Annotated in this window: 53 protein-coding genes, 4 tRNA genes and 1 pseudogene (1 of these 58 cut by a window edge); 36 read left to right on the top strand and 22 right to left on the bottom strand. The window is 59.3% G+C overall.

The features are described from left to right. Positions 1-60: 60 nt before the first annotated feature. The gene (locus PQR53_RS15510; protein WP_408455223.1) at positions 61-1,209 is read left to right on the top strand and encodes a porin; all 1,149 of its coding nucleotides are present in this window, start codon (positions 61-63) and stop codon (positions 1,207-1,209) included. A gap of 204 nt (positions 1,210-1,413) precedes the next feature. Here the strand turns inward: PQR53_RS15510 and greB are convergent, their stop codons facing one another. Beyond that, the gene (gene greB / locus PQR53_RS15505; RefSeq protein ID WP_408455220.1) at positions 1,414-1,983 is read right to left on the bottom strand and encodes a transcription elongation factor GreB; all 570 of its coding nucleotides are present in this window, start codon (positions 1,981-1,983) and stop codon (positions 1,414-1,416) included. A gap of 120 nt (positions 1,984-2,103) precedes the next feature. On the opposite strand from greB, the gene PQR53_RS15500 reads away from it, so the two are divergent. Continuing rightward, a tRNA-Arg gene (locus PQR53_RS15500) sits at positions 2,104-2,180 on the top strand. A gap of 74 nt (positions 2,181-2,254) precedes the next feature. After that, positions 2,255-2,331, top strand: a tRNA-Arg gene (locus tag PQR53_RS15495). A 115-nt stretch (positions 2,332-2,446) separates the two neighbouring features. On the opposite strand, the gene PQR53_RS15490 is transcribed toward PQR53_RS15495, so the two are convergent. From PQR53_RS15490 to PQR53_RS15470, 5 genes are all read right to left on the bottom strand, one after another. Further along, positions 2,447-2,935, bottom strand: coding sequence for a phage protein NinX family protein (locus PQR53_RS15490; protein ID WP_408455217.1), 489 nt, complete (start codon positions 2,933-2,935; stop codon positions 2,447-2,449). Positions 2,936-3,067: 132 nt separating this feature from the next. Further along, positions 3,068-5,422, bottom strand: a complete 2,355-nt coding sequence (locus PQR53_RS15485; protein WP_323043301.1) for a RelA/SpoT family protein — start codon at positions 5,420-5,422, stop codon at positions 3,068-3,070. Between the two features lie 104 nt (positions 5,423-5,526). After that, positions 5,527-5,730: a DNA-directed RNA polymerase subunit omega gene (gene rpoZ / locus PQR53_RS15480; protein ID WP_006025620.1), complete on the bottom strand. Its 204-nt coding sequence runs from the start codon at positions 5,728-5,730 to the stop codon at positions 5,527-5,529. Between the two features lie 141 nt (positions 5,731-5,871). Then, entirely contained in the window at positions 5,872-6,552 is a 681-nt protein-coding gene (gene gmk, locus PQR53_RS15475) for a guanylate kinase (protein WP_408455214.1), read from the bottom strand. Positions 6,553-6,570: 18 nt separating this feature from the next. Then, positions 6,571-7,494: a YicC/YloC family endoribonuclease gene (locus tag PQR53_RS15470; RefSeq protein WP_408455211.1), complete on the bottom strand. Its 924-nt coding sequence runs from the start codon at positions 7,492-7,494 to the stop codon at positions 6,571-6,573. Between the two features lie 302 nt (positions 7,495-7,796). Here PQR53_RS15470 and rph point away from each other — a divergent pair, with 302 nt between their 5' ends. The 7 genes from rph to PQR53_RS15435 all read left to right on the top strand — a co-directional run bounded on the left by rph (position 7,797) and on the right by PQR53_RS15435 (position 12,926). Then, positions 7,797-8,537 (top strand): ribonuclease PH, encoded by a 741-nt coding sequence (gene rph / locus PQR53_RS15465; RefSeq protein WP_408455208.1) that lies wholly within the window; start codon positions 7,797-7,799, stop codon positions 8,535-8,537. Then, the gene (gene rdgB, locus PQR53_RS15460) at positions 8,530-9,177 is read left to right on the top strand and encodes an RdgB/HAM1 family non-canonical purine NTP pyrophosphatase (protein WP_408455205.1); all 648 of its coding nucleotides are present in this window, start codon (positions 8,530-8,532) and stop codon (positions 9,175-9,177) included. The genes rph and rdgB overlap by 8 nt, the downstream gene beginning before the upstream one ends. After that, on the top strand, positions 9,174-10,403 hold the full coding sequence (gene hemW, locus PQR53_RS15455; protein ID WP_408455203.1) for a radical SAM family heme chaperone HemW: 1,230 nt from the start codon (positions 9,174-9,176) through the stop codon (positions 10,401-10,403). Before rdgB ends, hemW begins: the two co-directional genes overlap by 4 nt. 55 nt (positions 10,404-10,458) lie before the next feature. Beyond that, a tRNA-Ser gene (locus tag PQR53_RS15450) sits at positions 10,459-10,548 on the top strand. Between the two features lie 92 nt (positions 10,549-10,640). Next, positions 10,641-10,988 (top strand): hypothetical protein, encoded by a 348-nt coding sequence (locus tag PQR53_RS15445; protein ID WP_408455200.1) that lies wholly within the window; start codon positions 10,641-10,643, stop codon positions 10,986-10,988. Positions 10,989-11,268: 280 nt separating this feature from the next. Further along, on the top strand, positions 11,269-12,432 hold the full coding sequence (locus tag PQR53_RS15440; protein WP_408455197.1) for a DUF6402 family protein: 1,164 nt from the start codon (positions 11,269-11,271) through the stop codon (positions 12,430-12,432). Further along, positions 12,426-12,926, top strand: a complete 501-nt coding sequence (locus tag PQR53_RS15435) for a hypothetical protein (protein WP_408455194.1) — start codon at positions 12,426-12,428, stop codon at positions 12,924-12,926. Before PQR53_RS15440 ends, PQR53_RS15435 begins: the two co-directional genes overlap by 7 nt. A gap of 110 nt (positions 12,927-13,036) precedes the next feature. Here the strand turns inward: PQR53_RS15435 and PQR53_RS15430 are convergent, their stop codons facing one another. From PQR53_RS15430 to PQR53_RS15415, 4 genes and pseudogenes are all read right to left on the bottom strand, one after another. Beyond that, positions 13,037-13,273 carry an integrase arm-type DNA-binding domain-containing protein gene (locus PQR53_RS15430; RefSeq protein WP_408455191.1) on the bottom strand — a complete coding sequence of 79 codons (237 nt, stop codon included), beginning with the start codon at positions 13,271-13,273 and terminating at the stop codon, positions 13,037-13,039. Positions 13,274-13,360: 87 nt separating this feature from the next. Beyond that, positions 13,361-13,527, bottom strand: a pseudogene (locus PQR53_RS15425) (RidA family protein); the annotation flags it as partial. 152 nt (positions 13,528-13,679) lie between these two features. Further along, positions 13,680-13,910 (bottom strand): hypothetical protein, encoded by a 231-nt coding sequence (locus tag PQR53_RS15420; RefSeq protein WP_054037416.1) that lies wholly within the window; start codon positions 13,908-13,910, stop codon positions 13,680-13,682. 194 nt (positions 13,911-14,104) lie between these two features. Next, positions 14,105-15,325 (bottom strand): Bcr/CflA family multidrug efflux MFS transporter, encoded by a 1,221-nt coding sequence (locus PQR53_RS15415; RefSeq protein ID WP_408455188.1) that lies wholly within the window; start codon positions 15,323-15,325, stop codon positions 14,105-14,107. Between the two features lie 380 nt (positions 15,326-15,705). Here PQR53_RS15415 and PQR53_RS15410 point away from each other — a divergent pair, with 380 nt between their 5' ends. The 6 genes from PQR53_RS15410 to PQR53_RS15385 all read left to right on the top strand — a co-directional run bounded on the left by PQR53_RS15410 (position 15,706) and on the right by PQR53_RS15385 (position 22,740). Then, the gene (locus PQR53_RS15410) at positions 15,706-16,302 is read left to right on the top strand and encodes a hypothetical protein (RefSeq protein ID WP_408455185.1); all 597 of its coding nucleotides are present in this window, start codon (positions 15,706-15,708) and stop codon (positions 16,300-16,302) included. A 428-nt stretch (positions 16,303-16,730) separates the two neighbouring features. Beyond that, positions 16,731-18,014: a glutamate-1-semialdehyde 2,1-aminomutase gene (gene hemL, locus PQR53_RS15405; RefSeq protein ID WP_408455183.1), complete on the top strand. Its 1,284-nt coding sequence runs from the start codon at positions 16,731-16,733 to the stop codon at positions 18,012-18,014. A 71-nt stretch (positions 18,015-18,085) separates the two neighbouring features. Next, a complete protein-coding gene (gene ribD / locus PQR53_RS15400) occupies positions 18,086-19,255 on the top strand; it encodes a bifunctional diaminohydroxyphosphoribosylaminopyrimidine deaminase/5-amino-6-(5-phosphoribosylamino)uracil reductase RibD (RefSeq protein ID WP_408455180.1) in 1,170 nt (389 codons plus the stop codon). 15 nt (positions 19,256-19,270) lie between these two features. Beyond that, complete coding sequence (locus PQR53_RS15395) at positions 19,271-19,897, top strand: riboflavin synthase (RefSeq protein WP_408455178.1); 627 nt, start codon at positions 19,271-19,273, stop codon at positions 19,895-19,897. Between the two features lie 468 nt (positions 19,898-20,365). Beyond that, positions 20,366-20,731, top strand: coding sequence for a YkgJ family cysteine cluster protein (locus PQR53_RS15390; protein ID WP_408455627.1), 366 nt, complete (start codon positions 20,366-20,368; stop codon positions 20,729-20,731). A gap of 41 nt (positions 20,732-20,772) precedes the next feature. After that, positions 20,773-22,740 carry an APC family permease gene (locus tag PQR53_RS15385; protein ID WP_408455175.1) on the top strand — a complete coding sequence of 656 codons (1,968 nt, stop codon included), beginning with the start codon at positions 20,773-20,775 and terminating at the stop codon, positions 22,738-22,740. Positions 22,741-22,990: 250 nt separating this feature from the next. On the opposite strand, the gene ilvD is transcribed toward PQR53_RS15385, so the two are convergent. After that, positions 22,991-24,853 carry a dihydroxy-acid dehydratase gene (gene ilvD / locus PQR53_RS15380; RefSeq protein ID WP_408455172.1) on the bottom strand — a complete coding sequence of 621 codons (1,863 nt, stop codon included), beginning with the start codon at positions 24,851-24,853 and terminating at the stop codon, positions 22,991-22,993. 200 nt (positions 24,854-25,053) lie between these two features. Here ilvD and ribBA point away from each other — a divergent pair, with 200 nt between their 5' ends. The 4 genes from ribBA (at position 25,054) to PQR53_RS15360 (ending at position 28,603) form a co-directional block, all read left to right on the top strand. After that, positions 25,054-26,190: a bifunctional 3,4-dihydroxy-2-butanone-4-phosphate synthase/GTP cyclohydrolase II gene (gene ribBA, locus PQR53_RS15375; RefSeq protein WP_408455169.1), complete on the top strand. Its 1,137-nt coding sequence runs from the start codon at positions 25,054-25,056 to the stop codon at positions 26,188-26,190. A gap of 50 nt (positions 26,191-26,240) precedes the next feature. Then, positions 26,241-26,747 carry a 6,7-dimethyl-8-ribityllumazine synthase gene (ribH, locus tag PQR53_RS15370; protein WP_006050161.1) on the top strand — a complete coding sequence of 169 codons (507 nt, stop codon included), beginning with the start codon at positions 26,241-26,243 and terminating at the stop codon, positions 26,745-26,747. After that, positions 26,744-27,178 (top strand): transcription antitermination factor NusB, encoded by a 435-nt coding sequence (gene nusB / locus PQR53_RS15365; protein ID WP_054037337.1) that lies wholly within the window; start codon positions 26,744-26,746, stop codon positions 27,176-27,178. Before ribH ends, nusB begins: the two co-directional genes overlap by 4 nt. A gap of 228 nt (positions 27,179-27,406) precedes the next feature. Beyond that, positions 27,407-28,603 (top strand): pyridoxal phosphate-dependent aminotransferase, encoded by a 1,197-nt coding sequence (locus tag PQR53_RS15360; protein ID WP_408455166.1) that lies wholly within the window; start codon positions 27,407-27,409, stop codon positions 28,601-28,603. 198 nt (positions 28,604-28,801) lie between these two features. Here PQR53_RS15360 and PQR53_RS15355 read toward each other — a convergent pair whose 3' ends face one another. After that, positions 28,802-29,998: a transglycosylase SLT domain-containing protein gene (locus tag PQR53_RS15355; protein WP_408455163.1), complete on the bottom strand. Its 1,197-nt coding sequence runs from the start codon at positions 29,996-29,998 to the stop codon at positions 28,802-28,804. Positions 29,999-30,607: 609 nt separating this feature from the next. Between PQR53_RS15355 and PQR53_RS15350 the strand changes: the two genes are divergently transcribed. Both PQR53_RS15350 and PQR53_RS15345 read left to right on the top strand, forming a co-directional pair. Continuing rightward, entirely contained in the window at positions 30,608-32,176 is a 1,569-nt protein-coding gene (locus PQR53_RS15350; protein WP_408455160.1) for a UbiD family decarboxylase, read from the top strand. 127 nt (positions 32,177-32,303) lie between these two features. Continuing rightward, entirely contained in the window at positions 32,304-32,981 is a 678-nt protein-coding gene (locus PQR53_RS15345) for a LysE family translocator (protein ID WP_408455157.1), read from the top strand. Positions 32,982-33,062: 81 nt separating this feature from the next. Here PQR53_RS15345 and PQR53_RS15340 read toward each other — a convergent pair whose 3' ends face one another. Together PQR53_RS15340 and PQR53_RS15335 are read right to left on the bottom strand one after the other, a co-directional pair. Continuing rightward, the gene (locus tag PQR53_RS15340) at positions 33,063-34,028 is read right to left on the bottom strand and encodes a threo-3-hydroxy-L-aspartate ammonia-lyase (RefSeq protein WP_408455155.1); all 966 of its coding nucleotides are present in this window, start codon (positions 34,026-34,028) and stop codon (positions 33,063-33,065) included. A 142-nt stretch (positions 34,029-34,170) separates the two neighbouring features. Further along, positions 34,171-34,458: a hypothetical protein gene (locus tag PQR53_RS15335; RefSeq protein ID WP_408455152.1), complete on the bottom strand. Its 288-nt coding sequence runs from the start codon at positions 34,456-34,458 to the stop codon at positions 34,171-34,173. 766 nt (positions 34,459-35,224) lie between these two features. On the opposite strand from PQR53_RS15335, the gene PQR53_RS15330 reads away from it, so the two are divergent. From PQR53_RS15330 to PQR53_RS15300, 7 genes are all read left to right on the top strand, one after another. Beyond that, the gene (locus tag PQR53_RS15330; RefSeq protein ID WP_408455149.1) at positions 35,225-36,163 is read left to right on the top strand and encodes a Rossmann-like and DUF2520 domain-containing protein; all 939 of its coding nucleotides are present in this window, start codon (positions 35,225-35,227) and stop codon (positions 36,161-36,163) included. Positions 36,164-36,240: 77 nt separating this feature from the next. Beyond that, on the top strand, positions 36,241-36,561 hold the full coding sequence (locus PQR53_RS15325; protein ID WP_408455146.1) for an EthD family reductase: 321 nt from the start codon (positions 36,241-36,243) through the stop codon (positions 36,559-36,561). A 225-nt stretch (positions 36,562-36,786) separates the two neighbouring features. Next, positions 36,787-37,350 (top strand): YggT family protein, encoded by a 564-nt coding sequence (locus PQR53_RS15320; protein ID WP_408455143.1) that lies wholly within the window; start codon positions 36,787-36,789, stop codon positions 37,348-37,350. Between the two features lie 84 nt (positions 37,351-37,434). Further along, positions 37,435-37,508: transfer RNA gene (locus tag PQR53_RS15315), tRNA-Gly, on the top strand. A gap of 108 nt (positions 37,509-37,616) precedes the next feature. Next, entirely contained in the window at positions 37,617-39,014 is a 1,398-nt protein-coding gene (locus PQR53_RS15310) for a tyrosine-type recombinase/integrase (RefSeq protein WP_408455140.1), read from the top strand. A 3-nt stretch (positions 39,015-39,017) separates the two neighbouring features. Then, positions 39,018-39,647 (top strand): hypothetical protein, encoded by a 630-nt coding sequence (locus PQR53_RS15305; protein WP_408455137.1) that lies wholly within the window; start codon positions 39,018-39,020, stop codon positions 39,645-39,647. A 65-nt stretch (positions 39,648-39,712) separates the two neighbouring features. Further along, positions 39,713-40,690, top strand: coding sequence for a replication initiation protein (locus PQR53_RS15300; RefSeq protein WP_408455134.1), 978 nt, complete (start codon positions 39,713-39,715; stop codon positions 40,688-40,690). A gap of 20 nt (positions 40,691-40,710) precedes the next feature. On the opposite strand, the gene PQR53_RS15295 is transcribed toward PQR53_RS15300, so the two are convergent. From PQR53_RS15295 to PQR53_RS15285, 3 genes are all read right to left on the bottom strand, one after another. Further along, positions 40,711-41,085 (bottom strand): hypothetical protein, encoded by a 375-nt coding sequence (locus PQR53_RS15295; RefSeq protein WP_408455131.1) that lies wholly within the window; start codon positions 41,083-41,085, stop codon positions 40,711-40,713. Positions 41,086-41,427: 342 nt separating this feature from the next. Next, positions 41,428-42,726: a Spo0J and IME4 domain-containing protein gene (locus PQR53_RS15290; RefSeq protein ID WP_408455128.1), complete on the bottom strand. Its 1,299-nt coding sequence runs from the start codon at positions 42,724-42,726 to the stop codon at positions 41,428-41,430. A gap of 127 nt (positions 42,727-42,853) precedes the next feature. Further along, entirely contained in the window at positions 42,854-43,237 is a 384-nt protein-coding gene (locus PQR53_RS15285) for a hypothetical protein (RefSeq protein WP_408455125.1), read from the bottom strand. A 414-nt stretch (positions 43,238-43,651) separates the two neighbouring features. Here PQR53_RS15285 and PQR53_RS15280 point away from each other — a divergent pair, with 414 nt between their 5' ends. Further along, positions 43,652-44,545 carry a hypothetical protein gene (locus tag PQR53_RS15280; protein ID WP_408455122.1) on the top strand — a complete coding sequence of 298 codons (894 nt, stop codon included), beginning with the start codon at positions 43,652-43,654 and terminating at the stop codon, positions 44,543-44,545. A 13-nt stretch (positions 44,546-44,558) separates the two neighbouring features. Here PQR53_RS15280 and PQR53_RS15275 read toward each other — a convergent pair whose 3' ends face one another. Beyond that, the gene (locus PQR53_RS15275) at positions 44,559-45,716 is read right to left on the bottom strand and encodes a helix-turn-helix domain-containing protein (RefSeq protein WP_408455119.1); all 1,158 of its coding nucleotides are present in this window, start codon (positions 45,714-45,716) and stop codon (positions 44,559-44,561) included. A gap of 450 nt (positions 45,717-46,166) precedes the next feature. Continuing rightward, on the bottom strand, positions 46,167-47,606 hold the full coding sequence (locus PQR53_RS15270) for a hypothetical protein (RefSeq protein WP_408455116.1): 1,440 nt from the start codon (positions 47,604-47,606) through the stop codon (positions 46,167-46,169). Between the two features lie 414 nt (positions 47,607-48,020). Between PQR53_RS15270 and PQR53_RS15265 the strand changes: the two genes are divergently transcribed. From PQR53_RS15265 to PQR53_RS15245, 5 genes are all read left to right on the top strand, one after another. Next, entirely contained in the window at positions 48,021-48,428 is a 408-nt protein-coding gene (locus PQR53_RS15265; protein ID WP_408455114.1) for a plasmid mobilization protein, read from the top strand. Beyond that, on the top strand, positions 48,425-49,783 hold the full coding sequence (locus PQR53_RS15260) for a relaxase/mobilization nuclease domain-containing protein (protein WP_408455111.1): 1,359 nt from the start codon (positions 48,425-48,427) through the stop codon (positions 49,781-49,783). The genes PQR53_RS15265 and PQR53_RS15260 overlap by 4 nt, the downstream gene beginning before the upstream one ends. Before the next feature lie 343 nt (positions 49,784-50,126). Further along, a complete protein-coding gene (locus PQR53_RS15255) occupies positions 50,127-50,597 on the top strand; it encodes a hypothetical protein (RefSeq protein WP_408455108.1) in 471 nt (156 codons plus the stop codon). After that, the gene (locus tag PQR53_RS15250) at positions 50,594-52,657 is read left to right on the top strand and encodes a PIN domain-containing protein (protein ID WP_408455105.1); all 2,064 of its coding nucleotides are present in this window, start codon (positions 50,594-50,596) and stop codon (positions 52,655-52,657) included. Before PQR53_RS15255 ends, PQR53_RS15250 begins: the two co-directional genes overlap by 4 nt. Further along, entirely contained in the window at positions 52,654-53,862 is a 1,209-nt protein-coding gene (locus tag PQR53_RS15245; protein WP_408455102.1) for a hypothetical protein, read from the top strand. The genes PQR53_RS15250 and PQR53_RS15245 overlap by 4 nt, the downstream gene beginning before the upstream one ends. Positions 53,863-54,025: 163 nt before the next feature. On the opposite strand, the gene PQR53_RS15240 is transcribed toward PQR53_RS15245, so the two are convergent. Then, complete coding sequence (locus PQR53_RS15240) at positions 54,026-54,970, bottom strand: hypothetical protein (protein ID WP_408455100.1); 945 nt, start codon at positions 54,968-54,970, stop codon at positions 54,026-54,028. A gap of 66 nt (positions 54,971-55,036) precedes the next feature. Continuing rightward, a complete protein-coding gene (locus tag PQR53_RS15235) occupies positions 55,037-55,870 on the bottom strand; it encodes a hypothetical protein (protein WP_408455097.1) in 834 nt (277 codons plus the stop codon). 109 nt (positions 55,871-55,979) lie between these two features. On the opposite strand from PQR53_RS15235, the gene PQR53_RS15230 reads away from it, so the two are divergent. Next, positions 55,980-56,249, top strand: a complete 270-nt coding sequence (locus tag PQR53_RS15230; RefSeq protein WP_408455094.1) for a helix-turn-helix domain-containing protein — start codon at positions 55,980-55,982, stop codon at positions 56,247-56,249. 317 nt (positions 56,250-56,566) lie between these two features. On the opposite strand, the gene PQR53_RS15225 is transcribed toward PQR53_RS15230, so the two are convergent. Then, on the bottom strand, positions 56,567-56,853 hold the 3' portion of the coding sequence (locus PQR53_RS15225; protein ID WP_408455091.1) for a hypothetical protein. 127 nt of this gene lie beyond the right edge of the window; 287 of the gene's 414 nt are visible here — the last part of the coding sequence; its start codon lies beyond the right edge, outside the window; its stop codon occupies positions 56,567-56,569.

Raw genomic sequence — 56,853 nt, 5'->3', positions numbered from 1 at the left:
CGCGTGAAGGTCTCCATCAGCCTGGGTTAAATGCCCACTCTCGCTCTCGGAGTTACAAAGATGAAAAAGACTCTCATGGTCGCGGCCCTCACGGGCGTTTTAGCAACTGCAGCGCATGCCCAAAGCAGCGTCACGTTGTATGGCTTGATCGACGCCGGCATCACCTATACGAATAACCAGCACGGTCACAGCAACTGGCAAGAAACGAGCGGCTCGGTGAACGGCAGCCGCTGGGGCTTGCGCGGCTCTGAAGACCTGGGTGGCGGTCTCAAGGCAATTTTCACGTTGGAAAACGGCTTCGGCATTAATGACGGCACGCTGAAACAAGGTGGCCGCGAATTCGGCCGTCAAGCGTTCGTCGGCCTGACGAGCGACCAGTTCGGCTCCGTAACCCTCGGCCGTCAATATGACAGCATGGTCGACTACGTGGGTCCGCTGGCACTCACCGGCACTCAATACGGCGGCACGCAGTTCGCGCACCCGTTTGACAACGACAACCTGAACAACTCGTTCCGCGTCAACAACTCAGTCAAGTACCAAAGCGTGAACTATGGCGGCTTCAAGTTCGGCGCCCTGTACGGCTTCTCGAATCAGGCCGACGGCTTCGCCAACAACCGTGCTTACAGCGCGGGCGCATCGTATAACTGGGGCGGCCTGAACCTCGCCGCAGCCTACTTGCAACTGAACAGCAACGGCGCAACGGGTGCGGCTGCGGCGTTCAATTCGGGCGGCGCAGTGTCGAGCGACAACACGTTCTTTGCTGGCCGCCAGCAAACGTGGGGCGCAGGTGCTAACTATGCATTCGGCCCGGCTACGTTCGGCCTTGTGTACTCGCAAACAAACCTGGGTGGCCTGGCCGGTATCGGCGCAGGTGCGTCGGGGCAAACGGCGGGTATCGGCGGCTTCAACGGCGACAGTGCGCACTTCCAGAACTTCGAAGCTAACGCTCGCTACGCGCTGACGCCGGCGGTGAGCATCGCTGGTTCGTACACGTACACCCGTGCCAGCCTGGCCGGCACGCGTCCGCACTGGAACCAGTTCAACTTGCAAACGGCGTACGCACTGTCCAAGCGTACGGACGTGTACTTGCAAGGCGAGTACCAGCAAGTCAATGAAGGCGCCATCGTCGACGCCGACATCAACGGCCTGGGCGCTTCGGGCAATAACAAGCAGGTCGCTGTAACCGCAGGGCTGCGTCACCGCTTCTAAAGCGTTTGGCAATACCTGCAGTATCGAAGGCGCCGTCCGCGGCGCCTTTTTTTATGCCGCGCCGAAAGCACGCTTTGCAAAACGGAACGAGATCGGGCGGCGTCGGACGCCGAATGGGCACAAATTGCCGGCAATTGCGCTGAAACCGCCGCTGTCGGAGCCGCGTGCCCTCGCCCGACTCATACATCGCACTCATGCATTGGCCTAGCCGCCGGTATCAGGCAACGGATACTTGACGTCTAAGATTTCGATCGGCTGCGGGCCGGCGGGTGTGTACAACGTCACCGTATCGTCGATTTTCGCCTTGAGCAGCGCTCGCGCGATCGGTGAGATCCAACTCACGTGGCCGACATCCAGGTCGACCTCATCGACGCCGACAATAGTCAAGGTATGCACTTCGCCGTCTTCCGTCGCGTACTCCACTGTCGCGCCGAAAAACACCTGATCGACGTTTTCCTGCTTGCTGCTGTCGACCACTTCGGCGAGATCAAGCCGTTTGGTCAGAAAGCGAATTCGCCGGTCGATTTCTCGCAGACGGCGCTTTCCATAGATGTAGTCGCCGTTTTCCGAGCGGTCGCCGTTCGAGGCCGCCCACGACACCAGTTTGACGACCTCGGGGCGATCCACATCGATCAGATGCAGTAACTCATCGCGCATACGCCGGTAGCCGGCGGGCGTGATGTAGTTTTTCGTACCCGGAGGGATTTCGGGCTGGGCGACGTCGAGATCGTCGTCATTCTCTTCGCTCGACTCTTTGACAAAGGCCTTGTTCATGATGGTCCGGTAACTGCAGCAAGCGACTGCCTATCAAGGGTACACGATCGGGGCAATGAGACAAATCGCAGTTACATGCTTCCCTTTTTGAAAACCTTTGCTATAATCTCGTTTCTGCGTGCGGCTGTAGCTCAGTTGGATAGAGTACTTGGCTACGAACCAAGGGGTCGTGGGTTCGAATCCTGCCAGCCGCACCACTTATTTGAGGGCCTCCCTCCGGGGAGGCCCTATGTTTTACCTCAGTTTCATCGCAGTATCACCTGTTTAGCGTGCGGCTGTAGCTCAGTTGGATAGAGTACTTGGCTACGAACCAAGGGGTCGTGGGTTCGAATCCTGCCAGCCGCACCATTTATGAAGGGCCTTCCGATCGGAAGGCCCTTTGTTTTTGCGCGACCGTTTTGCTTCAACGCGCCCGCCAGGACAGACCCCGCCAAGTCAGAAGGCCTTGGCAGGATCACGGCAACTAACGCGGTGCCGACTGAATATCCCCGATCTGCCCCTCGGGACTGGGCACATCCTCGAATGAACCTCCCCGCAATTCCTCGCCGATCAGCTCCGCACGCACTCCAGTGATAGCCTGCGCCTCGCGCAACACATCGTCCACGCGATCACCAAAGCGGCTTTCGACGAACGCCCGCAGCAGCGCGACGCGCAACGAGTCGCCCCGCCCTTCCACGGTTCGATGGCCGCCTTCGAATTCCGCGATGCAATGTGCCGCGCCATGGTCAGTTCGCTCTCGCACTTCCAGCCGTTGCGCTCGCTCCAGCACCGCGGCGGCCGCTTCCCATGACGTGGACGGCGTAAAACGGCCATCCCATGGACGGCCGCCGTCGATGCCGCGGATCGAGACGGTTTCGCCGCTGTCGGTAAAGTGGATTTCGCGCACGAAGTCGTGCAGGCTGCGGGCGACCCAATAATCGAGCGTCATCCCGGTGAGGTCAGCTACGTTCATAAGCGTTCTCCCTTAAAGTTCCGGTGAGACTCGCTGGCGAGGGGTGCGTTCAGATTCGGAAGGTCCGCCAGAAGCCCCACGAGGCGGCCAAACGTCCCGGCGTTCGTCGAGCAGACTCGCCCAGCCGTCAGATCAGTAATCCGCCCGCTCGCGGTCGATCCGCATCCCGCCGTCATGACGGTGATGTCCTTCCTCGCTCGGCCGCTCGCGCGCAATACGCATCACGTCCGGATTGGTCCGGACACGACGCATCACGTTGGCGAGATGGACGCGATCGCTGACCTGGATGACGAAGCGCAACACCGTGGATTCCTGCGACAGGTCTTCGTCCATCGCGATGTGGACGATGTTGGCATCCGCCGACGTGATGTCGGCCGCCACGCGGGCGAAAACACCCTTGGTGTTCTTCACCAGCACCTTCACCGCGACGTCGAACAGGCGGCCCGGCTGCGGCGCCCATGCCACGTCGATCCAACGGCCCGGATCTCGGCGGTGGATGCGCTGCGCGACGCGGCAATCCGTGGTGTGGATCGCCATACCAAGGCCGATGCCGATGTAGCCCATGATGTCGTCGCCCGGAATCGGCCGGCAGCATGCGGACAGCTGCACCGACATGCCTTCCGTGCCGGTGATGACAACCGGCGGCGCATGCGACACGGTGCCGTCGCGCGAGCCGTCGTCGTCGGCGTCGCGGCCGCTCATCAGCACCTCGATGCGCTTGGCCATGACCGCCGCGACGCGCCGGCCGAGGCCGATATCCGCGAAGATTTCCTGACGGTTCTTGTTGCCTGTCCACTGCACGAGCTTTTCCCACGCTTCCGGTGTGACATCCGAAAGCGCCAGCCCATAGCCCTTCAGCGCCTGATCGACCAGCCGCTCGCCGAGCTGCACGGACTCGTTCAGTCGCATCGTCTTCAGATAATGACGGATCGCCGAACGCGCCTTGCCTGTGCGTACAAAGCCCAGCCATGCTGGATTCGGCTTCGAATACGGCGCCGTGATCACTTCAACGATATCGCCGCTCTTCAGCTCCGTACGCAGCGGCAGCAGTTCATTATTGATCTTCACCGCGACGCACTGGTTACCCAGGTCGCTGTGGATCGAATACGCGAAGTCGAGCGCGGTGGCGCCGCGCGGCAGCGCCATGATCTTCGACTTCGGCGTGAACACGTAGACTGCGTCCGGGAACAGATCGATCTTGACGTGTTCGAGGAATTCGCTCGAATCGCCCGCTTCGCTCTGAATGTCGAGCAGCGACTTGAGCCATTGATGCGCGCGCTTCTGCACATCGTTCAGGTCCGCGCCGCCGTTCTTGTACAACCAGTGTGCGGCGACACCCGCTTCAGCGATTTCGTGCATCTTGCGCGTGCGCACCTGGAACTCGATCGGCGCGCCGAACGGGCCGACCAGCGTGGTGTGCAGCGACTGATAGCCGTTCACTTTCGGGATCGCGATGTAATCCTTGAACTTGCCCGGCACCGGCTTGTAGAGCGCATGCAACGCGCCGATGCAGGTGTAGCACTCCAACGCACTTTCGACCACCACGCGGAAGCCGTACACGTCGAGCACCTGCGAGAACGACAACTGCTTGTCGCGCATCTTCTTGTAGATGCTGAAGATGGTCTTTTCGCGGCCGGTGACTTCGGCGGCGAGCTTCGCGTCGGCAATCGCGCGCTGCACCGACTCGAGAATCTTGCCGACCACTTCACGCCGGTTGCCGCGCGCGGCCTTGACGGCTTTCTCGAGCGTGGCGTACCGATGCGGATTGAAGTTCGCGAAGCTCAGGTCCTGCAGCTCGCGATAGGTATTGTTCAGGCCGAGCCGATGGGCGATCGGCGCGTAGATGTCCAGCGTTTCGCGCGCCACGCGGCGGCGCTTTTCATGCGGCACCGCACCCAGGGTGCGCATATTGTGCAGGCGGTCGGCGAGCTTCACCAGAATCACGCGGACGTCGCGCGCCATCGCGAGCAGCATCTTGCGGAAGTTTTCCGCCTGCGCCTCTTCGCGATTGCGAAACTCCATCTTGTCCAGCTTCGACAAGCCGTCGACCAGTTCCGCGACCTTCGCGCCGAATCGCTCGGCGAGTTCGGCCTTCGTCACGCCCTGGTCTTCCATCACGTCATGCAGCAGCGCCGCCATGATCGACTGGGCGTCGAGATTCCAGCCGGCGCAAATTTCCGCGACGGCGACAGGATGCGTGATGTACGGTTCGCCGCTCTGGCGATACTGCCCGAGGTGGGCTTCGTCGCTGAAATGGAACGCCGCCTTGATGTCCTTGATCTCTTCCGGCTGCAAATAGCCGGACAAGGCGGAGGTCAGCTTGGCGATCGAAACGACGTCATGCCGGCGCGGTTGCTCCGGCGTGGCGGTCGGCCCGAACAGATGGCGAAACGACTGTTCGAGGACCGCGTCGATGTACTTCCGTGCAGACGAGGGCGAGTCGGCGTCGTGTTCCACTTCCGTGGCGGTGGGCGGGGTAGTACTCAATTTCGCCTCCGTAGCGGTTAGGGTTGGACGCCGGTCTGTACGTTGATGCAATTACATGTAGCAAATGCAGGCAAAGCAAAAATCGCAAAACGCAACGGTGCGCGTTAAACCGGCACCTTCTTCAGCATTTCGACGCCAACCTGGCCAGCCGCGATTTCACGCAATGCGACGACCGTGGGCTTGTCGCGGCTTTCGATCTTCGGCGTGTGACCTTGCGCGAGCTGACGCGCGCGATAGGTCGCGGCAAGCGCGAGTTCGAAACGGTTCGGGATCTGTTTGAGGCAGTCTTCGACGGTAATGCGGGCCATGTTGGGTTCCTTCTTGCAAGAAAACGCTGGGCCGCCCCAAGTTTTCTTGTCCCCCTCGGGGGGCCTGGCGCGAAGCGACAGGTCTGGGGGCGTTAATTGATGTTGCTTATTCTACCTTATGTGCTCGGCACACCGCCGCGCTCACGCGTGTGGCAGGTGGATTCCGAGCTGCACGAAAAGCTGTGTGTGGCGCGCGTATTGCGAGGCGAAGCGCGAACGCGTCGCCGCCACGAGGCACTGCAGTTCGCCGAGCGCGCGATCGAAGTTCTCGTTGATCACGACATATTCCGCTTCGGCAGCGTGCGCCATCTCGCTACCGGCTGCGAGAAGACGCCGCGTGATCACGTTCGGTTCGTCCTGGCCGCGCTTTTTCAGACGCTCTTCGAGGGCATCGAGCGACGGCGGCAAGATGAAAATTTCTACAGCATTGTGAAACTGTTTCTTCACCTGTTGCGCGCCTTGCCAATCGATTTCGAGCAGCACGTCATGCCCGCTTTTCATCTGCTCTTCGATCCACACGCGCGAAGTGGCGTAGTAGTTGCCGTGCACTTCCGCGCTTTCCAGAAACTCGCCTTCAGCGTGACGCGTCAGGAAATCGTCGACAGTCGTGAAGTGATAGTGCTCGCCGTCCTGCTCCTTCGGACGCGGCGGGCGCGTGGTGTATGAGATCGACAGACGGATCGCGTCGTCGCCGGCGAGCAGCGCATTCACGAGCGTCGACTTGCCCGCGCCCGAAGGCGCGACAACCATGAACAGATTGCCGGGATAAGCACCGGCGTAAGGATTGCGCGGTGCGCTGTGTTCGCGTGTTTGGTTGGTCATGTTCGCGTTGCTCCAGCCTTATTCCAGATTTTGTACTTGCTCGCGCATCTGTTCGATGAGCAACTTCAGGGTCATCGACGAATCGGCCAGTTCCTTCGCAGCCGCCTTCGAACCGAGCGTGTTCGCTTCGCGATTCAGTTCCTGCATCATGAAGTCGAGCCGTTTGCCGACCTTGCCGCCCTTCTCGATCACGTGACGCGTTTCGTTCAGATGAGCCGTGAGGCGCGACAGTTCTTCGGCGATGTCGATGCGGATGCCGTACATCGTCACTTCCTGGCGAATCCGTTCGTTGATTTCCTCGCGTGAGACAAGCGTCGCCGCCGTATCGGGCGCGGCGATGCCGAGCGCTTCCTGCAGACGCTCGACGATCTTCTGCTGGTGCTTCGCGATCAGTTCCGGCACAAGCGGCGTGATTTTCGTGACGATCGCTTCCATTTCGGTGACGTTGGCGAGCAGCATGGTGGCGAGTTGCGCGCCTTCGCGGGCACGCACGTCGATCAGATCGGTAATCGCCTGCTTGCCGCACGCGAGCACCGCATCGCGCAGCACTTCCGGCGCCACGCCGGTTTCGGCCAGCACGCCCGGCCAGCGCAGAATTTCGCCGGTACGCAGGCGCCCTGCTTCCGGAAACGTCGACAACACCGTGCGCTCGAGCAACGCCAGTTGTGCCAGCGCTTCGCGATTGACCGAGCCCGCGTTGGCCGACTGCTCGCTGCGCTGCAGATTGATACGGATGTCGACCTTGCCGCGCGAGAGCTTGTTCATCAGCATTTCGCGCAACGTCGGTTCAGAGACGCGCACGTCTTCCGGCATCCGGAAGTTCAGATCGAGAAAGCGCGAGTTCACGGTGCGCAGTTCAACCGATACGCTCACGCCACCTGTGCCCGAGGCCGCGACGAGTTCGCGCGTGGCGCTCGCATAGCCAGTCATACTGTAGATCATCGTGTTTCTCGCGATTGTGGCCATGCGTTCGACGATGGCCGGAGAGTTGAATCGCCCGGCGTTTACGAGACGCGGGGCGGAGAATCCACATTATCCCATTTTTGCCGGCGAGCCCGCTCCTTGGCCCCTCTTCTCGGCCCGCTTCTCAGCCGCTTCCAACGAGGGCAGCACGCATAAAGCGTTGCCTCGCGCAAAGCCCCGCTACGTGCCGGCAGGCGTCCCAGCGACCGGCTGCCCCGCGCCCGCGGCGATCAGCGGTAAAATTGCGCTTTCCCTCCTGCCTGTCTTCCAGACCATCCAACATGACCAACACCACCCAACGCCCCAGCGGCCGCCAGGCCGATCAGCTGCGCGACGTGCGCATCACGCGCCACTACACGAAGCACGCGGAGGGCTCGGTGCTGGTTGAATTCGGCGACACCAAGGTCATCTGCACGGCGAGCATCGCCGAAAGCGTGCCGTCGTTCCTGCGCGACCGTGGCCAGGGCTGGCTGACCGCCGAATACGGCATGCTGCCGCGTGCCACGCACACGCGCAGCGATCGCGAAGCCGCGCGTGGCAAGCAAACCGGCCGCACCCAGGAAATCCAGCGGTTGATCGGCCGCGCGCTGCGCTCGGTGTTCGATCTCGAGAAGCTCGGCGCGCGCACGCTGCACATCGATTGCGATGTAATCCAGGCGGACGGCGGCACACGCACGGCCAGCATCACCGGCGCCTTCGTGGCCGCCCATGACGCGGTGGCGAGGCTACTGGCTACGGGGCGCATCGAAAGTTCGCCGATCAGCGACTATGTCGCGGCGATTTCAGTCGGCGTGTACGACGGCCTGCCCGTGCTGGATCTCGACTACGACGAAGATTCGCAATGCGACACCGACATGAATGTGGTGATGACGGGCGCGGGCGGCTTCGTCGAAATTCAGGGCACGGCCGAAGGCGTGCCTTTCTCGCGCGATGAAATGAATGCGCTGCTCGATCTGGCGAGCGACGGCATCAACACGCTGATCGCGAAGCAGAAAGAAGCGCTGGAGCAAAAGAGTGAGTGAAGTTCGCCACGACAACGGCCCGGTTGCGTCTGACTCGCCGTTAGAGAAAGTCGTGCTGGCGTCGAACAACGCGGGCAAGCTGCGCGAGTTCGCGGCGCTGCTCGGCGCGGCCGGCATCGACCTGATTGCGCAAGGCGAACTGAACGTGCCGGAAGCGGAAGAGCCGTATCCGACTTTCGTCGAAAACGCGCTGACCAAGGCGCGTCACGCGGCGCGACTCACGGGCTTGCCCGCGCTCGCCGACGATTCCGGCTTGTGCGTGCGTGCGCTACGCGGCGCACCGGGCGTCTATTCGGCGCGTTACGCGCAGCTCGCCGGCGGTGAAAAGAGCGACGCGGCTAACAACGCGCAACTCGTTGCTGCCTTGCAAGGTGAGACCGATCGTCGCGCGTATTACTACTGCGTGCTGGCGCTCGTGCGTCATGCGGACGATCCCGAACCGCTGATCGCCGAAGGCCGCTGGCACGGCGAAATGCTGGATGCGCCGCGCGGTGCGCACGGTTTCGGCTACGACCCGTACTTCTTCCTGCCGTCGCTGAATGCGAGCGCCGCGGAACTGGAACCGGCGGTGAAGAACGCCAGCAGCCATCGCGCGATTGCGTTGCGCCAACTGCTCGCGCGTTTGACGGAGGAAGCGTGATTCCGATCAAACCGGCGCCCGCCGATATCGGCAATGGCGTCATCAAGGCATTCACGTCGCCGGGCAGCATTCGCCTGACCTCGTTGCCACCGTTGGCGCTGTATGTGCACTTTCCGTGGTGCGTGCGCAAATGCCCGTACTGCGACTTCAACTCGCATGAATGGAAAGGCGACACGTTCCCGGAAACCGAGTATCTCGACGCGTTGCGCGCCGACCTCGAAATGGCGCTGCCGCTCGTGTGGGGACGCCAGGTGCATACGGTGTTCATCGGCGGCGGTACGCCCAGCTTGCTGTCGGCGGGCGGGCTCGACCGCATGCTGTCCGACGTGCGCGCGCTGCTGCCGCTCGACGCCGATGCGGAAATCACGCTCGAGGCCAACCCGGGCACGTTCGAAGCCGCCAAGTTCGCGCAGTTTCGTGCGAGCGGCGTGAATCGTCTGTCGGTGGGCATCCAGAGTTTCAATGAGGCGCATCTGAAGGCGCTCGGCCGGATTCACGATGCGACGCAAGCACGCCATGCGGTCGAAGTGGCGGCGACCACCTTCGATAACTTCAACCTCGATCTGATGTTCGCGCTGCCGCAGCAGACGCTCGCGCAATGCCAGGCCGACGTGGAGACGGCGTTGTCGTTCGCGCCGCCGCATTTGTCGCTGTATCACCTCACGCTCGAACCGAACACGCTGTTTGCGAAATTCCCGCCCGCGCTCCCCGACGACGATGCCTCCGCCGACATGCAGGACTGGATTCACGAGCGCACGACGGCTGCCGGCTACGGACGCTACGAGGTTTCCGCGTATGCGCAGCCGCATCGGCAGAGCAAGCACAATCTGAATTACTGGCGTTTCGGCGACTATCTCGGCATCGGCGCGGGCGCGCACACCAAGCTGTCGTTTCCGAACCGCGTGCTGCGTCAGGCGCGCTACAAGCATCCGGCCACCTTCATCGAGCAGGCATTGGCCGGCACGGCGGTGCAGGAAGAGCATGAAGTCGGGCCGCGCGATCTGCCGTTCGAGTTCATGCTGAACGCATTGCGGCTGGTGGAAGGCTTTCCGGTGCATCGGTTTATCGAGCGTACGGGTATGTCGATGACCTCGATCGAGCCGGCTTTGCAGGAGGCGGAACGGCGCAAGCTGATTACACGCGACCACGAAAAGATTGCGCCGACGCCGCTCGGCCAAGCCTTCCTGAACGATCTGCAAGAACTGTTTCTGAAAGATCCGCAGTGATTGCGGCGTCAGCGAGCGCCGCAACGAGGATTTTTCAGGTTACAATTTAGGGCTTGGAGGTGTGGCCGAGTGGTTTAAGGCACCGGTCTTGAAAACCGGCGAAGGAGTGATCCTTCCGTGAGTTCGAATCTCACCGCCTCCGCCAGAAGGCCCCACAAAACCCTGCAAATTCAATAATTTGCAGGGTTTTGTTTTTTGTAGCTCATCAATCAGCCTGTCATCGCGCGCGAACGTGAGGTGCTTGAACAGCAACGCGCCGACCTTGTTCGTGCGCTTGCCGCCGCCGAGCGATCGGTAAAGGCATTCCTGCCGGATTCGTTCGAACAGAGAAGCCCGGCGCGCGTGAACCGGCTGCAAAACGAACTGCGGCTAATTCGGGGCAAGCGGGGTGCGGCTAAGAAATATCAAAATCTTGGTGACCTTCTGGTTCAAGTCTGCCGGGAGCGCACAACCCATGCTGAATGGCGGCGTATCGTCCCAGAAACGCAGCGCCGTCACGACGCACAGATCTTGATAGACAGACGTGGCGCGCGTCAGGCTGGCAGCGAGTCGGCGCAAACTTCTTCGCACGCCAAACTTCGATAAGCGCGCCGCCGTGTCGCTAGCTATTGCGGATCTTCCATCAATCCTTGCAGACATTTCAATTTTCGGACCGGTCTCATTTCTTCGATTGCTGTAGTTGTCCACCATGTTTGAACGGGGCTGCGTCCGAATTTCGGGTGCATTCCTGCTGGCGACACGACACGCCATTTTTAGACAGGAGACTTCATGCAGAAACAGAAGGAAAAAGAAACGAAGCGCCTTTTCGTCACGGTCGATTCGCGTCCCGCTACGGCTACGGCTACGGGAGGTCACTAGAACGTCCATGAACTTTGCCAAAATTCCCTATTACAAGGTCAGTTGGTTTATTAACAAGTGGGTTCTTTGCGGCGGCGCAGACGGTTGTGAAATTGTCGATCAGGCTGAACTTACCTCGGACAGACCGCCCCCGGCGCTACTTGGCCCAGCTGCGCCCGCACCAACACTGGCCCGCCCATGGACACGCGAAGAATTCAGGAAAGACGCCGCAGCAGCCTTCTCGAGCTTTAGAAAATGGCTCGATACGCCTTGGGGTGGCGATACGCGCACCTCGCCCAAGTCCGCGTCAGCCAAACAGCAAAGCCAGGACACCGTACCGCCATTTGTTATTCAGGAGATTCCTGTGACGATGCGAGCGTTGGGGTTGCCGATGGGTGCAAAACTGATGGAGAGGTGGTTCGCAGGCGACCTTAATTATTCGCCGGACGATAAGGCCGAAAGCGCAGGGCTGAATCAGCATGGCGAGCGGTACCCACCGGCCATGATTGACAAGAGCGATGTGACGATGAAGTGGGTGTTGGGTTTCGAGCGCGCAAAGGCGCAATACGAAAACCTGATTAAAAACGTGATCTACAGCCAGGCGTCGTTGCAGCAATTAGCCAAAATTTTGCAGCGCTATCCGGCCAGTACCAACGTTGACGCCGGCTCAATGCAAATTGAAGACATCCACGAATACCTTCAATTCGAGCGAGCCGGAGTCGAGAGCACATGGTCGCAGAAGCTGGAGCAGGCACGCAATAGATCCGTTGCGGATCGAGGCGTCCCGGATGATCTTACGGCGGCCCTCGGATCATTCACGTTCTACGTTGCCATTGAAAAAGCATTTGTTAGTGCTCGCTCGGCGAGGGTGAGCAAAATCTCTGTCTATATCAAAGATAACGACACCTTTACCACCAACCCAGGCAGCGCGTCGCAATACTTGGGGCACTGGAGCAGCAAGGGTGTAATCGTCGTTCCGCTTACGGAAGCATCGACTCTAGCCAACCGGGAATGGGCTAACTTTGCCGTGAAGCTTGGTGACCAAAAAGGTAGGGGGAACGCCTACTATCCTGTGCGCAACAGCGATTTTCGAAAATGGCAATTGAAACATCATCGCGGTGGGGACTTCACCATTTATTCTGATCGGTTTGTTTTGCTTCTCGTGTTACGCCCGATCGAGGTGGTTTGGTGATCCTGGATATAGCTAACGATATTTGGGCCGGGTTTGCGTTTGCCAGCCCGGTTATTGCATTGCTCCTACTTTGCTATCTGGTTATTGCCGGTCTGGTTGCGCTGTTTGGAGCACGCGAGCGGATGCGCCGACGTTTCAATCGGATGGGTAAGGCCGTTGCGGTGATTGTTGCAGCAACAGCGGGCATTACATTTTTTGCTCACTATGTTTGGCTTGTCGAGCTTCGACGTACCGGGCACGCATGCGAATCACACGCATCTGAGGGCGGCGACTTTATCGCAAAGCAATGCACGTTGGACGCCGGATTCAGTAGTTTGCGCGTGTACGACAGTCAGACAAATTGGGTGCTTGCGGAGCGCACATACAATTGCCACGCTGGATTTTCAAAACTTATTGTGGATAAACAAATGGCATTTGACGCCTGCGCCGAAGGCGACAGCTTAATCAGATTGCCCCCGTCGCTATTTGACCAGATTCGGGCAAAGTTGCCGTAGATGCGGCGTTACGGCTGCCGGCGGCATCCGCAGTTGCAGGCCGAATACGAAGCAAACCTGAATGCTGATCGGCGTCAGGTTTCGCAGACGTGCTTCGACCACGCTTCCCATCAGTGGCCTTCGCTGTCCCAGCAGATCGGTACGGTGATAGGCCGCTTCAACTTACGAGCGCTGACAATCGACGTTTCCGGGTAGGTTCCGAATCCGGGGTCGCGCCGCTTGCCCGTTAGCGGGCTGGTAAAGCGTAGTGTCCATTTTCTGCCGTTGTTGGTCGGCGTCAGCAGCAACCCCGTCACCTTGCCGTCGAATACGGCTTCTCGCCGTGTTGAATGAACTCGGGCGGACACTGTCTCCGCCAGACAATCAATGAAAACGGGCCTTGGGGCCCGTTTTCATTTCTACCTTCGACGGTTCGCCCACGCCACCGCCACGACTCAAACCAGGCCGGACGCCTCAACCTTGATCTGGAATCCGTGGTGCAGATGAGGCGCCAGCACGACGCGTCGCCTGCCCAACGCGCGTAGATCTGATTGAAGCTTGCCCAGTGTTCGACATCGGCAACATAGACGCGCACCTGCACGAGTTGCGCGATGGTGCTGCCGGGGACGTACCGGCTATTCTGGCTATCCGCTATGTATCGAACTCCAAAAGGGGACGGTGACATCGCCACGCGTGACGACGCGCATGACACTGCATGCGACTCACCCACGTTTGCGAGCGCCCTTCTTGCGGCTCAGCCACTCGCCGCTCGCCTCACACGCTAAGTGCGTCCAGCTTCTCACGCGCATCGGCGCAACGGCGATTCAGATCGCGATGCATCAACTGGCTGTCGAGCAGCGCCGATACATCAGACAAACCGTAATCAAAGCGCAAGACGTATTCGATGTCTGTGTAATCGTGATAGGCGCCGCTGTCTGCCAGCTTCTGCGCTTCCGCGAAGGCAGCATGTTGCCGCTCGCCGTTCATCAAATCTCTGATCGCCATGAGTGCCGCTCCGAGGAACAGTGACGCCATCATAGCAATGCAAATTGAAACGCACGGTCGCGCGCGCGCAACACCTGGTGTTTTCCGTAGACGCGCCGATCAGTGCAACGCGCAACAGCAAGCTTGCCGCGCGTTTCAGCCAAGGAGCAATGATCCCCTTTAGCGACTGACGCCCACTTCATCCAGCCACAGATTCAAACGGTGGCCGCGGGCAGCTTCATTCCATGCCACTTGACCACCAGAATCCGGCCGACGTAACACAGCACGCCCGCAACGCCCACCACGACGCCCATGCCTTTGGGCGAGCCATCCTGCCAAAGTCCGACGGCGAGACTCGACAACGCACCGAGCGCCAACTGCACGGCGCCGAACACGGCGGCCGCAGCGCCGGCATTCACTGGATAGCGATGCATCAGATCGGTCGTGCAGTTAGCGGACAACAGCCCGACGACGCCGACCACGAAGAACAGACCGAAGACAATCGACCACAAGCCACCCCACCCGGTCAGCGAGACAAGGCAGACGAACAGGGACGCGATGCAACTCACGGTCGCGGCAAAAGAGATGATCGGCAGCGAACCGAGCCGGCCGACGAGGCGCGTATTCATGAAGTTGCCGAACATGATGCCGACGATATTCAGCGCGAACAAAAAGCCGTAGTGCTGCGCCGATACGTGGAAATATTCGATGTACACAAACGGCGTCGCGGTGATGTACGCGAACATCGAGGCGAACGCCATGCCGCCGCACAGCATATGCCCCCACGCTACCGGATCGCGCAGCAACTTGCCATAGGCGCCGAATGATTTCAGCAGCGCCGAGTGCGCACGCTTCTCTGGCGGCCACGTCTCCGGCACCTTGAGGAAGGCGGTCACCGCGCACACCGCACCGAATAGCGTCAACACGATAAAGACGACACGCCAGCCGCCGAGCAACAGCAACTGCCCGCCGATCAGCGGCGCGAGCAACGGCCCGATCGACGTGACGATGGCGAGCATCGACAGCACGCGTGCGGCATCGGTCGGCCCGTGCGCGTCGCGGGCGATCGCGCGCGCCAGCACCGAGGCCGCACCCGCGCCGAGCGCCTGCACGAAACGGAAGACCACCAGCGATCCGATTGAAAACGAGAGCGCGCATGCCACGCTGGCCAACGCATACATGATGATGCCGCCGAGCAGCACGGGCCGTCGGCCATAGGTATCCGACAGTGGACCATAGAGCAGCATGCCGATCGAAAAGCCGAACATGAAGCTGGTCAGCGTGGTTTGCGCGGCGCCGGTGCTGATGGCGAATGCCTGCGCGATAGTCGGCAGGCTTGGCAGATACATATCGATGGAAATCGGCCCGCATGCGGCAAGCGCACCGAGCAACAGAATCAGCCGGCCATCGGGCCGGCGTCTGGTGACGTGAGACATGGGAATCCAGATGAAGCGCCGCGCCGTGATCGGCAGCGAAACGCAGTGAAACGGGGAAAACAGCAACTGAACGGCCCCAATTGTACGCGACAGTCAAACCGTGCGACGCGCGAGGACCGAGCCGTGCGGCCCATTCATACACCGCGACAGGCGCGCCGCCGATCGGTTAAGCTGCCGCCAGAACGCTTCTGGCGCGCCTCCAGGCATGACACGACCCTGCCCATTCGTCCTGGTGTCTGCGCTGCGCTTGCATCGTCGTCTGCGTCGTCTTGCGTCTTGCGTCTTGCGTCTTGCGTCTTGCGTCTTGCGTCTTGCGTCTTGCGTCTTGCGTCTTGCATGGTGCCGCGCGCTTTTTCACACTGCCTTATTCCGACTTCATCATGACTGCCTTCCTGTTGATCTGGAGCCCCAAGAAATGGCCGTGGCCCGAGTTGCCGGACGTGGCGAAGCGGGTCGCTGCGGGCGTAGCGGTGGCTGACGTGTGGGGGTGCGGATTTGCCCGCAGCATCATGCCGGGCGATCGAGTTTTTCTGCACCGTGTCGCTCAGGAACCCAAGGGCATTTTCGGCTCGGGCTACGTGACACGTGCGCCGTACGAAGTCCCTGACCCGGCGACGAAGCGGGGTTACCGGTTGTGCATCGACTTCGTGTACGACTGGGTGGTCGACGCCCACGAGGGCGTCGTGATTCCACGCGAGATGTTGCGTACGCATCCATTTTCGGTACAAACGTGGGACGCACAGAGCTCGGGCACCATGATCAAGCCGATGGCGGAAGGCGCCCTCGAAAAGCGCTGGGCCGAGTTCACGGGTAAGCGTAAGCCACCGAAGTTCGACGCCCCGAAGGCCCCCACGCACTCCAGCAAGGTAACGGCACACAAGGCGGCGGCAGAGAAAACCGCCGCAAGAGGCCACGCAAGTACACCGCCGAAACCCACACCGAACAAACCGACAGCAAAACGCCCGCACAAGGCCTAACCGCCGGCGCCGGGTTGATGAACTACCGCTACACCGCGCGTAGCGCCGCTGGAAGAATGACTGCCTGGTCACTCGCGCCGAATGTGCGAGAACACGGATTCCAGATGCACCACTACCGTGGCTGTGCAGGGGCCCCGCTTATGAGCTGGCGGGGTGAGCGGCTTTCTTTGCTTATCTTTCTTTGCCGCGGCAAAGAAAGTAAGTGCCGCCCCGCACAGGGGCGACACTAATAGACCAATATCAAATCAAGGAAAGGCCAAAAACCCAGACCAGGAAAAAACCAAAAAAAACAGCGCCCCGCCCCAGCATGGGGCACCACAAAACCCCTTCCCCCCGACTCCGGTACAATTTCTCCACACACCCCAGCGCGGCGCCGCCCCCCTCCAGACCCCGCGCGCCACTGCGCAACCCAAATTCCAGTTATCACCATGTCCAAAAACCAGACCCTCTTCGACCGCGCGCAGCGCACCATCCCCGGCGGCGTGAACTCGCCGGTCCGCGCCTTCCGCTCGGTCGGCGGCACACCGCGCTTCATCGAGCGCGCACAAGGCCCGTACTTCTGGGACGCGGACGGCCAACGCTACACAGACTACATCGGCTCGTGGGGCCCGATGATCCTCGGCCACGTCCACCCGGAAGTTCTGGAAGCGGTCCAACGCGTGCTCGCCAACGGCTTCTCGTTCGGCGCGCCGACCGAATCAGAAGTGGAAATCGCCGAGGAAATCTGCAAACTGGTGCCGTCGATCGAACAGGTCCGCATGGTCTCGAGCGGCACCGAAGCGACCATGAGCGCGCTGCGTCTCGCGCGCGGCTTCACGAACCGCAGCCGCATCGTCAAGTTCGAAGGCTGCTATCACGGCCACGCGGACAGCCTGCTGGTCAAAGCCGGGTCGGGCCTGCTCACGTTCGGCAATCCGACTTCGGCGGGTGTGCCGGTCGACATCGCCAAACACACTACCGTCCTTGAATACAACAACGTCACCGAACTCGAAGAAGCGTTCAAGGCGTTCGGCAACGAGATTGCCTCGGTGATCGTCGAGCCGGTGGCGGGTAACATGAACCTCGTGCGCGCCACGCCGGAATTCCTGCAAGCCTTGCGGCGCCTGTGCACCGAGTACGGCTCGGTACTGATTTTCGACGAAGTGATGTGCGGTTTCCGCGTCGCCCTGGGTGGCGCGCAAGAGGTGTACGGCATCGCGCCGGATCTGACGTGTCTGGGCAAAGTGATCGGCGGCGGCATGCCGGCGGCGGCCTTCGGCGGCCGGCGCGACATCATGGCTCACCTCGCGCCGCTCGGCGGCGTCTACCAGGCGGGCACGCTGTCGGGCAATCCGATCGCGGTCGCCGCGGGCCTGAAGACGCTGCAACTGATTCAGGCGCCGGGCTTCTATGAAACGCTTACCGCCCGCACCACGCGTCTCGCACAAGGTCTCGCAAATGTCGCGCGCGAAGCGAAAGTGCCGTTCGCGGCCGATTCGCTCGGCGGCATGTTCGGCCTCTACTTCACCGATTCGGTACCAACGAGTTTCGCCGAAGTCACGAAGAGCGACGTGCCGCGTTTCAACGCGTTCTTCCACAAGATGCTCGACGCGGGCGTGTACTTCGCGCCGTCGGCATATGAAGCGGGCTTCGTTTCGATCGCGCACGACAACGCGATCATCGACGCGACAATCGACACCGCGCGTGGCGCATTCGCCTCGCTCGCGGCCTGAAGCGGGCCAGACGCGCAAGCCGCCGACACCCAGGCCAATACTGACTAGCCACTGTACCCGACCGGATACCGATGTTTTCGCAAACCGACTTCGTCCATATGGAACGCGCGCTCGCGCTAGCCAAGCTCGGCATGTATACGACCGATCCCAATCCGCGGGTCGGTTGCGTGCTCGTCAAGCACGGCGAGGTGATCGGCGAAGGCTTCACGCAACCGGCCGGCCAGGACCACGCCGAAATCCGCGCGTTGAAGGACGCGCGTTCGCGCGGTCATGATCTGCGCGGCGCCACGGCCTATGTGACGCTCGAGCCGTGCAGCCATTTCGGCCGCACGCCGCCATGCGCGAATGCGTTGATCGAAGCGCAGGTCGAGCGCGTGGTCGCGGCGATGGAAGACCCCAATCCACAAGTCTCCGGGCGCGGTCTCAAGATGCTGCGCGACGCCGGTATCGAAGTGCGTTGCGGGCTGCTCGCCAACGAAGCGCACGAACTGAACATCGGCTTCGTGTCGCGCATGACACGCGAGCGTCCGTGGGTCCGCATGAAGGTGGCAGCCTCGCTGGACGGCCGCACGGGCTTGCCGTCGGGCATCAGTCAATGGATTACCGGCGAAGCGGCTCGCGCCGATGGTCATGCGTGGCGCGCCCGCGCGTCGGCGATTCTGACGGGCATCGGCACCGTGCGGGAAGACGATCCGCGCATGACCGTGCGTGCCGTCGACACACCGCGCCAACCACAACGCGTGCTGATCGACGCCCAGCTCGACGTGCCGCCCGAAGCGCAGATTCTGGCCGGCGCACCCACCCTGATTTTCTGCGGCAATCTCGACGAGCGTCATACCGAGCGCGCTGCCGCGCTGCGCGATCGCGGCGCGGAAATCGTGCAACTGGCGAACGCGGCGGGCAAGGTCGACCTGCCCGCCATGCTGAAAGTGCTCGGCGAGCGTCATGTGAACGAACTGCACGTCGAGGCCGGCTACAAACTGAACGGCTCGCTGCTGCGCGAAGGCTGTGTCGACGAGCTGCTGATCTATCTGGCGCCGAGCCTGCTCGGCATGGACTCGATGAGCATGTTCAATCTGAACGCACCGGAAACGCTCGAAGGCCGCGTGCAACTGAATTTCCACGCGGTCGACCGGATCGGCGACGATCTGCGGATTCTCGCGCGCTTCGTGCCTCGCGTCGCACCAGAGCCGGCGCCCGAAGCCGGTTCCGATCCCGCGCCCCAACCCCCTTCGAATTGATCAAGGATTAGTACGATGTTTACAGGAATCGTCGCGGCAGTGGGCCGCATCGAATCAGTCAAACCCCTCGGCACCGATGGCGATGCGGGCGTGCGTCTGAACGTCGAAGCCGGCGGCCTCGATCTCGACGACGTGCAACTCGGCGACAGCATCACGATCCAGGGCGCCTGCATGACGGTGGTGGAAAAAACCGCGCATTCGTTCGAAGTGGACGTGTCGCGCGAAAGTCTGAACTGCACGGTCGGTCTGGGCGAGCCGGGCGAAGTCAATCTCGAGAAAGCACTGCGCGCGCACGACCGGCTCGGCGGCCACATCGTCTCCGGTCACGTGGACGGCCTCGGCACGGTCACGCGTTTTGCGCCGGTCGGCGAGTCGCACGAACTGCGCGTGCTGGCGCCGCGCGAGATTGGCCGCTATCTGGCGTTCAAAGGCTCGATCACGGTCAACGGCGTGAGCCTGACGGTCAACTCGGTCAAGGATCGCGACGACGGCTGCGAATTCTCGATCAACCTGATTCCGCACACGGTGCAGGTGACGTCGCTCAAGAATCTGCGCGAGGGTTCGCAGGTGAATCTCGAGATCGATCTGATTGCGCGGTATGTGGAGCGGATGCTCAGCACGTCTCAGGACGGCCCAACCTGATTGAAGTAATTCGGCTTTTGAGAAGCCACCGTCGATTGCCGACTCACGAAGCCCATTGATCTGATCTGCGGCTTTGTGACGATATCCCTGACGCTATACGGCCGCTTTCTGCGGTTCGTATACCGTCACGATCCAGAAATTCAGCGACTCCACTCTGCTGCAATCGCATTCTCCAACCAGAAGCGGCATTTAAAACGCGCGTAAATACGGCGTTTTAATTCTATTCGTCGAAATTTTATAACGAATATATCGCGCTGGAAGTACTCTGTGCACTGCCACCGGGCATCACGGATTTCTCAATACGCCTCAGCGTGAAACCGCCTTCCCGCCGCCGTTCCAGGCTGCGGCGCCCGACTATTGTTATCGCCGCCCGACATCGACGGAAAGCGTCTTGATATTTAGAAAATGACTAAAAATAATGTCATTCAAATTGTCCACCTTGAAGACGACAATCGTATTCGCGTGGACATGGCCGACGACGTGGATAACCCGTGCCTGTCGTGCGGCGCCTGCTGCCAGCACTTCCGGGTGTCGATGTATATGGGCGAGATGGCAAGCTCGCCGTGCGGCACGGTGCCCGACGACATGGTCAGCGCGATCAATCCCGTGATGGTGTGCATGAAGGGCACCGAAGCGGGCCATGGACGTTGCATTGCCTTGCGCGGCACGGTGGGCAAGCCTGGTATCCGGTGCGGGATATATCCGCTACGTCCGTCTCCGTGTCGGGAGTATCGCGTGTGGTCCGTGGATGGCACACCCAATCCGGACTGCCAGCGACTACGCAAGGCTATCGGACTGCCGCCGTTGAAGCGCGGTATAGCGACGGCCACATGAAATGACTGATCCACGGACGCTCACGGGCTAACCCATCCGCCATGACCGCCTGCCGGAAAATAAGGAAGCTGATCGCTGGCGAGGCGCTCGATCCGCTCGACCCACGCACGCGCCAGGCCATCGCGATTACGCCGCTGTTCGCGTTGATCGGTCTCGGCGCAGATGGACTGTCTTCCGCCTGCTATGGTCCCGAGGAGGCGTTCCTCGCACTCGGGCAGCACACGCCACTCGCGCTGTTTCTCGCATCGGCGACGGCGGCCACCGTCTTTATCATCGCGTTCGGCTACAGCCAGATCATCGAATTGTTCCCCGCCGGTGGGGGCGGATATCGCGTCGCGACCGAGTTGCTCGGCCCGCGCTGCGGCGCCGTGTCTGGCGCGGCGCTGCTGGTCGACTATGTGCTGACCGTCGCGACGTCGATCGCGAGTGGTGTCGAAGCCTTGTTTAGTCTGCTGCCCGCAACCGCCCAGGCGTTCAGGCTCGTCACGGAGCTAGGTCTGATCGTGTTGATGAGCTGCCTTAACCTGCGCGGCATGAAGCAGTCCATCCTCGTGCTGCTGCCGGTTTTTCTTGGTTTCGTCGCGCTTCATGCGGCGCTGATCGTATACGGCGTGGCAGTCCACGGCGATCAACTGGCGGCGATCGTGCCGGCCGCCGTGGGCGAGGCGCGCGGCATGTCGCACGCATTCGGCCCGCTCCTGCTCGCGGCGTTGCTGATGCGAGCGTTCTCGCTGGGTGGGGGCACCTATACCGGTCTTGAAGCCGTGTCGAACAACGTGAGCATGATCGTTGAGCCGCGCGTGCGCAATGGCAGGTGGACCATGTTCTACATGGCGGCGTCGCTCGCGTTCACGGCGGGCGGCATCATCATGCTTTACATGCTTTGGCACGTGAGGCCGGTCGAGGGGAAAACGCTCAACGCCGTGGTATTTGGCAGCGTGATCGATCATCTCGGGATCGGCTCGGCGCTTGCACGCCACGCGCTACTCGCTGCCGTGCTTGCGTTGGAGGCAGGGCTGCTGCTCGTCGGTGCGCAAGCCGGATTCCTCGACGGACCCACGGTCCTGTCGAACATGTCAGCGGACTCATGGGTGCCGCGTTGTTTCCGCCACCTGTCACGGCGGCTGGTACGGCGGAATGGCGTTATCGTCATCGGCGCTGCGAATCTCGCGGTCCTGCTATGGACGCACGGCGATGTGACCACACTCGTGGTGCTCTACAGCATCAACGTATTCCTGACGTTCAGCCTGTCATTTCTCGGCCTGTGCATCTACCGGTGGGGTCGGCGTGGCCGCCAAGGCTGGTTGCGGGCGTTTGCGCTGGCGCTGCTCGGTTTATCGACGACGGTCACCGTGCTGGCCGTGACGCTCGTCGAAAAGTTCACGGCGGGCGGCTGGCTGACCGTGCTGATTACAGGCGTGGTGATCATGTTGTGTTTTCTCGTCAGGCGTCACTACAGGCAAACCAGCGCGCAATTGGCGAAGGAAGAGGCAGCGTTTGCCGGTGCGGCGCCAGAGGTCGACGGCGACTTACCGCTCAGGCCAGACCCGTTGCGCTCAACCGCGATCGTGCTTGTCGACCGGCACCGCGGCACCAGCATGCATGCGCTGCTTGGTGTTGCGCGCAAATTTCCTGGGAAGTTCGACAACGTGATCGTGCTGGCGGTCGGCGAAGTGGACGCGCAAAGCTGGGAAGACGCGAAGCATATGGAGCATTTGCGGCAAGAGATGTCGGCATCGCTTGCGTACTATATTGCCCAGAGTCGCTATCAGGGGTTTGCAGCCGATTTCCGGATCGCCTTTGTCACGCGGCCGAAGGACGGACTGATGCGACTTACCGAAGCCACCATGGACGAGTTCCCGAACAGCGTGTGCTTCGCCAGCACGCTCGTCTTCAAGCGGGTCAACGTGCTGTCGGCATGGCTGCGCAATCGAACGCCGGCCGGGATCCAGAGGCGCCTGCGGTCGCAAGGCAGGCAGATGATGCTCCTGCCGATGAACATCGGTTGACGGACGGCCTGGCGTTACAACCGAAGGTGCCACCGCGGGCCGTGGGCTGGTTCGTCAGGCTGACACGGCAATGCCGCCTGCTTTCTCGGCCAATACGACGTGGTATGGGGAACGGATGCTCCCGGCGTCGCAAGACGGCCGACAACCGTTGAAATCATTGGAATGAAAAAGGGCAGCGTTAATTGCGAACGCTGCCCCAGCTTCACGGCTCATACCTCAACGAGCTGTTCGGTTGCGCCTCACTGAAGCTTCACTTGCGCTTCAATTGCGAGAGATCGCGCACGGCGCCACGGTCGGCGGATGTGGCGAGCGCCGCATAAGCCTGCAACGCCTGCGATACCACGCGTTCTCGATCCACCGGCATCCAGGCCTTGTCGCCGCGCGCTTCCATCGCTTCGCGGCGGCGTGCCAATGCCTCGTCCGATACCACCAGATGCATCTTGCGGTTCGGAATGTCGATCTCGATCACATCGCCCTCTTCCACCAGACCGATCGTGCCGCCTTCGGCTGCTTCCGGCGACGCATGACCGATCACCAGACCTGACGAGCCGCCGGAGAAACGGCCGTCGGTGAACAGCGCACAGGTCTTGCCCAAGCCCTTCGATTTCAGATACGACGTGGGATAAAGCATTTCCTGCATGCCGGGGCCGCCCTTGGGACCTTCGTAACGGATCACGACCACGTCGCCCGCCACGACCTTGTCGCCCAGAATGGCTTCGACGGCGTCGTCCTGGCTTTCGAAAACGCGTGCACGCCCCGAGAAGATCCACTGCGATTCGTCGACACCCGCGGTCTTGACGATACAGCCCTTCTCCGCGAGGTTGCCGTACAGCACGGCGAGGCCGCCGTCTTTCGAATACGCGTCCTGCTTGCTGCGGATACAGCCGGTCTTGCGGTCGGTATCGAGCGATGCGAAGGTGGCTTCCTGACTGAATGCAACCGTGGTCGGAATGCCGCCCGGAGCCGCGCGGAAGAATTTCTGCGCTTCTTCGCCCGCGCCGCCGGCGACGTCCCACTTTGCAATCGCATTGCCCAGCGTGCCGCTATGCACGTTGCCGCACGACAGATCCAGCAGCTCCGCCCGCGCCAGTTCACCGAGAATGCCGAGGATGCCGCCGGCACGGTGCACGTCTTCGATATGGTATTTGTCCGTTGCGGGCGCCGCTTTGCACAGGCACGGCACTTTGCGCGAGATGCGGTCGATGTCGGACATCGTGAAATCGACGCCGGCTTCCTGCGCGGCAGCCAGCAGGTGCAACACGGTATTGGTCGAACCGCCCATGGCGACGTCGAGCGCCATGGCGTTCTCGAATGCCTGCTTGGTGGCGATGCTGCGCGGCAGGACCGACGCGTCTTCTTCCTGATAGTAGCGGCGGCACAGGTCCACCACGAGGCGCCCGGCCTGTTCGAACAGGCCCTTGCGCCAGGCGTGGGTGGCGACGATCGTGCCGTTGCCGGGCAACGCCAGACCAATCGCTTCCGTCAGGCAATTCATCGAGTTCGCGGTGAACATGCCCGAACAGGAACCGCACGTCGGACAGGCGCTGCGCTCGACTTCGGCCAGTTCGGCGTCGCTGACTTTGGAGTCGGCAGCCTTGATCATTGCGTCGATCAGGTCGATCTTGGCGATCACCTGGCCGTCGCTCGGCGATTTGACCTTGCCCGCTTCCATCGGACCGCCGGACACGAATACGACGGGAATGTTCAGGCGCATCGCGGCCATCAGCATGCCCGGGGTGATCTTGTCGCAATTGGAGATGCAGACCATCGCGTCAGCGCAGTGCGCGTTGACCATGTATTCCACCGAGTCGGCGATCAGCTCGCGCGAGGGCAGCGAATACAGCATGCCGCCGTGGCCCATGGCGATGCCGTCATCTACTGCGATGGTGTTGAATTCCTTGGCTACACCGCCGGCCGCTTCAATCTCTTTCGCGACCAGCGCGCCCAGGTCGCGCAGATGCACATGGCCCGGCACAAACTGGGTGAACGAGTTCACCACGGCGATGATCGGCTTGCCGAAATCGCCGTCTTTCATTCCGGTGGCGCGCCACAAGGCGCGGGCGCCGGCCATGTTGCGACCGTGAGTCGATGTGCGTGAGCGATAGTGCGGCATGATCTGTCTCGAACGTTTAGCGGGGAAATTGTTGTCTGGAGGCGGCCTTCGCGGGCGCGCCGAATTATAGCAACGTCGCCCCGTCAAACCGCCGCCAGAGCGCCCAGGTGCCTCGCCAAACGTCCTATGCCGTCTGGCGCAGGCGACTTGGGGGCGCGCGTGGCGTAAAATACGCGCTTTCTTCGAAAAACTCCGCCAACATGACGCTCGCCTCCACTCAAGAGATCATTGCCGAACTGAAAGCAGGCCGGATGGTGATCCTCGTCGACGAAGAAGATCGCGAAAACGAGGGCGACCTCGTGATCGCCGCCGAATTCGTCACGCCGGAAGCGATCAACTTCATGGCCCGCTACGGCCGCGGCCTGATCTGCCTCACGCTCACGCAGGAACGCTGCAAGACGCTGAACCTGCCGCTGATGACCTATCGCAACGGCACGCAGTACGGCACGGCGTTCACGGTCAGCATCGAAGCGGCGGAAGGCGTTACCACCGGCATTTCCGCGGCCGACCGCGCCCGCACGATCGCCGCGGCGGTCGCGCCGGACGCCAAGGCCGAGCACATCGTCCAGCCGGGCCACGTGTTCCCGATCATGGCGCAGCCCGGCGGCGTGCTGGTGCGCGCCGGCCATACCGAGGCCGGCTGCGACTTCACCGCGCTGGCAGGCCTCACGCCGGCCGCGGTGATCTGCGAAGTCATCAAGGACGACGGCACGATGGCGCGCCTGCCGGATCTGATGGAGTTCGCCAAAGAGCACGATCTGAAAATCGGCACGATCGCGGATCTGATCCACTACCGCAGCCGTACCGAATCGATCGTCGAGCGCATTTGCGAACGCACCATGCAAACCGCGCACGGCGCGTTTCGCGCGGTGATGTACCTCGACCAGCCGAGCGGCCAGCCGCATATCGCACTGGTGCGCGGCACGCCGAGCGCGGAACGCGACACGCCGGTGCGGGTGCACGAGCCGCTGTCCATGCTGGATCTGCTCGAAGTCGGCAAGTCCACTCATTCGTGGACGCTGGACGCGGCGATGAAAGAGATCGCCCAACGCGATCTCGGTGTGATCGTGCTGCTGAATTGTGGCGATTCGAAGGAACATCTGGTCGACGTGTTCAAGGCGTTCGACTCGAAGGAAAAAGCCGAGGCACTCAAACGCCGGCCGGTCGACTTCAAGACGTACGGCATCGGCGCGCAGATTTTGCGTGAGCTGGGTGTCGGCAAGATGCAGGTGCTGTCGAACCCGCGCAAGCTGGGCAGCATGTCGGGCTACGGCCTCGAAGTCACCGGCTTCGTGCCCATGCCGGGCAGCATCGCACAGGCTCCGCAACAAGGCTGATCCGACCATTCACGCGCTTAAGCGCCAACTCAAAACACTACGGAATTCTCATGGAAATCGGACAATATCAACCGAATCTCGACGGCGACGGACTGCGTATCGGCATCGTCCAGGCGCGTTTTAACGAACCTGTCTGCAACGGTCTCGCGGATTCGTGCATCGAAGAACTCGAACGCCTCGGTGTGACCGGCGAAGACGTGCTGCTGGTCACCGTGCCGGGCGCGCTGGAGATCCCGCTGGCACTGCAAAAGCTCGCCGAAAGCGCGCAATTCGACGCACTGATCGCGCTGGGCGCGGTGATTCGCGGCGAGACGTACCACTTCGAGCTGGTGTCGAATGAAAGCGGCGCGGGCATCACGCGTATCGGCCTCGACTTCGGCATTCCGGTCGCGAACGCCGTGTTGACCACGGAAAACGACGAGCAAGCCGTCGCACGCATGACCGAGAAGGGTCGTGACGCCGCGCGCGTCGCTGTCGAAATGGCCAATCTCGCCGTCGCGCTCGAACAACTTGGCGGTGACGACGAAGAAGAAGACGAAGAAGAGGAAGAGGCATGAAGAGCGCACGCCGACGCTCCCGCGAACTGGCCACGCAGGGGCTTTATCAGTGGCTGCTGTCGGGCTCGCCCGGCGGTGAAATCGACGCGCAATTGCGCGGCGCGCAAGGCTTCGACAAGGCCGACCACGAACATCTGGACGCCATCCTGCACGGCGTGATCCGCGATTCGGAAGCGCTTTCCGCGGATATCGCACCGTGCCTCGACCGCCCGATCGACCAGCTTTCACCGGTTGAACGCGCCGTGTTGCTGGTCGCCGCGTTCGAACTGAAGAATCACGTCGATATCCCCTATCGCGTGGTCATCAACGAAGCGGTGGAACTCGCCAAGACGTTTGGCGGCGCAGACGGTTACAAGTACGTGAACGGTGTGCTGGACAAGCTGTCGGCGCAACTGCGCGCCGCTGAAACGCAGGCGGCTCGCAAGCATTGAGGGTAAGGGGCGTGACCTGGTCATGCGCGTGCGCTCACGTGGATTCGCCGGTCTCCGGCCGCGGATCGCCGGCTTGTTGTGATCGCCAGCCGCCGGTTCGTCCGGCGGCCCGTTGAAGCCCAAACTGAACAATGCAGCGCCATCTCGCCAGGCGCTTGTAAAGACGCCGCTGCGCCCATGCGCCAGGCGCCGTCCCGCTTTTGCTTCCGACTGAACTGGATTGATCGTATGAACTCCGTGACCGAACCCTTGGTGCGGCTTGCTGCCCGCGTTGACGCCATCCAGCCTTTCTATGTGATGGAACTGGCCAAGGAAGCCGCGCTACTCGAGCGCGATGGGCGCGACATCATCCACATGGGCATCGGCGAACCCGATTTCACCGCGCCCGAGCCGGTCATCGAAGCAGCCGCGAGCGCCCTGCGCCGCGGCGTCACGCAATACACCAATGCGCTTGGCCTGCACGCGCTGCGCGAGGCGATCTCGGCGCATTACGCCGAGGTCTACGGCGTCAGCGTCGATCCAGCGCGGATCGTCGTCACCGCCGGCGCGTCGGCCGCGCTGCTGCTGGCTTGCGCGGCACTCGTCGATCGCGATGACGAAGTGTTGATGCCCGACCCGTGCTACCCGTGCAACCGTCATTTCGTGATTGCTGCCGAAGGCAAGCCGGTGATGGTGCCAAGCGGGCCGGCCGAACGCTTTCAGCTGACCGCCGCCGATGTGGAGCGTCTGTGGAACGAGCGCACCCGTGGCGTGCTGCTAGCGTCGCCGTCGAACCCGACCGGCACGTCGATCGAACCGGCGGAACTCGAACGCATCGTCAAGGCCGTGCGGGCGCGTGGCGGCTTTACGATCGTCGACGAGATCTACCAGGGCTTGAGCTACGACGCGAAGCCCGTCTCGGCGCTCTCGTTCGGCAACGACGTGATCACCGTCAACAGCTTTTCAAAGTACTTCAACATGACCGGCTGGCGTTTGGGCTGGCTGGTGGTGCCGCCCGGTATGGTCGGCGCGTTCGAAAAGCTCGCGCAGAATCTGTTCATCTGCGCGTCGGCGCTCGCGCAGCATGCGGCGCTCGCCTGCTTCGAACCGGACACCATCGCGATCTACGAAGCGCGCCGCCTCGAATTCAAGCGCCGCCGCGACTTCATTGCGCCGGCGCTCGAGTCGCTAGGCTTTTCGGTGCCGGTGATGCCCGACGGCGCGTTCTACGTGTACGCCGATTGCCGCACCGTTGAGCATCAGGCGGCCGGAGACAGTGCGGCGCTAACCAAAGCGATGCTGCACGACGCGGGCGTGGTCCTGGTTCCGGGTATGGACTTCGGTACGCACGCGCCGAACGACTACATCCGGCTGTCGTATGCAACCGCCCTGCCGAAGCTGGAGGAAGCGGTCGAGCGGCTGGCGAAGCTCTTTGGACGGCATTGACAGAATAAAGGCATGCGCAGCGCAGGTTTGAGTCGCTCAAGAACCCGCCAAAGCACGATGCGACATCACGCCGACGAACGCTTCACGGCCGCGCGCGGCGCCAGCGCCTCAGCGCGCCCCAAAAGAAAAAGGACACCGACCTGGTGTCCTTTTTTATACCTGCTGCCTTCGCGCCTGACGACCGGCGTTATACCAACCTCAAGCGCCCAACTCCGAAGCCGATGCCACATGCTTGGTCGCATTGGAGCTGGCGTCGTCCTGTTCGGATACCGGCGCCTTCACCGGCGATGCCGTGCTCAGCGGATGACTGCTTTCGAGCGTCACCTGCACGCGCTTGCCGTTAGTCGCCGACGCCGCGGCAGCCGTAGCCGTGTTCGACGCGGTCAGAACCGGCGCCTGCGGTGCGTTGATCGGTACCTTGCGACCACGCGCCACGTCGCGCAAACGGCCACGCTCGGCCATCACCTTGGCGCCGTAGCCGCCGTCGTCCTGCGAGGTCGAGCCGACATAGAGACGCAGACCGCCCGGCAGCGAACCGCCGCGTGCGATGCAATCCTTCAGCACCAGCGCGCCCACCTTGATGTTCGCAACCGGTTCAAGCGCGGCGCTCTCGCCGCCAAAATACTGGAATTTGTCTGAGTGAACCTTGGACATCACCTGCATCAGACCTTGCGCGCCCACGCCGCTCTCGGCGTACGGGTTGAAGCCCGATTCGATCGCCATCACGGACAGCAGCAGAAGCGGGTCGAGACCCACCTCGTGGCCGGTGTCGAACGCGGCCTTCACGAGCTCGCCGACGGGCTCCTGAGCGACGCGATAGCGGCGCGCCAGGTACGACGCGACCAGATCCTGCTCGCGGGTGGAGACCAGCACGCGATCATCGCGTGCGTCGGCGGAGACGCGTTGCGCCGGAATCAGCCGGGCCAGCGCGGAGACGCTCTGCATGGTGCGCGGGTCGAGCCCGTTCAGCGCAGCCACGCCCATACCGGACGTACCGGTGCCGTCGAAGGCGCCGTCATAGCTAGTGTTGCTGGCGATGACGCCGCTGTTGCCGTTGCCACCGTTGTTCGCGCCGCCAGCGGCGTCGCTACTGGTCGAATTCGCGGACAGCGTCGTATCGTCAGTGGACGCGCCGGGCGGTCCGAAGGCCGGCAAGGGATTGCCCTGCAGCAGGCGGGCAGGACCGGCTTGCACAGCGGCGGAGATGACCGGCATCAGCTTGGCGGCCAAGGCGCCGCGCCAGGCCGGCATCAGCCACAGCGTAAGTGCCAGCACGACAGCGATACCGCCGACGATGCTGAACAGGTGATGACTCATTCGCGTCCCGCGACGCAACGCACCACGCACAACTTGCGCAATACGCTCATCGGGACGCCACGATAACCAGGCGTTCATTCAGATCTCCCATGTTGCATGATCCGCGAACCCCGCCAGGTGAACAGGCGGCAACACACGTTCGCAGAGTCAAGACATCGCGCGCTCTGTCTGGTTAGGGCAGCTGCGACGTCGGGAAAACGGCAAATACCGTTTGTGGGGCGCCATCTTGAAAAGAGGCCCGCGGCATGCCAAAAAAACATGCAGGCGGTAGCTCCCACGCGAAAAAACCAGCGTCAGTTGGCGCTGGCGAGAACTTCTATAAGACCGTCAAATACCGTGCAGGGGATCGGCAAACGGTGACGCGTTGCGTCTGATGGGACCGGGGGCAGTGGTAAAAAGGTTCACGCCCTGCAACCAATGTGGACGGATTCTATGCAGGGTTTTATAGATCGTCAACACTATAGATGAGCAAATGTATAACTATTTGTAATAATGAACAGTGTTCAGTCCGTTCAAAACCGCGCGGTGCGCGCTTCTTGAGCTATCTCAATTCCTCGTCGAACGGTAAGCCATTTGGCCGAGCTACGTGCGCGAGCCAACACAGGTAAAATCGACAATCATTTTGGCGTCGCAAAGCTCTGCTACGCCCGCCCTTTTCGCCGCTTGCGCGGCTATTTACCGCACCAGATGAAATACAAAGACCTGCGTGATTTCGTCGGCCGTCTCGAAACGATCGGTGAGTTGCGCCGTATCTCGCAAAACGTCTCGCCGATCCTGGAAATGACCGAAGTGTGCGACCGCGTCCTGCGCGCCGGCGGTCCGGCGTTATTGTTTGAGAGCCAGCAGCAGCGCGCGTTTCCGGTCCTCGGTAATCTGTTCGGCACGCCGCGCCGCGTGGCGCTCGGCATGGGTATCGACGCGCAAGCCGGCGCAGGCGATGGCGCCGCGTTGGAGTCGTTGCGAGACGTCGGCCGCCTGCTCTCCGCGTTGAAGGAACCGGAGCCGCCGAAGGGACTCAAGGACGCCGGAAAACTGTTCACGCTCGCGAAGGCCGTTTGGGACATGGCGCCCCGGACAGTGAGCGCACCGCCCTGCCAGGAAATCGTCTGGGAAGGCAATGATGTCGACCTCGGCAAGCTGCCGATTCAGACCTGCTGGCCGGGCGACGCAGGCCCGTTGATCACCTGGGGTCTGACCGTCACAAAAGGCCCGAATAAGAGCCGACAAAATTTAGGCATATATCGCCAGCAACTGATCGGGCGTAACAAACTGATCATGCGGTGGCTCGCTCATCGCGGCGGCGCACTCGATTTCCGTGAGTTCGCGCTGCAGAATCCGGGCAAGCCGTATCCGGTGGCCGTCGTGTTGGGCGCCGATCCGGCAACCATCCTCGGTGCGGTCACGCCGGTGCCCGACACCCTCTCCGAATATCAGTTCGCCGGGCTGCTGCGCGGCGGCCGCACCGAACTGGCGAAGTGCATCACGCCGGGCGTCGACGGCTTGCAGGTGCCGGCGCGCGCGGAGATCGTGCTGGAAGGCTTCATCTATCCGCAGGAAGGCACGCCGCCGCCCGCTCCCGCGGGTGCGCCGCCGCGTCCGGTCAAGGGCGCTTCGGCCGGTTACGAACACGCGCTGGAAGGTCCCTATGGCGACCATACCGGCTACTACAACGAGCAGGAGTGGTTTCCGGTCTTCACGGTCGAGCGCATCACGATGCGGCGCGACGCGATCTATCACTCCACCTACACCGGCAAACCGCCGGACGAACCCGCCGTGCTCGGCGTCGCGCTCAACGAAGTGTTCGTGCCGCTGTTGCAGAAGCAGTTCACCGAGATCACCGATTTCTATCTGCCGCCCGAAGGATGCAGCTACCGGATGGCGATCGTGCAAATGAAGAAGAGCTACCCCGGCCACGCGAAGCGCGTGATGTTCGGCGTGTGGAGCTTCCTGCGGCAATTCATGTATACGAAGTTCATCGTCGTGGTCGACGAGGACGTGAATATCCGCGACTGGAAGGAAGTGATCTGGGCCATCACCACGCGTATCGACCCGGCGCGCGACACCGTGCTGGTCGATCGCACGCCGATCGACTATCTGGATTTCGCCTCACCGGTAGCGGGCCTCGGCTCGAAGATGGGACTGGACGCGACCAACAAGTGGCCCGGCGAAACCGATCGCGAATGGGGCCGCCCGATCGAGATGGATGCTGCGGTCAAACAGCGCATCGATACCTTGTGGAACGAATTGGGGTTGTAGAAAAACGGCCTCGAATTACACCGTTGAATTTCACGATTCTGTTGGCATCGAAGCGATCCAGCCACACGCCGGATCGCTCGCGCTCAGAACAAGTCTGAATAACAAAACTGATGGAGCAGTTGCGCGGATGCATGCCTTTTCAATGATGTCGGATGGATTTTTTCTGTCGTTGTCGCTATGCCTGGATATCGGTCTCGTCAACGTCGCGATGATTTCGCTGACGCTGTCGCACGGCTTCAAACCGGGCTTCTGGCTGGGCCTCGGTTCCTGCCTCGGCGATCTGGTTTACGCGGCGCTCGCGCTCGCGGGAATGGCTGCGCTGCTGCAGTTCGAATCGGTGCGCTGGGTGGTGTGGATCGGCGGCGCGGCGATCCTGCTGTTTCTCACATGGAAGATGGCACGTGAAGCGCTGTTCCCGGCGTCCGCGCCTGCCGTTGCCGGCGAAACGGATGCCAGCGCGCCGCATCTTTCCCCGTGGCGCGGGTTCTTGCGCGGCGTGTTGCTGGCGATGTCGTCGCCTTCGGCGATTCTCTGGTTCGCCGCGGTCGGCGGCGCATTGATCGCGAAAGCCGGCGCCACCAGCGTGACGACCGCGCCGGTGTTCCTCGGCGGCTTCTTCCTCGGCGGCTTGTGCTGGACGATCTTTATCTGCGGACTCGGCAGCCACGGTCGCAAACGCGCCGGCACCGGTTTGCTGCGCGCCTGCCATGTATTGTCGGCGCTGCTGTTCGCGTACTTCTCGTACAGCGTGATCGTGAACGGATATCGCGATCTGATCGTGCAGACCGCACAGGTGGCAAGCTAATAAAGAACGGCTCGCCAGGGCGAGCCGTCTTCCGTCGATTCCACCGTGTGCAGCGTGCGGCGGAAAGCTAAATGCCGGCTATCAGGCGAGATACTGTGCGAGCTTCGCCAGGTCCACGTTGCCGCCGCTCACCACCACACCCACGCGCTTACCCTTCACCGGCACGATGCCATTGAGCACCGCAGCCGCGGCCAGGCAACCCGTCGGCTCGACCACGATCTTCATGCGCTGAGCGAAGAAACGCAGGGTCTCGATTAACTGTTCGTCGCTGACGGTTTCGATCCGCGCGACCAGTTTCTGGATGATGGCGAACGTGTAGTCACCGAGATGCGTGGAGGCAGCGCCGTCGGCAATCGTGCGCGGTGCGTCGATATGCACGATCTCGCCGCGCGCGAGCGATTGCTGGCCGTCGTTGCCGGCCTCAGGCTCGACGCCGATCACGGTGCACCCCGGGCTCAATGTCGCCGCCGACAATGCGCTGCCGCCGATCAGGCCGCCGCCGCCAAGACAAACGAATAGCATGTCGAGCGGGCCGGTTTCTTCGATCAATTCCTTCACGGCCGTGCCCTGCCCGGCGATCACGTGCGGATGGTCGTACGGCGGAATCAGCGTCATGCCGCGCTCTTCGGCGAGCCGCCGGCCGATCTCTTCGCGATTCTCGGTGTAGCGGTCGTAACTGATTACTTCGCCGCCATACCCCTTGGTCGCCGCGACTTTAGCGGCGGGCGCGTCGTGCGGCATGATGATCGTCGCCTGAATGCCTGCAAGGCGCGCCGATAGCGCGATCGCTTGCGCATGGTTACCCGACGAGTACGTCAGCACGCCTGCTTTGCGCTGCTCCGCGTCGAAATGCGAAATCGCGTTGTAGGCGCCGCGAAACTTGAAGGCGCCCATGCGTTGAAAATTTTCGCATTTGAAAAACACCGACGCGCCCGTGCGCTCATTGAATGTGCTGGATGTTAGAACGGGGGTGCGGTGGGCGACGCCTTCAAGACGCGCAGCGGCGTCCAGTACGTCGTCGAAAGAGGGAGCGGGAAGCGCTTGCATCGGCAAAACTCTCCAGAAGCGGTGGCGGAAACAGGCATTCTCCCAGCTTCGCCGATGCTTTGGTATGCCGCCGTAAAAACACCAACGGCGCAACCCGGCAATTACGCCAGCATTGCGCCGTCTTTCCTACGCGCTTCTTCGATTAGCGGCGATAGTAGCCGTGGCCGTAATAACCGCGGTAATGGCCGTGGTGATAATAAGGACGGCCATAGCCACCGTAGTACCCACCCACCACGACCGCTGGCGGCGGCGCGTAATAGACCGGCGGCGGGGGCGGCGCGTAGTAGACCGGCGGAGGCGCGGCATAAACCGGATAGGCCGGCGCGACCGGAATACCAATACCAATACCCACGGAAACGTGCGCTTCAGCAGCAGTAGCGAACCCCACGCCGAGTGCGGCGGCAACGACAAACGGAACGATCTTTTTCACTTTGTTCTCCTGGCGCGGCCGGTCAAGGTCGCCAACTTCGCATGCCTTGCATGCTACGAAACCAATGTATCGAAAAAGACTGCGCACGGATGTTCGCATTTGTTGCAAATTGCAATCGACGGCAAAAGGTCGGAATTTGCCTCGGCGCCGCCCCGCCCGGACCAGCGCTGCAACGGACTGACAACCAAGGGTTTGCCAGCGGTCGAGCGCAAGCGAATGCACTGCCTTGCGGCGCCCGCCCCTTCAAGCGTCCACTTGTCAGTAATCTTTGATTACAAATTAGCTTCAATCCTGACGGCTCAAACGAAAAATGCCCGGCGCAATCGCGTCGGGCATCTCTTGCTCGTGAGCAAACGGTATTTTCAGCCTACCTTCACATAGGCGAATTCTCTGGAGACGTTAGGCGGAACATACGCGCCGCTGATGCGTACGCGTGGCGTCAAGCGCTTCTTCTGATCCCACCAGCGACGGCGCTGCGAATGCGTCAAGAACCGCAAATGCTTTCGGTAAGAAAAAATATTCATCGTTACCTCCCGAATCTGACTGCGAGACGAAAAACCCAGAACAGCAACTGCCAAACCGGCTCATGAAGAAATTGTGAGCAGTTTTCGGACCCGCGGGGCGCGTGCGACCGGATGACCCACCGGGCGCGCCATATCGCACGCGCACTGATCAGAGGAATGCCGGCGCCTGGACGCACCGCAGCGGGACGGATGCGCGATACTTCTGCTTTCCCGTTCAAGTGACCCGTCTGGAGCACGCAACCATGTCCCAGCCTTCTCTGCCGCGCCTTGGCTTCATCGGTGCGGGGCGGCTCGCGCGCTGTCTCGCGCTGAGCTTTTCACGCGCCGGCTATCCCGTCACGGCGGTGGCGAGCCGCACGGCGGCCTCGGCCAGCCGGCTCGCCAGTCAAATCGAGCATTGCGCGGCATTCGACGATCCCCAACAGGTGGTCGACGCCGCCGATATCGTCTTTTTAGCCGTTCCCGATGACAGCATCGGTACGACAGCACACACACTGCGCTTCAAGGCCGATGCCGCGAGCGGCCCACACGGCAAAGCGCTCGTGCATTGCAGCGGCGCCTCGCCGGTGGAGTTGCTGGCGCCGGCGCGCGCCCAAGGCGCCGCGATCGGCGGTTTTCACCCACTCTACCTCTTTAGCGGCGATCTCGCCGACCTCGAACGGATCGCCGGCTGCTCGGTGACGATCGAGGCCGACGGCACGCTCAAGGACGCCCTGACGGCGCTGGCCGTCGCTCTGCGCTGCCATCCGCTGTCGATCCCAGCGGGCGGCCGCATGCTGTATCACGCCGCAGCGCATTACGCCGCGAGTTTCGCGCTGTGCAGCCTCGCAGAATGCGTCGCCCTGTGGCGCACGCTAGGTTTCGCCGAAGACGACGCGCTGCGGGCGCTGCTGCCGATGCTGTCCGGCACCATCGAAACAGCCCGCGACAAGGGCCTGCCCAATGCGCTCGCCGGCCCCGTGTCGCGCGGCGATACGGGTGTCCTGGAGAAGCAGTTGGCGTTGCTGGAAAGCCTTGGCGGCGACCATGCCGCGTTGTACGGCTTGCTGTCGCGGCGCGCGGTTGGACTGGCCGAACGCCGCGCCAAACCGCCCGCCGCCATCGAGGCGATTGCCGAGGCGGTGGAAGAATCGCTGGGCCGCTCACTGAATCAGGCGGCAGCAGGTGCAAGCGTCAAGTAAGGCATGATAATGTGACGTCCGGCGCCGCGCGCAATCCGCCAGCGCCGCGCTTCGGGACCAACAGACGAGAACGCACAATGATCAAGGTCAGCATCCTCTATCCATATCGGGAAAACGGCCACTTCGACGTGGAGTATTACTGCGCCACGCACATGCCGCTCGCAGCGAAACTGTTCGGACCGTCGCTGAAAGGCTGGTCGGTCGACGTCGGCATCAACGCCGGGCCGCCGGGAACGCCGCCGCCGTACGTCGCCGCGGGTCACTTCCTGTTCGATAGTACGGACGACTTCTACAAAGTCTTCAAGCCGGCTTCGGAGCAGTTGCTTGCCGATATCCCGAACTACACGGACGGTGGCAACGGCGCGATTCTGATCAGCGAAATCAAGATTTCTGTGTGATATCCGTGGCCGGGTGTGGGTGCGGTTTGTCGACATGCGGTTCGCCGGCCAACCTGACTCGAACGTCTGGAAATTGATCCACCGCGTCCCCATTTATGACGCGTCACGCGCCCTCCTGCGGGAACGGCGCGGGCAATCCAAATGAACCTGCCGGCGCCCCCGATCGGTCAGCGCCGGCACCTTGCGGCTGAACGACGGCCGTCATTCGAAGGATAAGGACACGAGATGTTTGGCGATATCGCCCGTTTTCTGCTCAATACCGTCTTTACGTTGTTCGGCGCCGCGTTGCTGCTGCGCGCATGGCTGCAAGTCGTGCGCCTGCCGCCGTACAACCCTGTCTCGAACGCTGTACTGCAAGCCACCAACTGGATCGTGCTGCCCTTGCGGCACATCCTGCACAGCACGCGCAATATCGACTGGGCCAGCCTGGTCGCGGCGCTGCTGGCGGCAATCGTGTACGTGGTGCTGATGGTGGTGCTCACAGGCGCCGATCCCCTCACGCTCGCGCCGACCTTGCTGATCGTGGCTGTGCTGACGCTCATCAAGTGGGCGCTGAATCTGATCATCTGGATGACGATCCTGATGGCGCTGCTGTCATGGCTCAATCCGCGTTCGGCGGCAATGCCGATCCTGTACCAGCTGACCGCGCCGTTTTTGAATCCGCTGCGCCGTGTCGTGCCGCAACTCGGCGGCATCGACCTCTCGCCGATTCTGCTGTTCGTGATTGTGCAGGTACTGCTGATGGTGGTCACGCGTGCGGCCGTTCAGTTGACGTACTTCGTGATCTGAATGGCGCTTTGTGCGCTGCTTGGGCTTGCGGGCGGCAGCGCGATTTGCGCTAACCGCCCCTTCCCGAGTAGAATCGTGCGCTCTGCGGGCGTCGTATAATGGTAATACCCTAGCTTCCCAAGCTAGAGCCGTGGGTTCGATTCCCATCGCCCGCTCCAAAACCCTCTCAGGCCCGCCAGATATGGCTCTGAGCATGGTGATGGAGAATCCCACCCACACCTCGCACCCACAGTCTGCTCAAGAAATAGGCGCTTGGAGCCATTCCAGTGCCAATCAAAGTCCCTCGCCTCGTCCGTGACAACAAGACGGGCATCTTCTATTTCCGCTTCACGCTGCCCCGTCGCATCGCGAGCGCGATTCATCAGACAAGCATTTATACTTCGCTTCGGACCAGAAATCAGAAACAGGCGCGGGCCATGGCCACGCTGCTGAACTACGGGATCGAAATGAGCAAACCGATCGACCTGAGCAAGATCAGGCAACTTATCAAAATCAATCTGGACGAAGGGGTCTTCGAGGCGGATACGGCAGACGAGCAGGAGCGCGGCCTGAAAATCCTTGAACAGATGGCGAAGCTGCGATCAATCTCGATGTCAGCTCGAATTGCCGGCGAGCCCCAGCACCTTGCGCCAAATGCCCAGCCCGCCGCCTCACTTCCGGCGGCAATTGCTGCCCCGGCTGCCTCACCAAAACGCGTCGTGCGGAAAATGAGTGAGGTTGTGCCAATGTACATGCAGGAAGCAGAAGCCACCCTTGCTCCCGCGACCGTGTACAAGCACCAGCAGTCACTCAAACTCTTCCTCGGCCAGGCCGATGATCGAGTCGTGGATGATTATTCCAAAGAAGACATCAAGTCGTTCAAGACGCGAATGCTGAATGAAGGCAAGGTCGCCCATACGATCAACCAGTATCTTTCGCACCTTAAAAGCTTCTTTCAGTTTTCCAGCAGCAACGGCTACAGCGATGCGAAGGAAAACCCGGTAGACGGCATGTTCATCAAGCACGCGAAGAACAATATCAAGAAGCGCGAAATGTTTTACGACGACGATCTGACGGTTATCTTCGACTGGCGTAACTATAGAAAATTCGCGATCAAACCGGACTACTTCTGGGGTCCGCTTATGTGCCTGTACTCTGGCATGCGCATCGAGGAAGCAACCTCTATTGAACTGAGCGATATCAAGGAACAGGACGGCGTAGTCTTCTTCCGCGTTTCAGACGCGAAGACCGATGCGGGAAACCGAAACATCCCCGTCCATGCGAAATTGATCGAACTCGGCTTCCTCGACTTTGTAAAGAACTCCGCTCAAGTCAAAAATCGCGACAACGACAGACTGTTCTGGTATCTCGTGGATGGGCACAATGGAACCAAGAAGAACCTGTCTAGGCGCTTCTCCGAATACCTCGTCAAGATGGGTGTAAAAGACCCCACCACCTGCTTCCATTCGCTTCGACACACGGTCATTACCCGCCTCGCGACCCTGAATGTCAACACCAGCACGATCTTTCAGCTGACCGGTCACGTTGACAAGCAAAACGCCCACTTTCTTTATTTACACCCGATCCCGATGCCCGCTCTGAAGACCGCGATCGATACGCTAGATTTTCATGACCGTCTCGACTTCACCAACTTCAACCACATCTTGTCCTTTACGGTGTTTTAAGCGATGAACTTTCAGAGTCGCATCAAGAAGGAATTGAGCGAAGGCATCGTTCGAGCGATCCTCGATGACGCGGGGTATCGCGTCATCGACTCAGGGATTGAAAATCTGGTGCGCGAGCTGGCCTGTCTGACGGCACTGGAATATGCGGGACTCGACTATCCCAAGGCGATGCGAGCCCTTCCAGACCTCGTGGTGATGAATCGAGAACAGACAACGAAGTATCTAGTCGAGATCAAGTATCGGAGTGGTTGGTCATCGGCGCTTTTCGATGACATCCGGGAGCAGGTGGAAATCTACAAAGAGCTGGTTCTCATCTACCTGAATAGCAGTCCCGTAGTCGCGACCGGCCAGGCAACCGGACCAAGCACATACCTTCGATGCTGCAAGTTGCGAATCAATGCCGAGACGCAGGCCTACGAGATCGAGGTTCGTCACTACGACGAATGGCTCTGGGTCCCGGTTGCCAATCTGGATACCCGCGCCGGCCAATGGTGGGGGCTCAGCACATTGCAACGTGTCTTCCCGCAGATCGGTGATCGTCGCGAAGAGGGTACGCTGATGACCGCAATCCAGGCGCTTCAGGGAATTCTAAATACTCCGGAGCCAGAGGAAGCAGCCGCCCAAGCAATTTAATAGGCAACTGGCCTTGACTTAAGGCCGTCAATTTTGTTTGTTGTTAAGAACAACGAACAAAAGAAATGAATCCACAACTCGAAGAATTCTATAACCATCTGAATGAGGCCGTAGTCACCACCAACGATTTCGCCGAAGGCACCAAATTTCGCAAGCGCGAGAAGGTTGACCAGTTTGCGTACTGCGGCCTGAACCCTGTCTACCGCGCCTATCTGAGCTTTGACATCGACAAGCCAGCATCCGCGTTCCGTTTTGAAGATGTGAACCTGCCAGCCCCAACCATCATCACCGTGAACCGGAAGAACGGGCATTGCCACATGCTTTACCGGCTCAATACCCCCGTCGCCTACCACGAGACCAGCCGCAGCGCGCCACAGGACTACTTTGAGGCAATCCAGTCGGAGATGGAATCCAGACTATCTGCGGATACGGCCTTCAATCACACCCTGACCAAGAATCCCCTGCATCCCGCATGGGAAGTGATCACATTCCCGACACGCTACGATCTGACCGATTTGACAGAATGGATCGAACTGCCAAAACGGTCCACTACCAAACGACTACCCGACGATATTGCTTTCCGAGGCAGGAATGACGAACTGTTCCACACCCTCAGATTCTGGGCCTACGGTGCGGTACACGCGCATGTAAATGCCGAAGCATGGCACCGTGAGGTGCTGGCCAAAGCCATCGAGATAGATGAAACGTTCGACGTGTCGCTTCCCTACTCCGAGGTCAAGGCGACAGCGAAATCAGTGGCTTCTGGAACGTGGAAAAAGCGCCACGAACTTCACTATCGCCAGCGTGTCCTCACCTTCGCCGACGAACCCGCCGTTGAACGCATGCGATGCGGCGCCGAATACACCAATGCCGTACGCAGGCAGAAATCCCTGGAAACGCTGATAGCGGCCGCTACCCGTCTGCATCCGACCTACGGTAACGAACTTAGTCCCCGCCTGCTGATGGAACACACGGGCATGAACATCAAGACCGTGCGCAAATACTATGGCGAAGCAGTCGCCCATCTGGGATTTCGTGGATAAGCCCCTGGTGTGCCCGGCAACTAGAACACCTTCCCAAGCAGATCGCCGTATGCCCAGATCAGCGTCCCGAGAACCATCATCCAGACGCCAACATAGCCCGCGCTTTTGTCCAGTTCATCTTGCCGGAGGCGTTCCGCTGTTTCGGCGTCTAATTTGATCTTTAACATCTGGACGGGCCCTGAATCATCCACTGACAGAATCGTGGCTTTACCCCAATGCAAGGATGCGCCTCCAACGCCCTGCTTGCCGAGCCGAATGATGCTCCGATAGCCGAGCAATGCACCGGTTAGAACAACGACTGCCCCTGATCGTTGAAACCACATCCACGACGTGGCTCCGATGTCGGAACGGATGGATATTACGACCACCAGCAACGTAGCGATGGTTAGCAACATTGGGTTCTGCAATGTCCTACGCATTCACTGCCTCATCTGTGATGTTGATCTGGTCTCGAAGAAATCACCATTTTTCGACCGGCACGGCGTACATCAGGTAATTAGCCCGCATGCTTGGATCGCGTCAGCGTCCAGCCAACGGCAGCATACCGCTCTGGCGGCCGGCAAACCAAGGGGAAAGATAGATCCAGACGCAACAGAAGAGGAAATAGCTAGCCCAAAGGGCAAATACAAATAAAAAATGGCCGAAGCACATTTCGACCATTCTTTTACTGCATCAGCCTTCAACCTACCTGTTTCAATCACTCCGCGATGTGCTCACTGGCAGAGGATGTTGTCCCGCTATGCCACTTCCAGCATCGTATCGTTTGAGGCATTGCCCATTTCTGAAACATGCCCCGGATCGCCAGCCACCTGTTCAACCTGGATGACATCAATGATCTGCTGTTCAAGCTGGGCGATTGGACCATGCTGAACTTCATTGCCCCAGCAGTACCATCCGTCGCGCGGCACACCACGGCGAAACAGCTCCATCTTCGGGAGTTCCGGGTACATCGTCTCGATCACTTCGTAAAACTCATCCGGCTTCTGGCTGTGCACACGGCGGTCGTACTGGAACACCGAAGTGAACCGTGATTCGGCCGGAACTTCAGGCATGGTGTTGCCACGAGTCGCCAGCATCAGCACCTCATGGTTCACACGGAAATATGGACCCATGCCGCTTCCTCCCTTGTGCCAGATCGCCTGGGTTCGGTACTTGAATCCCCATGCCTCAATCACCTTCAGCCCTTCCGCCATGAGCGAGGCAGGTACCCAAAGAAACAGTACGGCATCGTATGCAACCGCCTTGCTGTCACGAAGCAGATTACAGATCTCGTCCAGCTTCATCGTCGGATAGCCCACACTCAATTGAGGGAGGTAGTCCCATGGTGGGTCCGCATACACCACATTGAACGTGCCGACAGAATGGTCGAAAGGCTTGTTCGTGGCTCGCATATGATCGAGCTGGGCCAGCTTTACCTGTCGCAGTCGCTCGCGCTCGTCTGCACGAGCCTGTTTCGCCTGCTCCAGCATATCCTTTGCTTCCTTTTTCACCAGTTCGTCCAGTTCTTGCTGCGGCAGACTCGCAAGTGCTACCGCATTGCTGACATCGATCTTGCCCGAGTCGACCGCCTCGATCAGCCCTTCATGACCGGACTGAATAACCTTGCCGGCCCGTTGCAGCGAGTCGACCGACACCTTCAGATCGGCCGCTGCCTGTTTCTGGGATACCGCCTGAGCGGTATGCTGGTTCGCACCGACCTTGGTTTTCGTCAGGCGAGCCGCGATCATCGCCCGTTGACTGTCGTCAAGGTGACGGCGATGCAGGTTCTGGCTGACAACATACGATTGCACAGGCATGCCCAGATCTTCGATCGCCACATAGACGGGCTCAACACCAAGCTCGCGACAGGCACGGAGCCGCTGACGGCCATCCACGATCTTGTTGTGATACACAAGGATCGGCATCTTCTGGCCATGCTGTCGGATGTCGGCCTTCAACTGGGCGAACTCATCGTCGCGCATGGCTGGAAACAGGCCTGCGGCTAAGTGGACTTCAAACTGTTCGTAAATATTCACATCGTGATTGATGACTTGCATATAAACCTCCAAGGTTAGATTCTGAAGTCCCCTGCCTTCACTATGAAAACAGGGGAATGTGGATACAACAACTACATAGGACTACTACTTTTATGGAAAGATGCCTTCCCCTAAACATTGACTACCTTTAGCTCTGAACCTCTGTCGGCTCAAACACGCAGTTCAACAACTCCAGGCCCGCGCTCACTGTCTGTTTACGAAGTTCGGCATTGCTCAGACCGCTATATTTCTGGTACTCCATGGTGCGATCGAGCATGACAACGAGTGGACAATCCTCGCCAAACTGGCGATGGATTTTGTCGTATCGCCGGTCCACCGCCACGAAGACAATTCCGCGAGCCAGGTCCGCCACCTGGAGGGCCGGATAGGACTGGCCCTTGTGGATGATCTGAAGCCGTTTGAATCCGATTCCATTCGACTTGCAGTCCACTGCGGTGATCTCATACGTTTCTCCGTCGGCTGGGACCGCAAATGGGTCGATTTTTTTCAGTTGCTTGGCTTTCTTATTCATACTGTTTCTCCTGTAAATGAAAGGTTTAGGTTATCTTCACTGGCGTCTCGAACATCCCCGGGTTTCGTCTGCGTCGTGTCGATAGTGAAATGATCCGTCACCGCTGCCTTGGGGGCCAGTGTCAGCATGACGGTCGTGCGAGCATTGCTTTTCGAGCCTCCAAATGCTTCACGGCGTTTCTGCTTACCATCGTGCGATCCGCAAAGGATGAGCCATCAGTCCGAAAATAACGATTGCGTGCATGACCGCCGTGCGAGCATCGCGTATCCGGTCCCGCTGTTGCTTCACGACGCTTCGGCCTAACCGTTGTGCGGTCCGCAAAGGATGAGCTATAAGCCCGCAAATAACGATTGTGCGCATGGTAGCCATGCGCGCATTAAAATGGCTACCCGTGATAATGGAGTGGCGCAGAGCATGGCGAACAAGGGAAGGGGCACGGAGAAAGCGGCATCGACGGATACTGACGATCCGAAATCAGATAGTTCAAGCAAGTCAAAACCGGCTCAGTCAGGACAGAAGCCACGTGCGATTTTCGACGGCATGCGGGCCCGTGCATGGGTCGTTGATCTGATGCGCAGGACTGGCGCGAAGGGATATGCCGAACTGAACCGCGTGATTTTCGGCATCGAGTGGACGAAGAAAAATCCGACTTCCGATCCGTTCAAGAAGCTGCCGCAGCTTTCATGGAGTCGGTATGGCACTGGCGAGCGAGCCCCAGACGCAGCCGCGATCAGCCTCGTCGAGCAGAACAGCATCTGCCGAGGTGCAAGGCTCGTCCTTGACGTCGGACCGGAGGAGGATCGCATGAACGTCCCCTTGTGGCGCCCACTCGAAGAACATGCCGATTTCGCGCAATATCTGGACGACATGCTGGACGACATGGGAATTGAGCGCGGAATGCGCTCACGCACCGACGCGGTCCTCAGCGAATTTGCCGAGCCTGCCGCATGGGCGGTAGCCAGAAGTGGACACAGGCCCATGCAGACAGCGGACAATCCCCTTATGCGGTCGATCAGCGACGGATATTTTCAGCCGACCCTATACCGGTTCGCGCTGGCTCTGACTGCCTGGCGTCTTGCGATGGTAGAAAGCGAAGATGCGGACTTTTTCGAGTCAATGGCGATCAACCTGATCAACGGGCCTGTCAAATCGATGCTCGAACACCACCGCATCTTCGAGGGTGTCCGGGATCTGGTCGGTACCATTGCGATTGAATTCCATCTCGCCCGGCAGGATCTGGCATCCGCCGTGCGCGTGCGAGACGAACTCGGGCTCCGGCCACTATCGTCCGGTCCCGATCAGCCGTAGGCAGGCAACGGACCTAAACCTTCGTGATGGTTGTATCGACGCCGCCTGATTTGACCGGCAACTCGGTTTCCAGCTTGTCGTTAAGGCCGTATTTCGGCACCAGATAGCAAAACCAGCCCGACTCTGGGTTGTCCGCATATATCTGTTCGCCGATGGTTTCGGCAGTCTGTTTGTCGCGATTCGGGCGGTCGGTGCGCATGCCGTTGCGAAGCAGTCTGAGGAGCAGTTGGGTATATGACTGATGGCACGACGGGCCGTCGCATTCGACAGGCGACTTAAGATTGAAAAATGCTCCCGTCGTGTCCGCAAGCAGGTGTGCGATCGTTCCGTGAAATACGATAACGCCATCGCTTTTAGCGACCATTGCATTCCGGTTCAGCGCGGCAGTTTGTTGATCCAGCATGGCTTGCAAACCGCCCATATCGAGTGCGCAAAAGCTATGATCCAGCCACAGCCTATACAACCATTCTGCTGGATTAATGCGCTGTTGCCGTTCGGCAGGAATCGTTGTCAGCACATCACTAGCGATGCCCGTTGCATGACCAAGCGCTATGCGCAGAAACAGGAGCCGCGCGTCAGGGCTTGCCTTGTCCTGCCATTGGTCGAAGGTCGCCGCCGCGTTGTCGGGCGAAGTTGACATTTCCTGCCCGAATGTCCCGAGTGCATCGACCACCTTCAGCAGATCGTTAAACTGCGTTCGCGTCAGGTTCGTCGGCGAGTAGGCCGCGACGACCGGCGAGGCGATTCGCAGGATCTCGTAGCCGTCGGGCTCAACCTCTTCGTCCAGCTTGGCAAAGACACCGGTCATCCGGCCGTCAACAATAATGGCGGGAACTGGCTCACCCCATTCATAGGTTTCGCCGTCTTCTTCGAACTGGTCCGCATCGGCAGGCAAACCATGCGGCACTGCGCGGCGTTCCAGCCACTCACGGATATCACCGGCACGGTAACGGATTCGTGATCCCTGCCCTGCTGCGTGCCAACCTTGCAACGTCGACTCGGGCTCCCCAAGCAGATTAGCCAAGTCGGCTTCGGTTATCCGCCGACCGGCGAGCGACTCAGGCTTTGGTATAGGGAGCAACGTGTCTGCCAATGCGGCAACATGGGCGCTACTCAGTAGGGTTTCGGCGGGAAGCTGGCTGAGTCGGAGTCGAATCTCGAAGGATGTCATACAAGATATGCGGGATGGAAGAAAGTTTTGACTGACTGGAGAATACTCAGAAATCCGATTGCTTGCCGCTTGAGCGGTAGGCTACCGCTCAAGCGGCAAGTATTCTGCGACTGCATCGAGAGGGTCTCCCCATCTGGCTTCGCTCGACCCCAAAGACGCCGTTTGTCTGTATCAGAACCAAACGCATAAGCGGCAGCATCGAGCAAGAAACCGTCAACCAACCCCGACCAACAATCGCGTTCTGCCACCCACCGCGCTCGGAACGCAATGTTGCACGCATCGGGCTGGCACAAACCCCGAGCAGGGGGCAACCTCAGGCGCGAACTGCCAGACTATCGGGTGATCCCCTCGCCGTAGACGAGCCATATCATCTGCTCCCCTATGACGTCTTAGATTAGCGAGCCGACGCAACCAACCGGTGTCTTCTGAGCCAATGTACATGGCACCCTATCAGTCAGTTATCAACATATTCCATGTATAGGAGCTGTAGACATGGAATTCCGGCAACAAGCTCGTTATCTGGCCTTCGTCGTAAAAGTGATGCGCGACCCCAGGAAACATGCCTGGGTCAATCGGGTGCAGGGCGCGAGGATTATGGAACATCGACAATCCTTCCGACCAAGACTCGGAAGTTTTGTTCGGAGCGATCTCTTTAAAAAATCCAGTTGGCAAAGCCGCATTCCGATCGTGGGTATGCCGCACACCGACTCGGAACATCTGGTGATTTCCTACGCCGAAACCAGCGAGCTTCCCCATACGATTAAATTTCGACAACGTGCCAGACGACGAAAACAGAACAGCGCTCACATGCTCCGCTTTCTCCTGCAGAAAATATCCTGACGGAATCGTCTTCCCATCATGCTCGTGCGTTTCGATCTTAATTGGTGTAATTACCAGATTTCCATTTTCGTCAAAAATGAAATCATGAGTAACGCCGTATAGATACTCCAGTAACGCAGGCGATGTCCAAGTCATAGAGCGTTTTTCGTGAAAATCGGCAACTGCAAAGACAAGCGGATTTCCCTTAACGTGATCCAACTCCCAATAGGGATTTTTTCGATTTAACTTCGAGTAAAGGGCACTTCCAAATCGGATCGGAACACGTGTCTTCAAAAGCTCACGAATTTCCTCTGGGGAACGTAGCTTCGGAGCACCATGCTCGTCCTCCTCAACCGGCTGATCTTTCGGCGATGGGCCAGCGATGACCGCCTCGATATACACCTTCTGTCGCCCACGAGAGACCATAAAATCTGGTGCAGGATCAGGCCTTTCCACGAAAAGTCCGAGATCCAGCAACGCTGCGTATAGGTATAACTCCCAAATACGTGCGTCAAACGCTGTGGTTTGAAATTGCTGCACAAAGTTGCCGTCTGCATCTACAAAGTGGTGCATCATTTCAGACATGATTTTTCTTGCAGGAATCCATACATCATGTCCGCGCAAAAGCTCGAATGACGGATGCAATTCTTCAGGTTGGGCTATCGGAGTAAAGAGGTCGACGCTCGCATTGTCCTCCGCTTCGTCTCCCTGAGCAAAAACCGTGTCACCGCTCGCCGTCAGATCGCTCATCGACGTAAACAACGCATGTCGTGCGTCCGTCCGGTTCATGCTGACTTTTACATCGATCGCTCGGAAGCGCCCCTTCGTGTCTCGACCCAGCACTACGAAACCATAGTCACGATCCGTCAGATCGAGTACAAGTACACCGATTAGCGTCTCCGCACGATTCGCAAAGAACTCCAGCTCCTCACCAAATAGATCCACGATGGGCGAGCGAGTCCATGCGACAAAAGCGTTGTACCGCTCCATGGTCCACGGTTTCACGCCGTGCTCTGCCCAAAGAGCAGCCAATCGCTGCTCTAGACTTCCCCTTTTTCGTGCTTCACCCATCTAATTCTCCGTCGTGATTGACCAATATGCGGGAAGCGCGTATGTCGCGGAAAGCGCCGTCATATATTATTGAAAGCAAACGTGAATGCATAATGGATCAAATACACCCGTGCGGCCATTTATTCACTAGTCGGACATATTAGCTGACTACGTTGTCAATCAATTTATTTCGAGGATACCGCTCCAGCGGCACGCTCCCGAAACCGTTCGTCGGATGACCCTTGCTATCCGAAAAATATCCGGTATTAGTATAGGAAGCCGAACGACGCAGAACCTAAGCCAGGTCACCCTTTATCACGGTAAACAGTGATAAACGATATCTCTGGGTTCCCCAGCCCCTGAACAGCAAACCAGCGACACAGGCACGGACAGCGCGACGCACGGCCCACATAACCATAACAACAGGAGCCGAATATGGAACAGCATTACCACGAGGCAGTAGCCTCAACAGTCAAGAAACAGGCCGGCCAGTCCGGTATCGACGGAAACATTCACCGCAGAACCAAACGGGTTGAAATCCGTGTCAGCCCGAAAGAGCATGCGGAACTCGGCGAGAAAGCAATCGCAGCCGGTTACGACAACCTCGCCCAATATCTTCGCGAAACCGGACTGTGCGGCATCATCAGTCACCCGAGCAACGATGAACTCGCATGGTTGCAGGCTATCAATCTCATTGGGAATTATGTCGCCGAAATAGCCGTGCAACTGAAGGACGGTCGCGAGCCCGATGAAGAAATCCTGCTGGTGCTCATGCAGGTTCAGGACATCGCAGAAGAAGTCAGGAAGGAAGTGAAGCAAGCGAGGGGCACGGGCACCGCATGATCGTCCGTGTATTCAATGCGGGGATTTCGCGTGGCGAGTCCCCTGTCAACTATCTGATGAGTGACCGCGACCATACCGGCCAGCGGCGTGCCGTTGCCCCTGAAGTTTTGGAAGGCAGTCCCGACCTCACTATCGCGGTCATCAACAACATCCAACGAAAGCACAAATATGTATCCGGCGCGATTGCGTTTCGCGATAACGAGCAGCCGACCCGCGAGCAGATGAAGCAGGTTATCCAGTCGTTCAAGCAGAGCGTGTGCCCCGGCCTTGTGCCCAAACACTTCAATAGCCTGTTCGTTCTGCACCGCGACAAGGGCAACACCGAGATTCATTTCGTCGTTCCGATGACTGAGATGTCCACGGGAAAACGGATGAACATTCACCCGCCGGGCAAGCAGAACATCAAGCTATACGAAGCATTCACGCAGGTGATGAATCATCAGCTCGGCTACGCCCAGGTCGTGCCCGATCCGCTCAAATTGGCTTTGAGTGATTTCGAACGATACACCCCAGAAGGCAGCAAGGATCGCAGCAACAAACTGTATCTGCATAAGCGACTGACGAGGGCGATTCGCACCGGACAGGTAGCAAACCGCGACAAGCTATGCGAGTTCCTGACCGAACAATACGGTGTTGAAGTTACCCGAAAAGGGGCGGACTACATCTCACTGAAGTTTCCCGGCGCGGCAAAGGCCAAACGCTTTCGCGGCCCGCTCTATAACGCAGATGCCAACTATGCCGATCTCGTCACTTCTGCCCGTAGCACGAAGCAGGAACAGCACCTGTCGCCAGCCGAATTTCAGCAGGCACGCACGACACTGAGCCAGCATGTTGAGGTTCGTCGTCAGTTCAATGTGAAAGCCTACCTATCGCCCCGTGTGCTTCGTAGCCATCGTTTCAAAGCGGCTCGCGAACGGCAAACATACAAACCAATAACAACAAACCGTAAGGAGACCAGCAACATGAAATCACAATTCACGGCCATCAAGCTCATCGCCCAGCAGGCATTGCAGGAAGCCCGAGCCGTCCACGCAACCCGTCCTACCACGTGGACGACCCGCGACAAGGCGGCCGTCATTGGCAGTATGCAAAGCATGCGAGAGCAGGCCATGCACAGTGCCGATACACCATCCGACATAAGTGTTTTCAGCGACATCGAGGCGGCCATTGGCGAGGTTCAATCCAGCATCAACGCGGCTTTATCGGACATGAATGCGGCCAGAACACCAAAGCAGCGTAGCGAAGCCGAACGACGACTGGCGAAACTCACGGAACAGAAATCTCGTCTGCAAGTTCAGCTTAGCCAGGCGAAGATTCGCCAGTTGAACAGCGTGGCCAGCTTGAGGGGAAATTGACCAGCGTGCGCTGCCTACACCAAACGACACAAGCCCTTGCCACTCAAGGATGCGGGGTATCCGTCCAGGAGCAGAAGCGGCGACTGGCGTGCCGTGTGGTCGGTGAGAGGCTTGGAAAATGAGCCATGGGTCTCAAGAGGGACACGGAAGGCGTCAATTCAATGCAACAACCGCCGGCTCCGCCGCATCGAGCAAGAATTTGGGCCACCGGTCGCCGAAGGCGCCGCACAAGGCGAGGGAGGCATTAAATTTCCCGAAGTCAACGGTGACCTGTAAAATTGTACGGTCCGGGGTCCAGAAATCGGCTGACGCCCGTAAGTGCCTGTTCGAAAAGAGAAATTTAATGACCAACGACACGACGGCTAGTTTAAAAATAACCGTGTGGCGAGCCTACCGACCGGGGAAAGCTCTCGCTATGTATGCGCCATCCGGCTTGAACCCAATAATAAACACACCCTTTTCGACGGACACTTGGCTCCATCGAGAGGTTTTCTCGTGGCAAGCGCGCGAGGACATTTGGGGCGGCTTGGAAGACGACGAGAACCGCGTGTTGCTCATGGAGAAGTTTCGAGACGAGTTCGACGCACTCCTCCCCCCGGTCGAAAGAGACATCGCAAAATTTGGTCGCCTTGTGGAAGAGTTGCGTCCGATTGCGACTTCTAAGACCTCCAAATGGACTGCCAGCCGCCAAAACGACCCTGAAGATCCCGCCATCGTGTTCGGCATAAACGCCCTCCTCGCTTTCTACAACCAAGTAGCGTGGATTTATGGGATTTTCAGAAACGCGCCCGATGCCTCAGTGACTATCCGATGAGCGACTTCAAACTGCTTAGTCCGGCTGCGGCTGGAACCATTCTTGACAATCTGTTCAAGAAGACCTCAGACAGGAAATTTGCTATTTCGGTAAACGAAGATAAATGCTTCGGAGAAAAGCGGCTCGACTTGGGTCAAATCAGCTTGCCCGTGGAAGACACCGAATTCTCAGTTGTCGACAACTCTGATCGATCGGGATGCTATGAATGGCATGTGCCCACGCCGGAGGCATTACGAAGCGGATTGATGCAGTCGCTCGACGTTCCGCCAGCCGAGGGTAATAACAAAGCCCGCGCGGAAAAAGAGTTGGCAAAAATTGAGCGAGTTCTTGATCTAGTTGCGGCAACGGCTGCACGGCTAGGACTTACCCTTCCGAACTTCGACGCCGATAGTCTTGCTGAATTCCCCTTCCGACGCCCGGTGACGGTAGTGACGGACACAGCGGCCATCGCACAAGGGGCGTTGGACTTCGTCGCTCGCTACCTTCATCCGGCAGCGCGGATAAAGATCCCAGCGATAGCGCACATGGAGATCGTAAATTTGGGCGATCGATATTTTGCTCAGCGACGTTCTCCTAAATCTAAGGCTGCGATGTTGTATGAGCACATAATAAGTCAAGGCTCGCAGCGGACATTGTTACGCCTCGAATTGCAATCCGATGTCGAGATTGAGCGAACCGCCGTGATGAGCGAGCCACTGCGGAGCGCCTTTCAGAAGGAGAGCGGCGAAACTGCTGACTTGAACTTAAGCGCTCCCGTACGCAGCTTTTGCGATAGATTAATCTTGGAAGTTGCTCGGCAGCACCAGTCGTATTCTGCACCTGGACATGCGGTCTATCTTCTGACCGCAGATCAGGGGTTAGCGCGAATGGCGATGTCCGAAGGTATCGAGCCGATCTTTTACGCCTCCCCGGTAGCCAATGACTTCCTCGGAAAGATAGTCACAGGATCGGGCTTTAATCCACTGACCGGCGCTCTTAGCGTCGTCCCCCTAACTCAGGTGCTATGGGAGTTAGCTGTTGCGTTTGGCAATGCACGCATCGCACTCCCTGACGACTCGGCATACGTCGAAGTTGCGACAATCGGTGATGGCTTAACGTGGTCGCCGTTTCATTCGCGTGAGGATCTTTTTTGGGTTCGGACAGAAGGCGAAATTGAGGCCGGCGACGGCATCGCTACGCCGCCGTCCTCGCAAACTGGAACCCAGACCAAAAAGCTTGAATCCACGATGGTGGAAATTAAGCCAGTCGCAGAAGCAATCGTCCCAAAGCGAGCCGATGAAACCACCTCCATGATTCGGTTCTCCGCCGAGCGATTGCTTGACTTGGTGGCGATACTAGGCGCCAGGAAGCCGGTCGCACAAAAAGCGCTGTTGAGTCAAGCAGACATATCCGAAAAAGCATGGGCAGACTATCGGCGCCTACTTGAGTCGGGCGAGTTTATTCTGGCGGACAAGAAAAGCAACTGGATCGGCACAGAACGGTTGGATTCGCTTTGGAACGCATGCGTGGCAACCGATTTCGAAGCAATGACGAACGTGCTGAAATTGATTCCCTCGTGCAACTTTTTTTTCCAAACTCTAGAGGAACAAAAGAAATTTTCCGAGGGTAAATCCCCTTTCCCCTCGCGAGTGCTATCGGGCTACCAAGGACTGGCTGAATTCTGCTGCATCGGAGCGCCAATCGCTGGGGAAGGATTTTACGCAACGGCGACGAACCCCAAGCCCACGGCGTTCACGGAAATTGCATTGAAACAGTTCGTTCGAATTGCGAAGGGCGAAAAGCTCGCTTCAGTGGGTGCTTGGCTTGAGGAATTGATTAGAAGCGAGGGAATCCATCCGTTGAATGCGAGATCGCGTTTGGCGGAAGCTCGCGCGGCTAAGTTGATTCATCTAATCACCGAGGGATCGACGACGGACACTCGTCATGATCGAAAAATGATCCGAACTCTCGTAGTTGAGCGAGACAAGCCCTTGGTCAGGACGGAATACCTATATCGGGGAGATTTCCTTATCCCGGGAAAATCTAGTACCAGCTTTCGATTGGAGGAAATGGCGAAATGAGTTTACGAGAACGGCTATCCGAGCGCATCGCCAATGCATCCACTTCTTCTGGAACAATATTCGAAACATATGGATTCCGAAGGAATCCGTTCCCACCTTCGTCCCAAACCAACGGCAATCCGCACGCGCCAACGGCAGCAAATGAGGTGATAGACCAGCGCATAGTGAGTTTCATGCGCGATCATCGTTCACAAGTTGTTGTGGTCGAGGGGTCTCAAGGCGTAGGGAAAACAAACCTACTTAACTATTACGAACAAGAATTGACGGAGATCCTTTCGGAAACGGAGGGTTTCTATCTGGTTCGATATCTCTCCGATCCCGAAGCATCTTTTGATTCGACGTTGAGACGGCTGATGCAGGAATTTGACGTTTCACGACTAATTGAATTGGGCGAGGCTCTTAGCGAGGACGAGGGCGTCATTGAAGAAGCCAAGGGTCGGGAGATGCGAATAGCCCTGCACGCGCTAGCGACGGGGATGTCCGACGCCAGTGAGGAAGATTCTTATGACGTCGCGAATGCCTTCTGGGAATGGCTCCAAGGGTTACGGATATTGAACAGGCATAGGGAGCTTCTCGGTGTTCAGTTTCGCCTTGATACTTTGGAGTCTAGGACGCTTGCATTTCGTGATTTGGTATTTGTCAGCAGCAAGGCCAAAAAGCTCTCGGGGATTTTTTTGCTGCTGGACGAGTTGGAGAAACAGGACGGGACGTTGAGTGCTACTCAGGTCGTTCGCTATCTCTCGGCGATGCGTGCCATCATAGACGCACTTCCGGAACATCTCTTCATGTTGCTGGCGATCACGCCGGATGCTTTGCGACGGTATTCGGTCGCGTTACCAGCATTCCGTAGTAGATTGCAGGATAAGGTCGAACTAGAAGCGTTGAGCGATGCGGACGAAGCCCTTAACTTGGCACACTTCTATATTAGTGAGGCCAAGCGCGAGGGGCAGGCTTCCACGTCACGCAGCAAGGCAAGTGAGACTACGCCGATACTTTCAGATGACGATATTACGTCACTATTCGATAAGCTATACGAAACAGCCGGCGGGCGGGGAGATAATGGCCTTCGTCAGCGTGAGTTCCTGCATGCCCTTCATCTTTTGGCAGAGCAACGCATTCAAAGCTTGCTTGCTAACGAGCGGGACGAAAATAAGGCTAAGACATCGCGTCGGACTACAAGAAGGAAACCAAGCGACTTGAAATAAATTCTCAGCCCCGTATGATGGCAAGAAGATTCGAGCATTGGGGTTGATCGGGCGGCTTACCCACCGTTTTCTAGCTCATGGCCTGCGCAGATGGCCGCTTCGAAAACCGTGGATAAGCCGTTCAGAATGGACCAACCATCCGCATCGCTTAGTTTGCTGCCGATCACGCAAGCTCGCGAATCAGCCCACAGATGCTTGCAGCGGTATTCCCGCGCATTTCTTTGGTGATCGGGATCTTCTTGCCATCGTTCATCATCGCGTAGGCCACCGAATCGGCTATGCTTAGATAGCCACCTTTGCCGGTCCGCTGCGAAGCTTCCCAGCCAAAATCGTAGACGTCTTTGTAGCTCAGGGTCTGACTGCCCCATCGAATACCCACACCAGGTTCAATCACAATAGTCTGGTTTCGCCGGTTGAGACGATGAACCACCAGCATCGGCGTCAGAACTGCAACGGGCATCAGCACGATGCCTACGAGCAGGTTATCGTTGACGGCTACAAAGAAGCACGCTGCAAGTCCTGCGAGGATCAGCGCGATAACGGGCACTACCGTCACAATATCAGCGACGACGAAGTTCAGCCGTCGCTGCCGGAATGTAACCGCTACTTTGCCGTCCGCCAATTGAGTGCGCTCGTATATCGGTCTGGACCGAATCCCATGCTTCGCCGCTTTATCGGAACCTCGCGACAATCGCATGATGCCTCGCACCGTTTGATAGATGAACCACGGCACGCTCGCCCACCGCAGCAGGTTCATGAGCAGGAAATTCAATCCGAAGGGAACATAGCGATCACCATATCGCCCTAGGATCAGCAACGGCACGACAAACGGAAAGAAGCGGAATGCCAGCCGGATCGCCGCCGACGCATAGTCCAGCACCCGTTCAAGACCATCAGTGACATCCATTGCCGGGCCAGAATAAGCAGCGGAACCACTTTCAGTTTGCGGCACATTGAATCGGTGCATGCCGAGTTTGAAGTTGGCGGCGGCTGGTCCGTCGGTCGGCAACACGCGAGCCTTGATCTGCTCATCAACGCTTCCGAGCACATCATTTTGTCCATCGATGAAATAGTTGCCCGACTTTACGTGGTTGTCGTCGTTCTGCATACGGTTCCCCAAATATGAATACCTGTCGCTTCAGAATGCGGGGGCAGGTAGCCGCAACCCCAACCCTTACCGGGCAATAGTCATGTTGCTGATGATGCTCATCGGCGGATTGGCATACAGCGTTTTCAAGACGGGATAGGTGCGGTCGGTGCAGATAGCACCATTGCAATTGCCGCCGCTTCCCTGCCCGAAGCCGTCAAAGTGATTGGTCAGGCCGAGGGCATGCACAAGCTCATGCTCGACCAGGGGCTCAAACGGTGCGCAACTGGCATTGCTGAAATCGACATCCACATTGAAAGTTGGGCGCGGATCGATGAGCGGGCTGGAATCCACTTCAGCTTGCCAGTCAGCGGCAAGCGGCGGATCGATGGAATAGGTCGGATCAACCCACTGGCTGAAAATATTTTGACGATTTGCATACAACTGCCCGCAGTTATTCGGCTCACTGGCACTAGCAGTCGGCGGCGTCGCATTGTTGAAAATCACCCCTCGCGTGACGGATGCCGGGTTCGTTGATGCGGGCAGACGGTTAAACACGGTTTTGCCGATCGCCGCTTCCAGATTGTTCAGGGCCGTCGTGACTGTCGCACTATTACTCGTATCCAAAAACGGAATCAGACCGTCGCGTTCAATGTTCCAGCGGTAAGAGTGCAGACCATCTACGCCGCCCTTAAAGGGATTGCCAATCGTACCAAAAGCCCCTGATGTGTCCCAGACAGGGATATTGGTCGTCGTACCCTGGCTGGTTGCTATGTCAGCCCGGATTTGCGTGTCGCTCGGAGCAGTGGTTGCGGGATTACTCGCTACTGGACCCGTTTGACCGTCGCCGCTGCTACCGCTGCCGCCACATGCGGCAACAAAAACCGGTATCGCAAGAAGCAGATAAGAGCATTTCCGCATAATTCACCTGTGTCATATGATGTATTTGCATCACGTATTTAGCCGAAATACTCGATACGTGATGCAAAAGCCGTGGATGCGAACGCATCATACCGGAAGTATTCGGGCCATGTCAGCCGCACTGAAGGGTCCCGACCCGTCGCAAAAACTCGCGTCATTACGAGACGTGCTGGCATATAACGTGCGCGCCAATCGAGTAGCGAAGTTGCTTTCGCAAGAACAGCTTGGATTCGCGGCGGGTTTAGATCGAACGTTTGTGAGCCAAGTAGAACGGGCCCGAATCAATGTCTCGCTAGACAACATCGAAAAAATCGCCGTTGCGCTTGATGTAGCCCCGGAAAAACTACTCCAGCGGCCAAACTTAGTGAAGGTGAAGTAAGCGGTTGACGCGTGGTGAATCTCCGCTGCTACAATCTTGCCTGCTTGGGTTGAATACCCACGCTTTTCACCCACACTTTTCTGCCTGTTTTTTGGGCGCGAATGTGAGTGGAGGACCGGCTGGCGGGCGTTTCCGGGAAGTTGGAGCAGTTTCCCATCGCCCGCTCCAGATTCTTTCCAGCCCGCCTGGCGATTGCCGAGGCGGCTTCGCGAAAGGATCTGATTCTGCAGTAATTCCCGTCAGCTATACATTTCCAACCGGTCTCCCGAGAAGTCGCATAAACGCGTGCACACACGCGCCAGGCGCCGTCGCTGTATTCAGCACCAGCGCTTTGCTTCCCAAACCAGACGCGCAGACGCGGCTGTGTGATAGCGCCCGAGAAGATAGCGAATGCCACCCTGGCATTCTTCGACTGCATTCCCGAACGAGCTTTCGCCATTCGGATTCAATTCATATTGAGGCCGCAGCAATTGAAACATCCCGCGAGCGGGCAACCTTCCGTTGCGCAGGTCCACCATGCCGCCGGACTCTTGCGCCATCAACCAGAGTAAATCCTTGAATTGCGTGAGCGGCACGCCTTCAATGGCCATCGCTTCGCGCAGTG

This window comes from Paraburkholderia fungorum, from assembly GCF_046027605.1.
In the GTDB taxonomy this organism is placed as follows: domain Bacteria; phylum Pseudomonadota; class Gammaproteobacteria; order Burkholderiales; family Burkholderiaceae; genus Paraburkholderia; species Paraburkholderia fungorum_F.
Note: the sequence above shows the minus strand (reverse complement) of the source record. Positions and strands in the feature narration are given on the sequence as shown.

Bases quoted from the DNA above. Each gene is read 5' to 3' on its own strand.
- PQR53_RS15390 (WP_408455627.1), top strand. From the start codon at position 20,366: ATGGCCGACGACGTGGATAACCCGTGCCTGTCGTGCGGCGCCTGCTGC.
- PQR53_RS15280 (WP_408455122.1), top strand. From the start codon at position 43,652: ATGGCGAACAAGGGAAGGGGCACGGAGAAAGCGGCATCGACGGATACT.
- PQR53_RS15240 (WP_408455100.1), bottom strand. From the start codon at position 54,970: ATGCAGAACGACGACAACCACGTAAAGTCGGGCAACTATTTCATCGAT.
- PQR53_RS15285 (WP_408455125.1), bottom strand. From the start codon at position 43,237: ATGAATAAGAAAGCCAAGCAACTGAAAAAAATCGACCCATTTGCGGTC.
- PQR53_RS15350 (WP_408455160.1), top strand. From the start codon at position 30,608: ATGAAATACAAAGACCTGCGTGATTTCGTCGGCCGTCTCGAAACGATC.
- hemL (WP_408455183.1), top strand. From the start codon at position 16,731: ATGTCCAAAAACCAGACCCTCTTCGACCGCGCGCAGCGCACCATCCCC.
- PQR53_RS15340 (WP_408455155.1), bottom strand. From the start codon at position 34,028: ATGCAAGCGCTTCCCGCTCCCTCTTTCGACGACGTACTGGACGCCGCT.
- PQR53_RS15355 (WP_408455163.1), bottom strand. From the start codon at position 29,998: ATGAACGCCTGGTTATCGTGGCGTCCCGATGAGCGTATTGCGCAAGTT.
- PQR53_RS15245 (WP_408455102.1), top strand. From the start codon at position 52,654: ATGAGTTTACGAGAACGGCTATCCGAGCGCATCGCCAATGCATCCACT.
- ribBA (WP_408455169.1), top strand. From the start codon at position 25,054: ATGACGCTCGCCTCCACTCAAGAGATCATTGCCGAACTGAAAGCAGGC.
- PQR53_RS15270 (WP_408455116.1), bottom strand. From the start codon at position 47,606: ATGGGTGAAGCACGAAAAAGGGGAAGTCTAGAGCAGCGATTGGCTGCT.
- PQR53_RS15250 (WP_408455105.1), top strand. From the start codon at position 50,594: ATGAGCGACTTCAAACTGCTTAGTCCGGCTGCGGCTGGAACCATTCTT.
- PQR53_RS15360 (WP_408455166.1), top strand. From the start codon at position 27,407: ATGAACTCCGTGACCGAACCCTTGGTGCGGCTTGCTGCCCGCGTTGAC.
- PQR53_RS15320 (WP_408455143.1), top strand. From the start codon at position 36,787: ATGTTTGGCGATATCGCCCGTTTTCTGCTCAATACCGTCTTTACGTTG.
- PQR53_RS15410 (WP_408455185.1), top strand. From the start codon at position 15,706: ATGACTGCCTTCCTGTTGATCTGGAGCCCCAAGAAATGGCCGTGGCCC.
- PQR53_RS15385 (WP_408455175.1), top strand. From the start codon at position 20,773: ATGACCGCCTGCCGGAAAATAAGGAAGCTGATCGCTGGCGAGGCGCTC.
- PQR53_RS15275 (WP_408455119.1), bottom strand. From the start codon at position 45,716: ATGACATCCTTCGAGATTCGACTCCGACTCAGCCAGCTTCCCGCCGAA.
- nusB (WP_054037337.1), top strand. From the start codon at position 26,744: ATGAAGAGCGCACGCCGACGCTCCCGCGAACTGGCCACGCAGGGGCTT.
- PQR53_RS15470 (WP_408455211.1), bottom strand. From the start codon at position 7,494: ATGATCTACAGTATGACTGGCTATGCGAGCGCCACGCGCGAACTCGTC.
- PQR53_RS15265 (WP_408455114.1), top strand. From the start codon at position 48,021: ATGGAACAGCATTACCACGAGGCAGTAGCCTCAACAGTCAAGAAACAG.
- PQR53_RS15235 (WP_408455097.1), bottom strand. From the start codon at position 55,870: ATGCGGAAATGCTCTTATCTGCTTCTTGCGATACCGGTTTTTGTTGCC.
- rph (WP_408455208.1), top strand. From the start codon at position 7,797: ATGACCAACACCACCCAACGCCCCAGCGGCCGCCAGGCCGATCAGCTG.
- ribD (WP_408455180.1), top strand. From the start codon at position 18,086: ATGTTTTCGCAAACCGACTTCGTCCATATGGAACGCGCGCTCGCGCTA.
- PQR53_RS15415 (WP_408455188.1), bottom strand. From the start codon at position 15,325: ATGTCTCACGTCACCAGACGCCGGCCCGATGGCCGGCTGATTCTGTTG.
- greB (WP_408455220.1), bottom strand. From the start codon at position 1,983: ATGAACAAGGCCTTTGTCAAAGAGTCGAGCGAAGAGAATGACGACGAT.
- PQR53_RS15290 (WP_408455128.1), bottom strand. From the start codon at position 42,726: ATGCAAGTCATCAATCACGATGTGAATATTTACGAACAGTTTGAAGTC.
- PQR53_RS15490 (WP_408455217.1), bottom strand. From the start codon at position 2,935: ATGAACGTAGCTGACCTCACCGGGATGACGCTCGATTATTGGGTCGCC.
- ilvD (WP_408455172.1), bottom strand. From the start codon at position 24,853: ATGCCGCACTATCGCTCACGCACATCGACTCACGGTCGCAACATGGCC.
- PQR53_RS15345 (WP_408455157.1), top strand. From the start codon at position 32,304: ATGCATGCCTTTTCAATGATGTCGGATGGATTTTTTCTGTCGTTGTCG.
- gmk (WP_408455214.1), bottom strand. From the start codon at position 6,552: ATGACCAACCAAACACGCGAACACAGCGCACCGCGCAATCCTTACGCC.
- ribH (WP_006050161.1), top strand. From the start codon at position 26,241: ATGGAAATCGGACAATATCAACCGAATCTCGACGGCGACGGACTGCGT.
- PQR53_RS15305 (WP_408455137.1), top strand. From the start codon at position 39,018: ATGAACTTTCAGAGTCGCATCAAGAAGGAATTGAGCGAAGGCATCGTT.
- PQR53_RS15395 (WP_408455178.1), top strand. From the start codon at position 19,271: ATGTTTACAGGAATCGTCGCGGCAGTGGGCCGCATCGAATCAGTCAAA.
- PQR53_RS15255 (WP_408455108.1), top strand. From the start codon at position 50,127: ATGACCAACGACACGACGGCTAGTTTAAAAATAACCGTGTGGCGAGCC.
- PQR53_RS15260 (WP_408455111.1), top strand. From the start codon at position 48,425: ATGATCGTCCGTGTATTCAATGCGGGGATTTCGCGTGGCGAGTCCCCT.
- PQR53_RS15420 (WP_054037416.1), bottom strand. From the start codon at position 13,910: ATGGCGATCAGAGATTTGATGAACGGCGAGCGGCAACATGCTGCCTTC.
- PQR53_RS15510 (WP_408455223.1), top strand. From the start codon at position 61: ATGAAAAAGACTCTCATGGTCGCGGCCCTCACGGGCGTTTTAGCAACT.
- PQR53_RS15230 (WP_408455094.1), top strand. From the start codon at position 55,980: ATGTCAGCCGCACTGAAGGGTCCCGACCCGTCGCAAAAACTCGCGTCA.
- PQR53_RS15300 (WP_408455134.1), top strand. From the start codon at position 39,713: ATGAATCCACAACTCGAAGAATTCTATAACCATCTGAATGAGGCCGTA.
- PQR53_RS15330 (WP_408455149.1), top strand. From the start codon at position 35,225: ATGTCCCAGCCTTCTCTGCCGCGCCTTGGCTTCATCGGTGCGGGGCGG.
- PQR53_RS15295 (WP_408455131.1), bottom strand. From the start codon at position 41,085: ATGTTGCTAACCATCGCTACGTTGCTGGTGGTCGTAATATCCATCCGT.
- rpoZ (WP_006025620.1), bottom strand. From the start codon at position 5,730: ATGGCCCGCATTACCGTCGAAGACTGCCTCAAACAGATCCCGAACCGT.
- PQR53_RS15440 (WP_408455197.1), top strand. From the start codon at position 11,269: ATGAACTTTGCCAAAATTCCCTATTACAAGGTCAGTTGGTTTATTAAC.
- PQR53_RS15325 (WP_408455146.1), top strand. From the start codon at position 36,241: ATGATCAAGGTCAGCATCCTCTATCCATATCGGGAAAACGGCCACTTC.